Origin of the sequence: Sphingomonas astragali, from assembly GCF_051400615.1 — a bacterium.
In the GTDB taxonomy this organism is placed as follows: domain Bacteria; phylum Pseudomonadota; class Alphaproteobacteria; order Sphingomonadales; family Sphingomonadaceae; genus Sphingomonas.
Map to the genome: position 1 here is coordinate 838,729 of NZ_JBLFFH010000002.1, position 57,671 is coordinate 896,399.

Here is a 57,671-nt window from a genome sequence, read left to right on the forward strand (position 1 = left end):
CAGCGCGTGCTGATCGCGATCGATTCCTCGATCATGTTGAACAGCCGCCGCACGTTCAGGTAGCGCCACTCGCTCGCACTCGGCGCCAGCGTCCGCGCGCCCCAGACCCGCACGCCCTCGCGCGTAAAATAGCGGATGCAGTTCACCCCCGCCGGATTGAGAACGTCCTGCTCCGCCCGCGACACGATGCGGCTGACGCTGAGCGCGCCCCGGATCGGCAGGTTCGCGGGGGCCTTGTGCACTCCACGTTCGGCGTCGGTGCGGGCATAGAGACCGGCGAGATGGCCCGAGGGCGCCACCTCGATCTGCTTGTCGGGATCGAGCGCATCGCGCACTATCAGCCAGGGATAGTAGAAGGCGCCGTAGCCGCCGTCGGACTCGCGCGGGCGGAATCCCGGCCGCTGCGAGGCCTTCTTTCCGCCTTCCGGCGCATCGGCAGCGGCAGCGGCACTCGGACCGCTCACCGTCGCCACGCGGGTCAGCGCCTCGACATTGTCGACGCTTGCGGGTCCGTCGAGGATCGCGACGCGGTCGCGCATCCGCTCGGCGGAATCGAGCAGCGCGGCGTAGGAGGCGACATCGGTCCGACCCGGCGCGGCGATGATCGCGATCTCGTCGATCGCTTCCAGCGCATCGAGCCCACGGCCATTGCCCGAGATCGCAGCATCGGCGTTGCCGGTGTTGACTACATAGCAGCGCGATCCGCCGTTGAGGAAGAAGCCGTAGACGGCATTGGCGAGGTCGGTCGACGCATCGCCCGGCTGCACGAACTCGCGCACGAACTCGGACCAGTTGTTGATCGCCACCGGATCGTTATGCCGCGCGCCGGCATTGGGCGCCACGCCGACGAAACCGGCGGTCGAGGTACCGACCGCCTCGATCGGGCGCGGACCCGAGCTGACTTCCTCCACATAGACGCCGGGACTGAGATAGGCTGCCATGTCAGCTCTCCATCGTCAGGGTCACGATCGCGGGCTCGCCGGGAGTGACCGGCGCTTCCGCCTCGACGCCGCGGGCGCGGACCCGTACCCGCAGCGCACCGTGCGGCTCGGCCGGTCCGGTCAGGCGGAAGCGTCCGTCGGCGTCGGTTCGGACGAAGCGGTCGAGCCCGATCAGGTTGACCAGCGCGCCCGCCACCGGCGTCTGCGCCGGCCCCTGCACCTGCCCTTCCACCGTTCCGAGCCCGCCGAGCCGCGTCGCGAGCGGGAACCGCACCAGCGGCGCTTTCTCGGTCGGACGGACGCGCGCGATCGTCCCGCGGACGACCACGCCTGCCGCGACCGGCAGGCCGAGCGCGGTGCAAGCGGCGGCGGCGGTCTGGTCGACCACCTCGAACTCGGGATCGTCGCTCAGCGCGAACAGGATGTCGGCGGCGGCGCGATGCTCGGCCAGCGCATCCGCCACCCGCACCGCGACCAGATAATCGATTGAAAGAAGGTCGGCTCTCTCCCGCACCCTTGGCTCGGGCCGAGGCCGGATCGCGAGCAGGCGTACCTCGACCAGATCGGTCTGTGCTGCTTGAGATGCGCTAGCGGCAGCGGTGCGAAGTCCGGTTGCCTGCGACACGCGAGCCACCAGCGAATGTGTGAGGTCGTCTGCGCCGTCGTGCATGGCAGCCCCCCTACCGCAGGGCTGGGAAAGTAAATCAATCACGCGACAGTTGGAAGTACCTTACGCATCTGCCAATGATATGCCCTGAATCGTAGTATTAATAGAAATGAGCAGCAACCGCTTGATAATGGTTGAATCTTTCTCAAGAACACTGCCGAACCTTCTGCATGACCAGTATTGATTCGCCGTCTCAGGCCGGCCGCGGCGGTTCGATCGATCGCGATTTATGAACGTCCTGTCGCAGCAAGCTCCCTGAGTAGGGCTTGAGTCAGCCTCATTCGATCTGATCGAGTATTGGGCAGTCGGCCGCGCGTCGCCATTACAGCGGCGCAGATAACGGAGCAGGCCGATCAATCCCGCCCCGCCCCTGCCGCGCGCAATGGCACAACTTCGTCAATTGCGAGCATTCGCGACAGTTCCGGCTGCGCGCCCTCTTCGGGCGGCGGCGGATTCGCGCTGGGGCGCCCGGGCAGACCGCCCGTCAGTTGAATATGGGTTTCCGAATAGGCGAGCTTGAGGAGATTGTCGGTGCATTTGCACTATGCGAGACGACACCGAGCGTCAGCGCGGGAAATAGGTGTTCTCGGTATCGAGAACCCGCATCATGCCGTCGAGCCTCGCGGTCTCGAGCGTGACTGCGTTACGCTGCTGAATCCAGCGGTTGAAATCGGCGAGCGCGGCCGCGTTACGCGCCTGCTGGGCCTTGCGCCGCTGGGCAAGGATCACGGCGTGCTCTGCGCCGCGCGCGGCATTGGCCGCGTCTTCCGGTGAGTGGACCTGCTCGCGGATGACACGATCGATCTTGGCGCGTTTGTCCGCCGGCAATCCCTCGATCGCGGCAACCATGATGGCATGACGCGGACCGGCGTGGGTTAGCGCCGTGCGCAGCGAAGCGTCGGCCATATAGCGCCGCTGCAGCTCGGCCCGCTCGCCCGGCTTTTCGGTCATGTCCGGAGCATCCACCCCGGCGATGCGGGCAATGAAGCGGTTGGAAGCGTCGAGCGCACGGATGTCGGCGAGCGTGACCAGCTCGCGCCGCGCCTTGTCCTCGACGAGCACCGGATCGTAGCGATCGAGCAGCTCGATCGGCAACGGATCGCTCAGCTTTGCCCGGCCGTAGTGCAATTGCGTACGAAACTGATGACGCACTTCCGCCCGGCGGATCGCGTTCGCGCGGGCGAATTGGGTGAGCAGCGCACTGGTTTCCGTGTCCTCCTTGGCGTAGGCAGCGGAATCCTTGGCACGATCGCGCGCCTCGGCCTCCGCCAGTCGGGCCCGGTCGGCAGCGCCGAGGCGCATATCGCCGACGAGCTGCAGAAACCGCATCGTCGGTGTCTCGACGGATTGAGAGGACGACGAAGACGCGCGAGTCTCGGGCAAATTCGCGCGCTTCTCGCCCTGTATATTTGCCGCGGTCGAACCCTGATCACAGGCGCCGAGCGCCAGCACGAAGCCCAGCATCATACGCATGGCTTTCCTCTCGCGCGAAAGCCCGTGACATGTTGGCGACAGCGGGCGCGCAAATGCGCTAGACGCCCCCGAACGCAAGATCAACTGACCCAGGCGGCGTTACTGCAGACTAGACTTACGAATGCGACACGATTTTTGCTTCGTAGTGGCGCATTTCGGCAATCTCGGGAACGAAAGCGCGGATCGCCGTTAGAAATTGCGGGAAGTGAGGACCGCGGCGGAAGCCCTGCGTATGCGCTTCCGCACTCGTCCATTCGATGCGCAGAATGAAGCTTTTCGGCTCTTCGTCACATTGGGCAAGTTCATATGCCAGGCATTCGGGCGCGGCACCCAGATGCTTGCACGCTTCTTCATACGCGGCGATCAGCTCCGCCGGCTCATGTTCAACGAGAGTATAGCGGATATATTCGATAGCCATGACAGGTCCTCGCTACGCATGAACGCAAAGGCATTGTTCGTCGGCGCACCGCGATTGACGGCCCGGTCGATCCACAGCATCGCATAAGGCTTCAGCAAGCGGGCGGAACGAAGCGGGCCGGCGTCGATCGCCTCGAATCCCAGGTCTTCCACGAGCTGGGACACCAGCGGCTTGCGGGTCTCGTCGTCGCCTGCGTGAACATGGCAGGGCGCGTGGGATACCCCTTTCCGACATTGCCTGCACCAATGATTGCAATTTTCATCGTGATCCCTGATCCGTCATGTCCTTTCACTAGAGGCAGCGGTCCGCCCTGTTCAACGAACCATTTGGTGCGTGCGAGGTGTCATGAAGCGATTGAAAAGCAGCTACGGCTGTCCGGTCGAGTTGGCGCTCGAATTTGTGGGCGGCAAGTGGAAGACCGTCGTCCTGGCCTGGCTGAAAGAGGAACCGCAACGCTACGGCGATCTGCGCGGCCGCATCGAAGGAATTTCCGACAAAGTGCTGACGGAACGCCTCAAAGAACTCGAGCAGCTTGGTCTCATTCAAAAAAAGCCCAGTGCGACAGGTGATTCTTCTCTAGTCTATTGCCTGAGCGATCGTGGAGAGAGCCTGAGACCGGTGCTGGATGCGCTATACCATTGGGGCAACGCCATCGCGCAGGAACTTCCGACTACGATAAAACCTCTGCAGCGGGTCTGATCGCGCGCGCAAGCCGATCATTGCTTTCAATTTGCCGATCGATAACAATCCGCTTTCAAGGATGAGCCTTCGCTAGGCGGATATCGCATCGGCCTGATTTGCCGCGCTGAGATAGGCGCGGCAAGCGCGCGGCAGCTCCCGACGCAGGCAGGCAAGATCGCGCTCCGATGCGCCAGCTTCCATGACCGCGCGTACCGAACCGCCAATCAGCGCCATGAGCATGAAAGATATCGAATCGAGATCGTCGAAATGCCCATCCGGTGCGGTCGACAGCAGGCGTCCAAACTCCCGTCGGATGCATTGCAGGCCTCGTTCCATCAACTCCGCGATATCGAATTCGGTGGCGATGGCGTAGATCGCGCGCGAGGTCGCCATGTCCGCCGTTTTGGCATCCAGCCATGCGTTCGCCAGCCCGTCCGCGATTATCGCGAGTGCGCTTCCTTCCAAGCGTTCGACGGCGATCATCATGGACCTTTCGATCGTTTGGAGATGGCGCTCGAGTGTTGCGAACAGCAGAGCCTGCTTGTGAGGAAAATACTGGTACATCGTGCCGACCGAGACGCCCGCCCGTTCGGCAACCCGCGTCGTCGTGAGACGCACTGCCCCGTCCGCCAGCAAAACCTGAATCGTAGCCGTGTGGATCGCCTCCACCGTCGCGGTCGAGCGCGCCTGTTGCGGCGTTTTCCGGGGCCGGACGAGCGATGGCACGGGGCGGTTCATATGCGAATACCGAAGCTGAAGGATCATTCATATCTAGGCCCTGCACAGGCGACCTCGCAAGGAGATATGCAATGAACACCGTCCTCATCACCGGTTCCTCGACCGGCTTCGGCCGCGCCACCGCCGCCCATTTCCTGGAACGCGGCTGGAACGTCGTGGCGACGATGCGCGACCTCACAGCCAGCACCTTGCCTACTTCGGACAGGCTGCGTGTCCTGCCGCTCGACGTGACCGATCCGGCATCGATCGAGGCGGCGGTCGCCGAGGCGGAGGCGATCGACGTGCTGGTCAACAATGCCGGTGTCGGTTGGCTCAACGCCCTCGAAGGCACGCCCATGGAGACGATGCGCCGGGTCTTCGAGACGAACTTGTTCGGCACGGTGGCGATGATGCAGGCGGTGCTGCCCGGAATGCGCGAAAGGCGTTCGGGCGTGATCGTCAATGTCAGTTCGAGCTCGACCCTGAAGCCGCTGCCGCTGCTCTCGGTCTATCGGGCCAGCAAGGCCGCATTGAACGCATTGACCGAGTCGGTGGCGATCGAGCTCGCGGAATTCGGCATTCGCGCGCGGGTTGTCTTGCCGGGCATGGCGCCCACGACCAGCTTCGCCGGGACGGCGCAGGAATGGATTGCCGAGCATGGCGGCTTTCCCGAACCCTATGCCGACTTCGCGCATCTGACCTTGGCGCGAATGCAAAGCGTCGCCAGCGGGGAGGTGACCGAGGCGCAGGACGTGGCGGAGGCGGTCTTCCACGCGGCGACCGATCCGGAATGCCCGATGCTGCTGCCGGCCGGAGCCGATGCAATCGCTTGGTCGCAAGGCCTCTGACCGGCCGCTTTCGGAATCATGGAATAGAAGCGGAGTCGGAATGTCCGAGGTGCCTGTCGTCGCAAGTTCCTGACATCTCGATGAGCCGTTCGGGCACCGAACGGCTCACGCATGGGTCAGAACTTGATCGATACGCGGCCGTAATAATAGCCGCCGTTGATCCCGTACGGCGAGAAGGTCAGCGGCGCGTCGAGAACGCTGCCGCCGTTCACCAGCGTGAAGTCGCTCGTGCCGGGCACCAGCGCGACCGTCGGCGGTTTCTTGTTGAACAGGTTGTTGGCGCCGATCGTGAACGTGACCGTCTCGTCGACGGTATAGCTGGCGTCGAGATCGATGATCAGCGCCGTGCCGATCTCCTGCTTGTAATAGGTGCCGCCATTGGGCGAGGCATAGGTCGAGCTGTGGCCGAAGACGGTGCCGCGCAGCGCCGCGGCAAAATCGCCGAGGCTGTAATTGGCCGAGCCTATCACCTTCACCTTCGGCGACGCGGTTTCCAGATTGGCGATCGCCGACCTGTCGAACAGCGCGATGGGCGCCGCGCCGCCCGGCGGCGTGAGCTCGGCCGGGGCGAGCCCGATCCGCGTCGCCTTGGTCTCGTTGTAGGTCCCGGAGACCATCCAGTCGACCTTGCCGGCGGAACCGAAGTCACTGGCGTAGCTCAGCACGAGGTCGACGCCGCGCGTCCTCGTATCCGCGCCGTTGGTGAAGATGTTGATGCCGGTCTGGCTCACCGTCGGGTCGAGCACGTTGCCGTTGGCGATGATGGCCTGCGTCACCACGGGGAAATTGACCGCGCCGCCGCTGCCGAAGATCGCCCCGGTGCCGAGAATGCGGTTGCGGATCTTCACCTGATAGGCGTCGAGCGTGACCACCAGCCGCGGCGCCGGCCTGAACACGAGGCCCGCGCTGTAGTTGGTCGACTTCTCGGGTCGGAGGTCGCTGAAGCCGAGCAGCTTGGCTGCGGCCGAATTGGCGGGAAGCTGCACGAAGGCCGAGGTCGGAGAAACGTTGGTCGCCGAATAATAGCCCTCGGCGAGCGTCGGCGCCCGGAAGCCGGTCGAGATCGTGCCGCGGAGCGCGACCGCCGGGCTGAAATCATACCGTCCCGTCGCCTTGTAGGTCCAGGTCGATCCGAAGTCCGAATAATCCTCGTAGCGCAACGCGCCGTCGAGTTTCAGCCCATCGACGGGTTCGGCCGAAAGATCGAGATAGGCGGCCCAATTGTGCCGGCTATGCTCGCCCGCATCGGACGGCCGGAAGCCCGGATAGGACTGCCCGCCCTCCTTGTAGATCGACGCCGGATCGCCCGAACCGATCTCGTAGATGTTCTTGCGATACTCTCCCCCGAACGCGACGTTGAGCGGGTTCGCCATCCCGAGCTCGACGTCCTTGGAGAAATCGGCATTGGCGGTCCATTCGGTCGCCTTGAAGAAGCCGTTGTAGAATTCGGTCGGGGTGAAATGGGTGTCGATGAACAGCGAGCGATTGGCCGAGTCGAGCGTGTAGATCAGGTTCTTGTCCTGCCCGAAACTCAAGCTGATGTCCCAGCGGAAGCCGTTCAGCTCGCCCTTGACGCCGCCCACCAGCGCGTAATCGTCCTCGCGGATGCCTTCGCGCGGGCTGAAGCCGTTGGGCGGGATGTCGCCTTCGGGGTCGAAGACGATCGAGCCTGGCGCGCCGAGCGATCCGCCGACGCCCAGCACCGGCGAGGCGATGATACGATCGGGCACGCGCAGGTTTTCATAGGCCGACGCGATGCGCTTCGAATAGGTGCCGAAGCTGTAGAACTTCACGTCGCCGAAATCATAACCCGCATTGTATTGCAGGTTGGTGAGGTGCGAGCGCGCGTCGCCGGTGATCTTGTTGACATAGGGAAAGCCGGGAATGCCGGCATAGAGCGCCTGCTGCGCCGGGGTGAGGTTGGTGCGCAGGGTGCCGCTGGTGTCGGTCACGCGCCGGTCGAGGCCGCCGACCTGGCTGAAGTCGTGAAAGCGGTGGAAGGCGGTGAGATTGAGGAAGCCGTCCTCGCCGATCTTCGTGCCGAGGGAGAGGGTGCCGGCATAAGTCTCCCCGCCGGTATCGTAATAGGAGCCGCCGGTAGCGGTCGCTTCGCCGCCGCTCGCGTCGTCCTTGAGGATGATGTTGATGACGCCGGCGATGGCGTCGGAGCCATATTGTGCGGCAGCGCCCTGTTCCAGCACCTCGATCCGTTTGATCGACCCGGGCGTGATGAGATCGAGATCGGCGGTCGCCGCGCCCTGATAGGGTCCGCCCAGCACCGCAAGATTGGCGGTGCCATGTCGGCGCTTGCCGTTCACGAGTACCAGCGTGTGGTTGGGGCTGAGGCCGCGGAGGCGTGCCGACAGGGTCAGGTTCGCGGTGTCGCCGCCGAACGCCTGCGCATTGAACGATGGAACGAGCTGCGTCAGCACCTGGTTCAGGTTCGGTTGGCCCACGCGGCTGAGCGCCGTGTCGTCAAAGACCTTGATCGGCGTGGCGCTTTCCGCCGCCGTGATGCCGACGACGCGCGTACCGGTGACGATGATTTCGTCGACGGTATCGGCGCTCGTCGTGGCGGAAACCGCGGTCGACTGGGGATCGTCGGGCGCAGCGGCCGGCGGCCCGCTTGCCGCCTCGTCGGCCGTCTTGGCATGTGCCCCGGCCGCCCACAATGTGCCCAGCGCAAGTGCCGCAATCGATACCGTTCTTTTCATCGTGAAGGCCCCTTTCAAGAGAAAGCCTTCAGGTCCCCCTCCCACTCGATGCCGTTCGCGAAGACGCGGCGGACCTGTCTTGTCCTTGCTCGTCGCGACGCGAACGGATTGGCTGCCGCGCCCACCGGGCGTGGCAACAGGCGATCCGGATTTCGTGATAGGGCCGCGCGGCGGTGACGCGCGTGGGTGCCGTTGGCGTCTCGTCGTTCGGACAATGCGCGAACGGCGCTTGATCGCATCAGGCGACCCAGACCTTGTCGAGCGCCTTGCAGAAAGCGGTCATGTCCCTCATCGAACCGACGGTCACGCGCGATACCGTGGGCCAGACCGGCCAGGAGCGGCCGATCTCCACGCTCTGGGTCCGGAAAGCGGCCTGCATGTCCTTCGCCGGCTTCGTCTTCCAGTCGATCATGAACATGTTCGCCTCGGTCGGCATGACCGTCAGCCCGCGTTTTCTGACATGCTCGAGCGCGAACGCGCGCGCCTCCTGCATCTGCGCACGACGCTGCGCGATTAGCTGCCCGGCCTGGATGCTTGCCGTCGCGCAGGCCAGCGACGGCAAGGGCAGAGCGCCCGACTGCATCCCGCCATCATAGCGCATCATCTTCGTGATATTGGCCGGATTGGTCATGATGAATCCCATCCGCATCCCGGCCATGCCGAAGATCTTGGAGAAGGTCCGCATCACGATCACGTCGGGATATTTGGTCGCCATGTAGGATGCGACCGGCGCGCCGGCGAAATGGGTATAGGCCTCGTCGATCAGCACCATCGATCCCGCCGGCTTGTTGGCGATCAGCCACTCGATATCGGCCAGCGGCGTGATCGTACCCGTCGGATTGTTGGGCGTGCAGATGTAGAACAGTCCGGCATCGGGGTCGGCCGCCAGCATCGCTTTCACGTCGTGCCGGAAATCCGGCGTCAGCGGCACGGTCTTCACCGGCGCGCCGAGCCACGTCGCGGTGCGGCCGGCGAGCTCGAAGGTGGGGTCGGCGGTCACCAGCCCTTTCGTCGGCGAGCAATAGCTCACCACCGCACGCGACAGCGGGTCGCTCGACCCCGGCCATGGAGCGACGTGGTCGGCGGGCACCCCCTCGACGGCCATCACCGCCTTGATGAAATCGTTGCGCTCGTTGTGCGGGGAATAGCGGTTGCTTCGCGCGACCATCTTCTCCGCCGCGGCGCGGCCCGGCCCGAGCGGTCCGGTCCAGCACTCGTTGGCGCCGATCCGCGTCTTTGCGCTCGGCGCCGGATCGGGCACGCCGCCCGACGCCCAGGCCGGCCGTCCGCTCGCCGCCGCCAACGCGCCGACGCCGAAGACCGTGGCGAGGCGCGCGAGATCACGGCGTGCATAGCCACGGCTGAGGAGATCATCGGTTGCCGCCTCGCTGAGCGCGGTCCCGCTGGCGCTTTCACAATCGGTCATCTTCGATACTCCCTTGTTCGCCGGCCTTGTCGCCGGTGGTCGTCCGCAACGGTGCCCCCCGAGGAACTCAGAATTTCATCGCGTTCCTCAACATCACGATCGAGATGAAGACGAGATAGAGACCGAACACGCGCTTGAGCGGTCCGGGCGGCAAGCTGTGTGCGGCAGCGACGCCGAGGGGAGCCGTCAGTATCGACATCGACGCGATGACGGCCGTTGCCGGCAAGTTGACGTAGCCGAGCGATCCCCAGGGCAGGCCAGGCTGGCGGAAGCCGATGACGGCGAAACCGATCGCGCTGGGGATCGCGATCAGCGCGCCGATGCCCGAAGCGGTCGCGATCGCCCGATGGATCGAACGGCCGCAGAGCGTCATCACCATGATGGCGATCGTGCCGCCCCCGATCCCAAGCAGCGAGGAAAAGGTGCCGAGTCCTCCGGCAATGGCGGCGCGAGGTGCGAGCCCCGGCATCGAATCCGAGATCACATGATCACTCAGACGCGGCACCAGGAAGTTCAATGACATCAATAGCACGCCGACGGCGAAGATGATCAGGAGAACATGCCCATCGACATGGTCGGCAAGGATGACTCCTGCGGCATCTCCGAAGATCAGCCACGGCGCCCATGCCTTCAAAATCTCGAATTCCACCGCGCCGCGCTTGGCGTGGGATCGAAGGGATCGAAGTGACGTCAGGATAATCGTCGCGGCCGACGTACCGATGGCGACGTGGGCATATTGATGCTTGTCGCCGCCCAGCAGCGGCAGGACGAGCATCAATGCCGGCACGACGATGAAACCTCCGCCGATGCCGAAAATGCCCGCAGCAAATCCGGCAACAAGTCCGGCGCATAGCAATGCGGTCAACGGAATCAGCCAAAAGCCTTGCGAAGCGGCCAAGATTCACCCCCTTGAGTGTGAGGCCTCTCCAGTTGCGCCGCTCGTTGCTGTCCGCCGCGCCTATCGCTCAACAAGCTGTGCAAGTGTTCATTCTGGCAACAAAAAACTCCAGACCTCGCGTTTCCGTCAATTAATTTGCCGCTAGGGATCAATTATCGGCGCCATTCCATCGATTGGCGGAGCGGTCGATCGCCAACGGACTGCTTCTAGAGCGGTCCATTCACACACGGCTCGACTCAATTGCGGAGCCGGTCAGCCCTGCAGAGGGCCAGCCGCTCCGGCAGCTCACGAAACCGAGCGACCACATTCGGATCCCATTGGCCGGAACCTGAACGTCTGGTTTCGGGCGCTGGATATGGGACAATGCCTCAATTGGCTCTTGCGTATTCCGTTGTGCAGCGCATCATTACCGGCCTGTGGCGGAGGGCGGATGGCCTTTTTCGAGATGATCGATCGATCGGGCACGGTGCGGCCCTGCTATGCCCAGGTCCAGCGCTGGGTCGAGGAGGTCGGCATCGAAGAGCTGGGACGGCGGCTCCAGGAAGCCGAGACGATCTTCCGCCGCATCGGCATCACCTTCGCAGTCTATGGCGAAGGCGGCGACCCCGAACGGCTGATTCCCTTCGACCTGCTCCCGCGGATCTTTTCGGCCGCGGAATGGCGTATGCTCGACCGCGGCATCCGACAGCGGGCACGCGCGCTCAACGCCTTTCTTTACGACGTCTACCATCGCGGCGAGATCATTCGCGCGGGGATCGTGCCAGGCGAGCTGGTCTATCAAAACCGGGCCTTCGAGCCGGAAATGATCGGCTTCGATCCGCCGGGGCGCGTCTACAGCCACATCGTCGGCATCGACATCATCCGCACCGAGGAGGACGGCTTCCAGGTGCTGGAGGACAATTGCCGTACGCCCTCCGGCGTCAGCTACATGCTCGAGAACCGCGAGATCATGCAGCGCATGTTCCCCGAGCTGTTCGCGTCCACGCGCGTGGCGCCGGTCGACTCCTACCCCAACGACCTGCTCGCGACGCTCAAGGAAGTGGCGCCCGCAGGCGCCGGCAGCGATCCGACGGTGGTCGTGCTGACGCCGGGCTCGTTCAACTCGGCCTATTACGAGCACAGCTTCCTCGCCGACCTGATGGGAGTCGAGCTGGTCGAGCCGATGGACCTCTATGTCGACGACGACAAGGTGTGGATGAAGACCACTGGCGGCCCGAAGCGCGTCGACGTGATCTATCGGCGGATCGACGACGACTTCATCGATCCCCTCACCTTCCGGCCCGATTCCATGCTGGGCGTGGCCGGCCTGTTCGGCGCCTATCGCGCGGGCGGCGTCACGTTGTGCTCGGCGCCCGGCGCCGGCATCGCCGACGACAAGGCGATCTACCTGTTCGTGCCGGAGATGATCCGTTTCTACCTTTCCGAAGCGCCGATCCTGCAGAATGTGCCGACCTGGCGGTGCGCGCTGCCCGACGAATGCGCCCATGTGGTCGGGCATCTCCACGAACTGGTCGTGAAGGAGGTGCACGGCTCCGGCGGCTACGGGATGCTGATCGGTCCGAAGGCGACGCGCGCGGAGATCGCCGCCTATGCCGAGCGGATCCGCGCCAACCCCGCCGACTTCATCGCCCAACCGACGCTCGATCTTTCGACCGCGCCGGTGCTGGGCGCCAGGGGCGTCGTCGGCCGTCACGTCGACTTTCGACCCTATTGCCTGGTCGGAAAGCAGATGCGGCTGGTTCCCGGCGGGCTGACCCGCGTCGCGTTGACCGAGGGGTCGCTCGTCGTCAATTCGTCGCAGGGCGGCGGCGTCAAGGACACATGGGTGCTGGACGACTGACATGTTGAGCCGCACTGCCGAGAACATCTTCTGGATGGCCCGCTACATCGAGCGGGCGGAGAGCACGGCACGCTTGATCCAGATGGGTCAGCGCATGGCGATCCTGCCCGGGCCGATCCACCGCGAGGAATGGCGCTCGGTGCTGCGGGTGACCGGATGCGACGGCCTGATCGACGGCGAGCGGCCGGTGGCAGAGGCGGATATCGTCCACCTGCTGCTGCTCGACGAAACCAATTCCTCGTCGATCCGTGCGTGCCTGCAGCGCGCCCGCAACAACGGTCGAGCCGTGCGCACGGCGCTCACACAGGACATGTGGGAAGCGCTCAACGAGGACTGGCGGCGGCTGGAGCTCTACGACGTCGTGCGAGCGAGGCGCGATCTCGCTGAGCTGATTGATTGGGTGAAGACCCGGGCATCCACCTTCCGCGGCGCGGTCGAGACGGGGCAGCTGCGCAACGAGGGCCATGACTTCCTGCGCATCGGCGGGGCGCTGGAGCGCGCGGAGATGACGCTCCGGCTCCTCGACGTGAAATATTATGTGCTGCTGCCCGAGACCGCCGTCATCGGCGGCGGGCGCGATCATTATCAGTGGACCTCGGTCCTGCACGCCTTGTCGGCAGCGCGCGCCTATCATCATGTCTATGGCGGCGGCGACTATACGCCCTGGCGGATCGCGGACCTGCTGATCCTCAATCCGCAATTCCCGCGATCGGTGTCGTTCTGCTTCGGGCAGATCGGCTGGCACCTCGAACGCCTTGCGCGGGCGCACGGCCGCCGCAGCGCCGCGCATGAGACCGCCGCGACCATGCTGTCCGAGCTGCACAGCCGCGAGAGCGGCGAGATTTTCGAGGGCGGCCTGCACGAGTTCGTCCAGAACGCGCTCTTCGTCACCAACCAGCTGTCGCGCGAGATCGCGCACGCCTATCACTTCGCCTGACATGCTGCTCGTCGTCCGCCATTTGACTCACATGCGCTATCCCGAAGGCGCGGCCGGCCTGGCGCTGCGGCTCAAGCTGTTTCCGCAGAGCTTCGAGGGCCAGCGGGTCGTCGAATGGAAGGTCGAGGTCGACGGCGAGGAGATCCGGCCCGCGATCGTCGGCGGCTATGGAGAGCACCTGGCGCAATGGCTGAGCCAGGGCCACCGCGACCAGCTCGAGATCGTCGCACACGGCTGCATCGATACCGAGGACAAGGCGGGCATCGTCAAGGGCCTGCGCCATGCGAGCCCGCCGGCGATCTTCCTTCGCGATACACCGTTGACCGCAGCGGATACGGCGATCGCGACGCTTGGCGACGGCTTGAACCAGGGTGCAGACGTACTGGCAGGCCTTCACGCCCTAAGCGCCCGCGTGCGTGAAGCGCTGCCCTATCGCGGCGGCATCACCGACAGCGGGACATCGGCTACGGCCGCGCTCGCCGGCGACGGCGGGGTGTGCCAGGATCATGCGCACATCTTCATCGCCGCGGCGCGGGCCCAGGGCGTGCCGGCGCGGTATGTCGCCGGTTACCTGCTGGCGGGCGAGGAGACGGATCAGCAGTTCGAGACGCACGCCTGGGCTGAAGCGTTTGTCGGGAGGCTGGGCTGGATCGGGTTCGACGTGACCAACGGCATCTGCACGACCGAGCGGTACGTCCGCCTGTGCATAGGCCTCGACGCCCGTGATGCCGCGCCCGTACGCGGGATCGTGATCGGCGGAGGACCGGGCACCGTCTCCGCCGATGTCCGCATCGCTCGCAGCGAGGGCGATATCGCAGCGATTCAGCAACAGCAGCAATGATCCGGGAGCGCGACTTCACATGACCTATTGCGTCGCGGTGCGTGTCGCCGAGGGTCTGGTGCTGCTATCGGACACGCGGACCAATGCCGGTGTCGACAACATTTCGCGGTTTTCCAAGATGTTCATCTGGGAGGCTGCGGACGAGCGGGCGATCGGCATGATGACCTCCGGCAATCTGTCGATCACCCAGGGCGTCATCAATCGTCTCAACACCCGGATCGAGAAGTCGGGCGAAGACTCTTCCGTCGAGACGATCCTCAATGCCGAGAGCATGTACCGCATCGCCGAACTGGTCGGCGAGGCGATGCAGGGCCTGCAGGACCGCTATCGCGACTCGATCCAGGCGGAGGGCGCCGGCGCCGATGCGACGATCCTCGTCGCGGGCCAGTGCAAGGGCGGGCAGCACCGGCTGTTCATGGTCTACTCGGCGGGCAATTTCGTCGAGGCGACCGAGGATACGCCCTATTTCCAGATCGGCGAGCACAAGTATGGCAAGCCGATCCTCGATCGGGTGCTTTCGATCGAGACACCGCTCGACGAGGTGGTGAAGGCGGTGTGCGTATCGATGGATTCGACGTTGCGCTCGAACCTGTCGGTCGGAATGCCGCTCGATCTGGCGGTGATGCACCGGGACAGCCTGGCGTTCGATACGCGGGAGCGGATCGAGGCGGACGATCCGCGCTTTCTCGCCATTTCGCAGCACTGGGGTGAGGCGCTCCGCAATGCCTTCAAGGGCCTGCCGGATATCGGTTCGAGCGCCTAGCTCCCTGCCCGGAAGACCTTCCCCAAATGTTCAACTCCCGAAATCCGCTAGATTGGCGCTAGGTCGGATCGACCTTTACTCCGAAGGAAGTGCGACCCTTTTCAATCCTCCCTAGGTGCGTGGGGACCTTCGCCCGCGCCGGTTGCATGGATAGCGGCCGCGATCGCCTTCATATCGCTCGAATCCAGCTCCAGCGATGCCGCCGCGATCCACCCGTCCACCTGCTCCGGGCTGCGCGCGCCGACGATCGCGCCGGTCACCGCCGGCCAGGCGAGCACCCAAGCGATCGCGGCCGCAGCCCGGCTTACCCCATGGCACTCCGCCACCGGCACGAACGCGTCGGCGAGTGTCAGATTGCGCTGCAACGCCTCCCCGGTGAAGTCGGGATGACGCGACCGCCAGTCGTTCGCGGGCAACCGCGCGATACGGTCACCCGAAAAGCCGCCGGACAGGAGCCCCGACTGCATCGGGCTGTAGACGATCACCCCCGTCCCATGCGCCGCGCACCAGGGCAGCTCGCGCTCGGCAGCGGCGCGGTGGATCGCCGAGAGCGGCGGCTGCAGCGTGTCGACATGACCTAGGACCTCAGCACGGTCGAGCTGCGCGGCGCTATGGTTGGACAGGCCCACCGCCCGCACCTTTCCCTCGGCCTTGAGGTCGAGCAGCGTCTGCCAATACTCCTCCAGCGGAGTGCCGTCGTCGGCCGGCCAGTGCATCTGATAGAGATCGATCACGTCGACGCCGAGTCGGGTGAGCGAGGCCTCCACCTCCCGACGGATGCTGTCGGCGCGGCCGACCCTGAGCTTGCTGTTGCGGTCGTCGGGCAGCCAGACCTGCCCGCATTTGGTGAAGACATAAGGCCGCTCCGACTGCGGCATCCCCGCGATCGCCCGGCCGACGATCTCCTCGGAATGGCCGAGCCCGTAGATGGCGGCGGTGTCGATCCAGTTGATCCCGCGTTCGACCGCGTGGCGGATCGCGCGGATCGACGCCGCATCGTCCTGCGGCCCCCAGCCGACCGCCCAGTCCGGCCCACCGATCGCCCAGGCGCCGAAACCGACCCGCGTGATCGCCATGCCGGTGCGGCCGAGCGCGCGGGTCGGCAGGCTGGTGGTTGCGGTCGCCATGAACGTTCTCCTGCGGATATGCGGCTGTCGCACCCCTCATCGGGCAGGTCTTGATCCTGCGCGCATCCTTTGCTTCGACCGGCGATCGGGTCGGTCCTTGATCCTGGTTCCCCAAATTCCTGTCCAGCACCGCCAGCGCCTCAGCCGCATGTTGACCGGGTCCGCATCGTTTCCCAGCACCGCAACAGCCTGTTGTTCAGCTTGAGATCGTGAGGTCGTCCCATGCGCGCGCCTTTCATCGTCGGCATCGGCGGCACGCCCGCTGCCGGTTCTTCCACTGAGGCCGCGCTGCGCCTGGCATTGGCCGAGGCCGGGCGGCTCGGCGCGCGAACCGAGCTTTTCGGCGGCGAAACGCTTTCCCGGCTCCCGCTGTACCTCACCGCAGGCGCACGCAGCTCGTCGATCGCCGAAGCGCTCATCGCCGCGGTGCGCGCGGCCGACGGGCTGATCATCGCCAGCCCCGGCTATCACGGCTCCGTGTCGGGGCTCGTCAAGAATGCGCTCGACCATCTCGAGGAGACCGCACGCGATCCGCGGCCCTATCTCGACGGCGTTCCGGTGGGCCTGGTCGTGACCGCCCACGGCTGGCAGGCGACCGGCTCCACGCTCGCCACGCTGCGCTCGGTCGTCCATGCGCTGCGCGGCTGGCCGACTCCGCTCGGCGTGACGGTCAACGCCGCGGTCAGCCGTTTCGTGGATGGCGTCTGCACCGATCCGGCCGTTTCGGCCCAGCTCGCGCTGGTGGGGCAGCAGGTCCTCGGTTTCGCTCAGTTGCGGTGCAGCACGTCCACGCACCCGACCGACCAGGCGAGGTCGACCCCGGCCGCCGCGCTTCATGCCGCGAATTAATCGCTAGACTCCTGCCATTTACACGAGAGCCCTGCAATCGGGCGCGCCGAATTGCGACACTTTGACGTCAACTAGTTATTCGCTCGCGCACAAGACCCGCGCCCCGCTTCGATGGCTCAATTACCCCACTTTGGGCACGTCCTCGCGAGAAGGGAGCCCGGGAGGCGACACACGAGCTTCGGGGGGACCGGTCATGGTGTACAGGCTGCGCAACAAGATGCTGCTCGCGGCGGGCGCTTCGACGCTGGCAATGGTGCCGGCCGGAGCATGGGCTCAGGCGGTCGCCAGCGCCGCGAGCACGGCGAGCGATCAGGAGCAGCTCACCGACATCGTCGTCACGGCGGAACGGCGCGACGTCAATCTCCAGGAGGCGCCGCTGTCGGTCTCCGCGGTCACGGCGGAGAAGCTGAGCGAGGCCAATGTCACCGAGGTCACCGGGCTCAACGGCCTCGTGCCCGGCCTGGTGGTGGCGCGCAGCGGCGGCGGCGAACGCATGATCTCGATCCGTGGCATCGGCTCCGAGACGCCGGAGAACACCAATACCCAGCCTGGCGTCTCCTATCACGTCGACGGCGTCTACATCTTCAACTCGATCGCCGCGAACGCCGCCTTCATCGACGTCGGCCAGGTCGAGGTGCTGCGCGGGCCGCAGGGCACGACCTTCGGCCAGGGTTCGACCGGCGGCACGATCAACGTCGTGACCAACCAGCCGTCGCTCAAGGACTTCGCCGGCAATGCCAACGTCGGCTTCGGCAACTATGGCCTGGTCAAGACCGATGCGGCGGTCAACCTGCCGCTCGGCTCCACCTTCGCGATCCGCGGTGCCGTGCAGCATCTGGCGCACGACGGCTATGCGATCGCGACGGGCGTGCCGGGCCAGCCCGAATATGAGCTCGACCAGCAGGACGAGACCGGGTGGAAGGCGGCCGCGATCTGGGCGCCGGCCGACAATTTCTCGATCACGCTCAGCACGATCCAGTATGAGAGCGACACCCACGGCCCGGCGCAGAAGAACATCCTCGATCCCGACCCCGATCCGCGTCGGCTGTCGCAGGATTATCCGGGTCGTTCGGTGATCGACACCGAGCTCTATTACGGCGTCGCCCGCCTCGAGACGTCGTTCGCGGTGATCAAGTCGATCACCAGCTACCAGAAGCTCCACAGTATGCAGGCCTGGGACGCCGACGGGCTGACGTCGGACCTGTTCTACGACGTGACCTACAGCCCGCTCACCTTCGGCGGCGACCGCTACGACCATGTCCCGCTGTGGCGGACCGACACCGAGAGCTGGACGCAGGAGGTCAACCTCGCCTCCAACGGCTCGGGGCCCTTCACCTGGATTCTCGGCGGCGTCTATCTCTGGTCGAAGAACTCGCAGTACATCGTCGAATATCGCGACTCCGATGACGATATCCTGCGGCCGGCGCTGCCCGCGGACACGCCGTTCGACGATCCGCGCCTCGCCTCGCTCACCTATGCCGAGCTGTCCTCGATCACGCGCGAGGCCTGGGCGGCCTATTTCGAGGGGAAATATGAGATCACCGACGCGCTGGGCGTGACCGGCGGCATCAGGTACAACCACGACAAGTTCACCGGCGAATCGGCGACCAACAGCGACGTCCAGATCTCCGGCGCCTATCTCCAGCCCGCGCCGCGGCCCGGCCTCAGCAGCGACGCATGGACCGGGAAGGCCGCGGTCGAATACAAGCTCTCGCCGTCGAACATGGTCTATGCGAGCTACACGCGCGGCTTCAAGCCGGGCGGGCTGAACTCCTCGGCGCCCTATGCCGCACCCGCGCTGCTCGGCTTCGCGAACGGTACCCAGCCGACCTACAAGGCCGAGACCGTCGACTCGTTCGAGATCGGGTCGAAGAACCGCTTCCTCGGCAACACGGCACAGCTCAACGCTTCGGCCTTCCTCTACAATTACAGGAACATGCAGTTCCTCGACGAGGATGCGGTGCTCTACGGCGAAGGCATCGCCAATGCGCCGAGCGCGCGCATCTACGGCCTCGAGCTCGAAGGCTCCTGGCTGATCGACGATCACTGGTCGATCGACGGCACGGTCTCGCTGATCGACGGCGAGTTCGACAAGGACTATCTCGCGCTCGACCCGGTCGCCGCCACCGCGGCGCAGAACGCGGCGGGCTATCCGAGCTGGCTGTTCTGGGACAATTTCTACGCCGCCTCGGTCGCGCGCGAGGCGGCGCGGCGGAACATCAACGGCAACAGCGTGCCCAAGATTCCCAGCGTCCAGGGCACGGCAAGCGTCAGCTACACCGCCCATCTCGGCCCCGGCCAGCTCACCGCCAAGGCGCAGTACATCTACCGCGGCAAGTATCAGTACCGGCTGTTCAACGACTCCGCGACCGATACGACGCCGAGCTACAGCCAGGCCAACCTGTTCGTCCGCTACCAGCCCGACGATACCAACCTCAGCTTCTCGTTCACCGTGACCAACCTGTTCGACGAGGACGGCATCAACTCGCGCTTCTCGGACCCCTATGGCAGCGCGCAGACCTACGACACCTACATCCCGCCGCGGCAGGTGATCGGAACGATCGGCTACAAGTTCTGATCGCGGGTGGCGCGGGCGCCATCCATCGCCCGCAACCGTCATCCCGGCTTTCGCCGGGATGACGACGAGGAGCCGGGACGGCGGTCCTCCGTCCCCTCCGCCAGTCAACTCTTCGGGCGCAGGCGATCAAGCCTTGCGCGCGCGAACTCCTAGTCTCTGCCCTCGACAATCCGGCACCATGAGGAGCGCCCCAGCATGTCGCGCAACCTGCTGATCATGATCTCGGTCTCGCTCGGCTTCTTCTTCGTGACCGCGACCACCTTCACCTCGCTCGGCTATGTGCTCTACACCATGGTCGCCGAGCTCGGCTGGTCGCAGGCGGCGGCCGGGGCCAGCTTCTCGCTGCTCGGGTTGGCGTGCGGGCTCAGCAGCCCGCTGCCGCCGCTGCTGATGAAATGGGTCGGCACGCGCTTCACCATGTTCGCCGGCGGCCTGGTGCTGGCCGCGGCCTTCCTGCTCGCCTCGCTCGTCAGCGGCATCGGGCTGTTCTTCGTCGCGACCATCCTGATGGGGATCGGCTTCTCGCTCGTCGCGCCGTCGCCCGCCATCTATCTGATCGCGACCTGGTTCCCCAAGACGTCGGCGCGGCTGATCGGCTTCTACTTCATGGCCGGCGCGCTCGGCGGCGTGGTCGGACCGCTGATCGTCGGCGCCATCGTCGGTGCAAGCGGAAGCTGGCGTGTCCACTGGATGGCGATGGCGGTCGCTGCGCTCGTGCTCGGCGTGATGTTCCTGTTCACGATCCGTGACGCGGTGCGCGTCGAATCGACCGAGCAGGTGAAGAATGCCGGCGTCGCGCAGACTGCGGCCGTCGAGGACTCGCGCTGGACGGTACGCCAGGCGATGATGAGCCGGTCGTTCGTGATCCTCGCCATCGGCATGATGGTGATCCAGACCGTCGTCACGACGATGCATTCGGTCCTCGTCACCCATGTCGCGGGCCTCGGCGGCGGCAGCGCGCCGGGGGCGCTGGCGATGAGCCTGCTCGCGCTGACCGGCACCTTTGCCAAAGGTATCTCCGGCGCGCTCAGCGAGCGGATCGCCCCCAAGACATTGTTCGCCGCCGGCCTGGCGCTCCAGTGTGGCGCGGTGGCGCTGCTCTGCCTGACCGCGACCCCGGGCTGGGCCGTGGTGTTCGCGCTGATCTTCGGGCTCGGCTGGGGCTTCTCATGGCTCAGCGCGCATGTGCTGCTGCTGCGCTACTTCGGCAGCGCGATCGCCGGCGACCTCACCGCGATGGCGACGATGGCGACCACCTTCGCCGTGCTCGGCCCGCTCTCGGCCGGCTGGGTGGCGGACCGCACGGGCAGCTTCGTGCCGATGTTCCTGGTGTTCACGCTGATGCTGGCCGCGGCACTGTTGCTGGCCATGCTGCTCCTGCGCGCGCCGAAACAGCGGACTCCCGAACTCTCCACCACCGAACCGATGCTGGTCCCGGCCGAATGAACCGGCCCCTATTCCCACCACAGGTGATCCGATGACGCTCTTGACCGATCCGTTCTTCGACAGCCTCGCCTCATCGGTGAAGGCGACCGAGGAAGCGGAATCGCTGCCCCCCGCCTGCTACACCGACGAGGAGTTCTTCCGTTTCGAGAAGGACGCGCTCTTCCACCGCGAATGGCTGTGCGTGGGGCGCGAGGAATGGCTGGAGCAGCCGGGCGACTTCTTCACCTGCACCCATGCCAACGAGCCGCTGGTGATCGCGCGCGACCGCAGCGGTGAGCTGCGCGCGATGTCATCGGTCTGTCAGCATCGCGCGATGCTGGTCGCCGAGGGCCATGGCAACACCCGCGCCTTCGTCTGCCCCTATCATCATTGGACCTACGACCTCGACGGCACGCTGGTGAACGCGCCCGCGATGGGGAAAACCTGCGATTTCGACCGCAAGCAGAACGGCCTGCCCCGGCTCAGGATCGAGACTTGGCACGGCTTCGTCTTCGTCAACTTCGATCCCGATGCCGCACCGCTGGCGCCGCGCCTCGCCGGGCTGGAGGAGGTCGTCGCCAACTACGAGCTCGCCGCCGCGCGCGGCCCACGCCCGGGGGACCCGATCCCCTATGCGTGGAACTGGAAGGTGATGTTCGAGAACAACAACGACGGGTATCACGCCAACCGCCTGCACGCCGGCCCGCTGCACGACATCGTGCCGAGCTCGCTCGCGAGCTTCCCGGAGCTGCCCGCCGACACCGCCGGCTATTACCGGCTCAACGGCTCGCTCCATCCCGACGCCAGCTTCAACGCGACGCAGAAGGCGGTCTTCCCGGTCTTCCCCCGGCTTACCGACGAGGAGCGCCACCGCCTGTTGTTCGTCAACCTGCCGCCCAGCCTGTCGCTGGTGGTGATGGCGGACATGGTGATCTACATGATCCTCGACGCGCAAAGCGCCGGCACCCATGCGCTCACCATGGGCATCCTGCTGCATCCCGACGCGATGTCGGACCCGCTGTTCGCGCACAAGATGAAGATGAACGACGATGCGATATTCGACATCGTTCAGCAGGATCTCCACGTCGACCTGCTCGTGCAGCAGGGGCTGGGCTCGAAGTTCGCGCCGCGCGGCCGCTACAGCTGGCAGGAAGGCGCCCAGCGCCAGTTCAATCTCTGGCTGGTCGAGCGCTACTGGGGCGAACGGGACCGCCGCCGGGGTCCCTCGGCGCCGGTGACCCGGATCAAGCGGGCGTCCTGATAGTCTATAGTATCGGGCATTAGACCGGACCCGTTCGCCCTGAGCCTGTCGAAGGGCGAACGTGCCTCAGGCGCACCGCCCGCGGCTTCGCCCTTCGACAGGCTCAGGGCGAACGGATTGATCCTGATTGCCGGAGACATGCATGACCAACACGTTGATCTTCGTCGACCTCGCATCCGACGATCCGGCCGCCGCCGGCCGCTTCTACGCCGAGGTGTTCGGCTGGGAGAATGACGCGCGGCCCGAGGGCATCTATCATCGCATGGTCCCCGGCGGCTTCTTCAAGCACAAGGACGGCAGCGACAGCGCGATCGGCAATCTCCACCTCGGCATCTTCGACGCGGCCAATGCGCGCCCGCACCCAGACCCGAACGGCGTCGCGCCGCGCCAGATCGCTGCGGGAGGACGCAAGCCCCGCATCTGGATTCTGATCGGCGACGACGACACCGCCGTCCGCATCCTCGCCGCCGCCGAGGACCGCGGCGCCACCATCCTGTGGCGCGACCATTATTGGCGCGAGTTCAACGGCTACAACCACGCCTTCGCCGATCCGTGGGGCAACGAGATCGTCCTCTGGGGCAAGGCAGGCGAGAACCCGCAAATCCCGCCGCAGTTCACGCGAGAATAGCGGGCCTGGACGGCAGCAATCAGAATACCCGCTCGCCCTGAGCTTGTCGAAGGGCGAGCGCGCCTCAAACAGATCGCCCGTGGCTTCGCCCTTCGACGGGCTCAGGGCGAACGGATCGGTTTTACGGCGCGAGAACCGCCAGGCCCGACAACAACTTGTGCGCTTCGGCGCAAGACCGTCCGCCTCGCCGCTCCCTAGCCTTCGCGCATCGCAATCCGGCGAACGGGCATCACGCGACATGACGCTGACCTTCCACGACTTTACCGCCGCTCCGGGAGCCTGCGCATGAGCCGTATGCCGATCGTCTTCTTCGGCCATGGCAGTCCGATGGTGGCGCTGGAGCGGAACGACACCACGCGCGCCTGGCGCGGCATCGCCGAGCGGATCGGCCGGCCGAAGGCGATCCTGTGCATCTCGGCACATTGGCAGACGCGCGGCACCGCCGTCACCGCCATGCCGAAGCCGCGGACGATCCACGACTTCGGCGCATCCTTTCCCCAGGCGCTGTTCGACGTGCACTATCCCGCCCCCGGCGATCCCGGTCTGGCGGAGCGCGTCCGCGACCTGCTGGCGCCGATGCCGGTGACGGTCGATCACGGCTGGGGACTGGATCACGGTACCTGGAGCGTGCTGGTCCACGCCTATCCCGATGCCGGTATCCCCGTCGTCCAGCTCGGCATGGACCTCGCCAAGTCCCCCGCCGAACATTGGGCGGTCGGCCAGGCGCTGCGGCCGCTGCGCGAAGAAGGCGTGCTCATCATGGGCACCGGCAACATCGTCCATAACCTGCCGGCGATGGACTGGCACAACCCGTCGGCGCCGCCCTATCCTTGGGCCGCCCGCTTCAACGCGGCGATGCTTGAGGCGGTCGCTGCCGACACGCCCGAGACCGTGATCGCCTTCGAATCGCTCGGCGAGGACGCGCGCCTGTCGGTCCCCTCGCCCGACCATTTCCTGCCGCTCCTCTACATGCTCGGCGCGCGCCATCCCGGCGAGCAAGCCGAGTTCAATCCCGATTTCATCCAGCACAAGTCGCTCGGCATGACGAGCATCCTGATCGGTGCGGCCTGACGCCCCGCGCCCTGTCCGGCTTCACCACAGGGGGTATCCATGGCCTTGATCTGCGAGCACGGCGCGATCCGCGAAGACATCCAACCGGGGGCGCTCCATCGCCTGCGGGCCACACCGGAAACCGTGCATTGGGGCTTTTTCTCGCCCGAGCTGAAGCCGGCGCTCACCGTCAACAGCGGCGACCTGATCCAGGCGCAGGCGATCACCCACCACGCCGGCGACGATCCCGCGCTGATGTTCGACGAGGACATCCGCCGGATCTTCACCGAGATCGCGCCCGAGACGCGCGCGCCCGGCTGCCACATCATGACCGGCCCGATCCATGTGGAGGGCGCCGAGCCCGGCGACATGCTCGAGGTGCGCTATTTCCAGATGGTGCCGCGCTTCAACTACGGCTCGAACCTGCAGGCGAATTGGGGCCATCTCTACCGCGAGTTCGGCGAGACGGAGCGGGTGACGATCTACCGGATCGATCCCAACGCCAACACCGCCAGCGCGCTCTATGCCTATGACGTCAAGGATAAATATGTGACGCCGGGGCGCATCACCCATTGCCCCGACTGCGAGCGCCAGCCGGCATTGCCCGGTATCACCGTGCCCGCGCGCCCGCATCTCGGCACCGCCGGCGTCGCGCCCGCGGTCAACGGGCCGGTCAGCACCATCCCGCCGGGGCTGCACGGCGGCAACATCGACAATTGGCGGATCGGCGCGGGCGCGCGCATGTATTATCCGGTGCAGGTGAAGGGCGCGCTCTTCTCGATCGGCGACCCGCATGTCAGCCAAGGCGACGGCGAGATCAGCGGCACCGCGATCGAGGCGTCGCTCGACGTTCTGTTCCAGGTGATCCTGCGCAAGGATTTCAGCTTCCCCTCGCCTCTGCTCGAGGCCAGCGACTGCTGGATCGTCCACGGCTTCGGTGACGACCTCGACCAGGCGATGAAGGGCGCGTCGATGGACATGCTCCATCTGCTCCACGAGCATCAGGGATTGTCGAAGGTCGACGCCTATTCGCTGATGAGCATCGCCGCCGATTTCGGCGTGACCCAGGTCGTCGACGGCACCCAGGGCATCCATTGCCGGATCGACCGCACGATCTTCGGCGGCAGGGGTTCGGTCCGCGACGTGATCTGATCCGCCGCCTGCCGACAAGCGATCGGGCACGCGCGGACAAGACCGCCGCGCCTGCCCGAGGCATCCTCCGAAGGACCGACCGGACGAATGGCGCCAACGAAAATGCTCTCCCGCCTCCGCATTGACGGATTCCTGCTGCTGTTGCTGGCGGTCCTCGCCTTCGCGACGCTGTTCCCGGCACGCGGCGCGGCGGCGTTGTGGTTCGATCGCGCGACCACCGCCGCGATCATGCTGCTCTTCTTCCTCCATGGCGCCAAGCTCTCGCGCGCCGCGATCCTCGCCGGGATCGGCGCCTGGCGGCTGCATCTGATGGTGCTGGCGACGACTTTCCTGGTCTTCCCGCTCGCCGGGCTCGGCCTCACCAGCGCGCTCGGCGGGTGGCTCGACCCGGTGGTGGCGGCGGGGCTGCTCTACCTCAGCGTGCTGCCGTCCACGGTGCAGTCATCGATCGCCTTCACCGCGATCGCGGGTGGGAACGTGCCGGCGGCGGTGTGCAGCGCCTCGCTCTCGAACGTCGCCGGCATCGTGCTGACGCCGTTGCTCGCGAGCCTGCTGATCCACAGCGGTTCCGCCGGGGCAGGTTTCTTCCTCGAAGCGGTCACCTCGATCGCGACCACGCTGCTGCTGCCCTTCGTCCTCGGCCACCTCTCGCGGCCGCTGATCGGCGAGATGATCGATCGGCACCGCACGCTGGTGATGCGCGTCGACCGCAGCTCGATCCTGCTCGTCGTCTATACCGCCTTCAGCGCCTCGGTGGTGGAAGGGCTGTGGTCCCGGCTCTCGCCCGCCGACCTCGGCACGATCGCGGCGCTCGACGCGCTGCTGCTCGCCGCGGTGCTGAGCTTCACGCGGCTGGTGGCGCGCGGCGCGGGGCTCGCGCGCGAGGACGAGATCGTGCTCGTCTTCTGCGGATCGAAGAAGAGCCTGGCGAGCGGCGTGCCGATGGCCGGCGCGCTGTTCGCGCCCGCGCAAGTGGGGCTCATGATCCTGCCGCTGATGCTGTTCCACCAGCTCCAGCTCATCGTCTGCGCCGCCATCGCCCAGCGCTATGCGCGGCGGGGCACCGAACCCAAGGAGACCCGCCATGTCCTACGAGGTGCTTGACGTCCGCCCGATGACCAGGCGCATCGGCGCCGAGGTGTTCGGCGTCGACCTCAATCAGCCGCTCGGCAACCGGACGGTGAGCGAGCTGCACGACGCGCTGATGCAGCATCAGGTGATCTTCTTCCGCGACCAGCGCCTGACGCACGAGGGCCACAAGCGCCTCGGCCGCTATTTCGGCGACCTCGCGTTGCACAGCGGCATCTCCGGCCTGCCCGACCATCCCGAGATCGTCGCGATCCACGCGGACGAGAAGAGCACCTTCGTGGCGGGCGAGAACTGGCATTCGGACCTCAGCGAAGACGCCGAGCCGCCGATGGGCAGCATCCTCTACATGCACACGCTGCCGCCGGAGGGCGGCGACACGCTGTTCTCCAGCATGTACGCCGCCTATGACGCGCTGTCGCCGGCGATGAAGGCGTTCCTCGATCCGCTGACCGCCGTCCATGATTCGAACCACATCTATCGCGAGCTGTTTCCCGACGTCGACAAGACATATCCGCGCAACACGCATCCGGTGATCCGCACCCATCCGGTGACGAAGCGCAAATGCCTGTTCGTCAGCCAGTCGAAGACGATCCGCATCAACGGGCTGTCGAAGGCCGAGAGCGATGCGGTGCTCCGCTTCCTCGCCGACCACGTCAAGGACCCGAACTTCCAGGTCCGCTTTCGCTGGGAGGAGCATTCGGTCGCCTTCTGGGACAACCGCTGCACCCAGCATTTCGCGGTGTGGGACTATTTCCCCGACGTCCGCTCCGGTTACCGCGTGACGATCGCGGGGGACAGGCCCTATTGAAGCTTCAGGCGGTGAACAGCGCCTTGCGGATGATCGCGTGGACGCCCCAATTGCCGTTCACCACCTGCGACACGCCGAAATCCACGCCCACCGACAGCAGCGAGATCGCCTCGTCTTCGCTCAGTTCCTTGGTGGTCATCAGGAAACGGCGCGCCTTTCGGAAGGCGTCGCGCATCGCCGCGTCGATCGACGAGCGCTTGTAGATTTCGCTCTGGGCGTCCTCCCCCAGCTCCTTGAGGTAGTCGGGGTGGCTGAAGCCCATGATCACCCATTCGGTCTCGGTCTCGATCAGCGGATAGTCGAGGTCGCGCAGATGATCGCGCAATTCGCGCGCGGGGTGGAGGATCACCTGGATCAACGCGGTCATCGAGCATTCGATCGCCGTCCCGCACAGTTCCGAATCCCCCTGCGACGCGTGCGGATCGCCGAGCGACAGCAGCGCGCCGGGCACCTGCACCGGCAGATAGACGCTCGATCCGGGACCGGTGCGCCAATTGTCGAGGTTGCCGCCGAACGCCGCCGGAGGAACCGAATCGACCAGCCCGCCATGGGCCGGCGCCACCGCGATTACCCCGAAGTGCGGGCGGATCGGAATCTCCACGTTGCGCAGCACATCATAGTTACGCTCGATCGTGGCGGGGTCCACCGGCACGCCCGGATAGTCGTAGCGCGGATGGACGCGGCCCGAAGGGTCGATCTGCGGGGTCCAGCGATAGCTGTAGACGGCATGGGCGGTGGGAAGGCGAGCGCCCGTGCCCTCGACCTCGTAGATGGTGACCACCTCGCGCGGCTTGGGCTCGGTCAGCAGGTCGGAATAGTGGAAGCCCCAATAGGTCGCGGCGTTGCTGCCGAACGCCTTGCCGGCGAAGCGCGGATTGGCGCTCGGGCGCGGCTTCAGGTCGAGGATGCGAACCTCGACGATATCGCCCGGCATCGCGCCCTGGATCGCGATCGGCCCGGTGCAGATGTGGACGCCGAACCCCTCGCCCGGCCCCCGCCCCAGCGCGCTCGCGTCGATCGGGCCGGCGCCGCGGCGGTCGATCGCCTTGCCCCCCGCATCCCAGTGATAGACGCTCGATGCGCCCGGATCGCCCTCGACCATGCGCTCGGGATCGTCGTTGGCGTGATGCGTGAGCGTCTCCACCGTCACGAAATCCTCGGAGCACACGTGGAGCACCGGCTTGAGCGAGCGGCTGAGATAGCCCCAGTGGACCGTTTGCGGGCTGACGGGCAGATGGTGATGCCGCACCGCCTCGCCCATGGGCAGCAGCGTCTCCTCGTCGAGAAGCGGCCCCTCGCCCGATTCCTCCCACTCCTCGGCCGCGACCTGCGGCGCACGCGCCGGCTTCTCACGCCCCGCTGGCCGGCCACGGCGCGGCGGATCGGCGGGCTCGTCCTCGCCCGCCGCCTTGCGGTACTCGCGCGGCGACACGCCATATTGCTCGCGGAAGGCGCGGCTGAACGAGGCCGAGTCGTTGAAGCCCCATTGAAACAGGATGTCGGAAATCGACTTCTGGACATGGAGCGGGCTGCGCAGGTCCAGCCGGCAGCGTTCGAGCCGACGGACCTTCACATAATGGCCGAAGCTGTCGTCGATCGATTCGAACAGCTTCTGCAGGTAGCGCGGCGAGATGCCGTGCTCGCTCGCCACCTGCTGATAGTTGAGGTTGGGATCGCTGAGCCGGATCTCGATCGTCTGGAAGATGCGCTCGAGCAGCGCGGCGCGCATCCCGGCGGCGCCGCCCAGCGCCTTGGGCGGGGCATTGTCGAGCAGGCTGGCGAGCAGGAATTCGGGAAGCGCGACCTCAACCGGCTGCGCCTGGTCCGCCGAGATCTCGCCGATGGTGTCGGCCAGCGAGCGGAGCATTCCGGAAAAGACGCGGGCGCTGCCGCCCTCGGTACCGATCCGGCGCGGACGGTCGGGCAGCGGCGCCTTCAGCCGCGAGTTGAGCATCGACTGCGGCAGGCGGACCACCAGCGTCCGGTTGTCGCCGGGGAAGGTCTGGCGCACCACCGCATCGGCGCGCCCGGCGATGATGTCGCCGTCGCCGAGCTCGAGCAGGTCAACGCCGCTGTCGACGCGCGCGGTGCCGTCGAGCAGCAGCGACAGCCAGAAGGAGCCGGGCTGATCGGTGAAGTCGAGCACCCACGACTGGGCGGTGCCGGTCAAGCGGAAGAAATCGATCCCCTGGCTGCTCCGGAAATGGATCAGCTCGCCGTAGAGCTCGTCGTCGGCGTTCTCTAGCGTCAGCGACACCCGCTGAAGCGCGAACCGCCAGGCGTCGCGGCGTTGCTCCTTCGGATAAGCGTTGGTCGTGAAGCGCAACGAACACCGGACCCCAAAACGACGGCATCCGGTCCCGGCGCGGCCGTGCTGACGCCGGCCTTGGCTGCGAAGCTATGCGCGGGAACGGGACACCGTCAATCGCTATATCTGCCCCTCGAACGGCGCAGTCCCATCCCCGTACACCGACGTCGGACCGGGTTTTCCCGGTCCGTCGGGCCCGCGGCCGCAGACCGCGAGCATCGTCAGCGCATAGACGAGCGCACTCGACGCCATGTCCTCGGGCGTGGGGCGCCAGCGCGGCATACCGGTGGTGAGCGCCGGGATGCGGTGCATGTTGAAGACGTTGTGGTCACGCCACATGCTCGAATAGACCGGATGCGCGCGCAGGGCGGGCGTGCCGCGCGCGAGTCGGGTGGCGGCATCGACCGCACCGGCCAGCGGCGCGACCTCGGCCGCATCCGCCTCGAAGCCGTGACGGACGACGACCGGCTCGACGTCGAAATCCTCAAGGTCGAGCTGGCGCATCGCCGCGACGATCCCGTGCATCGCTTCGGCCGCCTTCTGCCGGGGGTTGAGCGTGACGTCGAGGTAGAGCGCGCAGACCTCCGTACCCGCGCCGAAATCGAAGGGTATCCCGCCGCGCACCGAGGACAGCTGCACTTTGGGCACGGCGCGGCCGCCCGCCGTCTCGTGGACCGACGCGCTTTCCCATTCGCGGCTCCAGCGATGGATCGCGTCAATCACGGGGCCGAGCCGATAGATCGGGTTCGGGTGGGCCGCGGGATCGGCGGGAGCCTCCAGGATTGGCGTGAACACCCCCCTGCCGTAGATGCGGATGCGCAGCAGCACATAGCCGCAGCCGATCCAGGTGAGGCCGAAATCCGTCCCCTCCGCCGCGATCGCATAATCGGGCGCGACGCCGCCGTGGTGGAAGAGATAATGCGCGCCGATATCCTTTCCCATGAACTCGATGCCGGCATATTCCTCGATCGGCTCGGGGCCGATCTCGCCCGGGCAGGCGGTGAGCCAGGTCTTGCCGGCGAGCGTGATGCCGGCCTTGCGCAGTGCCTTGGCAGCGATCAGGAAGCAGGACATCGGCCCGCGATCGTTGGAGATCGGATAGCCGCGCAGCCGGCCGCCCTCGATCCAGCAGCGGGTCCATTCGGGGTCGGCGAGCGTCTCGGGGCGGTAGCGGAAGCGGTCCAGGTGCGCGAGGCCGCTGGGGCTCTCGGTGTCGAGGTGCGCGGTGAACAGCAGGTTCGCTCCGATGCCGCGCCCGCCATATTCGCCGATGACGTTGGGACGGTCGGGCGTGGCGCCGACCTTGCGCGGATTGAAGCCTTCGCACCCCATCCAATCGTAGACGAACTCGGCCGCAGCCGCCTCGCTCCGCGATGGCGCCGGGATGTTGCCGAGCGTGAGCGCCAGCTCGACCAGCTCGTCGATGTCGATCGCGGCCGCGATCGCATCGCGCTCCGCGGCGCTGACCGCATAGGGCGCGCGCGCGGGATCGGCCAATGCTGGCAGCGCCGGATCGGGACCGTCAGCCAATGCGATCATCCCCTTCAGGCGACACTGGCCGCCAGCCGTCCGTCCGGCGCAGGTACCGCGATGCCGTAGCGGGGCAGCAGGAGCAGCAGCGCCGCACCGGCGGCCAGTGCGGCGCAGGCCACGAGCACGGTGAAGCGATAGCTGCCCTGCATGTCATAGCCCAGGTCGAGCAGTACCGGCGTGACACCCTGCGCGGCGATCACCGCGGAATACATCAGCCCGATGATCGCCCCGAATGCGCGCGTCCCGAAATAGCGGGCGATGTAATAGGGCAGCGCGCCATATTGCGCACCCATGCCGATGCCGAGGCAGAGGCCCGCTGCGACCAACACCGGCGTGCCGCTGCCGAACTCGAGCAGCGCCAGCCCGAGGATCGCCATCGCCGCCATCGGGATGACGATGCGCGGCGTCTGGATGCGGTCGAGCAGCCGCCCGGTCGCGATCTGCCAGCCCGAGGTGGTGAGCGCGAACACGCTCAGCACCGTGGTGCCGATCTCGATGCCATAGCCGCGATCGGACAGGATCGGCACGACATGGCTGAAGATCGCGGTGGTGCAGCCCGCGCCCGAGGCGATCGCGATCATGATCAGCCAGAAATGCGGCAGCCGCATCGCCTCGCCGAGGCTGAGCCCCGCGCCCTCGGCGGCCTGCGCCGCCTGTCCGCGCGGCGGATCGCGCAGCAGCAGCGCCAGCGCCGGCAGCCCGAGCAGCAGGATGATCGCGCCGACCGCGACATAGCCCGAGCGCCAGCCATACTGCCCGACCACGATCGCCGCGACGATCGGGAACATCACCGATCCCGCGCCATTGCCGAGTCCCGCGCTGATCCCCAGCGCCGTCCCGCGCCCGCGATCGAACCAGTCGGCGATCACCTTCGAATAGATCGGCGTCGACGCGATCGAGCCGAACAGGCTGATGAACAGGAAAGTGGCGTAATATTGCGCGAGCGATCCGGTGCCCAGCGACAGGCCCGCGACGCCGAGCCCGAACATCGCCACGCCCAGGATCAGCATCCGCCGCGCGCCGTGCCGGTCGGCGAAGCGGCCGGCGATCGGATAGACCACCGCCCCGGTCAGCGCCATGATCGTCAGCGCCACCGAGATCGCCGCCCGCGGCCAGCCGAAGCTCTCCGACAGCGGCACCAGGAACGTGCCGAACACCGCATGGATCGCGGGCGTCTTGCTGACGATGTTGCCCGCCGTGCAGGCGATCAGCACGCCGGTGCGGGTGCGGCCGGTCGTCACGACCAGGCCGCCTCGACCGCGTCGCTGGTGACGAGCAGCGCGCAATTCTTCTGGAGGACGTTAAGCGAGCCGACGTGCAGCTCGGGCTCATAAGCGGCGCTGGCGTCGGAGACGAGGAACACATGGTAGCCGCGGTGGAAGGCGGCACGCGCGGTCTGGTCGACGCAGCAATCGGTGCTGAAGCCGGTCATCACCAGCGTGTCGATGCCGCGCGCGCGCAGCTGCGCGTCGAGGTCGGTGCCGTGGAAGCTGTCGAACAGCAGCTTCTCGATCTCGATGTCGCCGGGTTGGGGCGCCACGCGATAATAGTCGGCGCCGCCGTCCTCGGTGCGGCAGATCGCCTCGCCGCCCGGCGTCCCCCGGCGCGCCATCAGCGTCTTCAGCGCCACGGAGTCTGTCTCCGGCCGCGTCACCACGCGCATGAACGCCACCACCGCGCCCGCGTCGCGCGCCGCGCCGATGAGCCGCTCGATCCGATCGATCGCCGGCTCGACGGCGGACAGGTCGACCCCCACGCGTCCGAGCAGCCCGGATGGGGCCGCGAAATCCTGCTGCACGTCCACCACCACCAGCGCCGTGCGCTCCGGCGGCAGCATCTCCTTCAATTCCGATGACGCGACATGCGGCAGCTCGGCGGCCTCAACCATGAACCGGCACCTTCACCCTGCCGGGAAAGCGCTCGCGCAGCGCCGGCAGCACCTCCTTGCCGAACACCGGGATGCCTTTCAGATAATCGGGGAAGATCAGCATCAGCCCGTCGGTCCCCGACACCTCGAAGATCTCGGTCAGCCGGTCGATCACCGTCGCGGGCGTGCCGAGCACGTGCGGCGTCATGAAGGTCGAACGGCTCTTGGCGACGAAGGCGTTCTCCTTGCCGATCTCCGCGTCAAGGAAGCCATAGGCGCGCATCATCCCGCGCAGCGCGCCTTCGTCTAGGCCGTCGCGGAAGTGATCGGCGGTCGCCTGCGCCTCGGCATCGGTCTTGCCGAACACCACTGTCATCATCGAATAGGTGCGCACCGTGCGGCCCAGCTCGCCGGCATCCTCCTTGGCCTGGCGGCTGGCATCGGCGAGCTCCTGCGGGTTGCCGCCGGTCAGGAAGATCGCGTCCATCTCCTCGGAAGTGAAGCGCATTCCCTTCTTCGACGATCCGGCGCAGACCAGGAAGGGGCGCACCGACGGCTTCGGCCAGGATTCGCATTCGTCCAGCGTGAAATATTTGCCGTCCATCGTGACCGAATCCTCGGTCCACAGCCGCTTGATCGCGGTGATCCATTCCTTGGCGAGATCGTAGCGCCCGTCATGGTCGACACCGTCGGGCCAGGCGCCCATCTGCGCGAACTCGCCCTTGTAGGCGCCGGTGACGACGTTGAGCCCGGAGCGGCCGCCGCTGATCTGATCGAGCGTCGCCATCATCTTGGCGACCACCGCCGGGTTCTGCAGGATGGTGTGGACGGTGGTCCACACCTTCACGCGCTTGGTGGCCTCGGCCAGCGCGGCCATCAGCACGACGGAATCGAGCGTGCTGTTCCAGTGCCCGGTCTCGCCGCCGTAACCGCGGAACTTGGCCATCGACATGATGAAGTCGAGCCCCGCCTCCTCGGCAGCCCGCGCGACCTGGCGGTTGTAGGCATAGGAGCCGTCGAGCTTCGGCGCGTTCCCGGACAGGATCCAGCCGCCGTTCGCCATCGGCATGAACACGCCCAGATCCTTGCCGCCGCTGTCCGACGGAAGGCCGAAAGGCGTCGGCTCGAACGCGCTCGTCATCGTCTTCACCCCGCAATCCTGGCGCTCAGCTTAGGCGCCTGGGCAGCAGGTTCTTGATCGTCCGCGTATGTTATGTTGGCGCGCCGATCAGGAACGCCTCGACGGCGGCGCGCGTGGGCATCGCCGGGACGGCACCGCGCGCTTGGGTGCAGAGCGCCGCGGCGGCGTTCGCGAGCGGCAGCGCGCGCTCGATCATCATGCCTTCGTCGAGCAGCGCCGCGAGCGCACCGCAGAAGCAATCGCCGGCACCCACCGTGTCCACCGGCGTCACCGGCAGCGCCGGCGCGTGGAAGGCCCGATCCCGCCACACCGCCAGCGCCCCCTCCGCGCCGAGCGTGACGATCGCCACCTGCCCCGGCCGCGACAGCAACGCGCGCGCTTCAAGCGCCTGACGCGGCGTTTCGATCGTTTGAACCCTCAGATAGACGGCAAGCTCATGCTGATTGACAATCAGGACGTCGGCATCGCTGAACAGCGACGTCGCTTCAGGCACCGTGGGGGCGGCGTTGAGGATTCGGAGCGGTCCGGGCTTCGCGAAGGCGGCCGCAACCACCTCGACCGGGATTTCGAGTTGGGCCAGCAGCACGCTCCCTTGCGGCTGATCGGACAGCAACTCGGACGAGACATGGGCATTGGCCCCTGAGGCAACGATGATCTGATTCTCCGCGCCGGCATCGACGGCGATATAGGCCGTTCCCGTTCCCGCCTCCGCCAGCGAATGGACCTGCGCTACATCGACGCCGGCATCCTTCAGCGCGGCCCGCATCCAATCACCCGCCTCGTCCGCACCGACGGCGCCCAGCATCACGGTCGCCGCGCCCATGCGTGCGGCAGCCACCGCCTGATTGGCGCCCTTCCCGCCCGGCAAGCGAACCGCATCGCGGGCCATCACGGTCTCCCCCGGACGCGGCAGCGCGGCGACCGAAAGGATGACGTCGACATTGATCGAACCCAGCACGCAGATGGCCATTGCACTCTCCGGGAAACCTATCCGCAAGACGAGCATGGCCGTGGCCCGGGCATCAAGGCCGAAGCGTGCCGATGCGCCGCCCGCCAACTTTTGCTGCCGTGCCCGCCAAGAGCGAACGCGGCGCGGCGCCTATCGTCACGGCGGAACTATGAGAGGAGTGGCGTGACCAATTGGCTCATCACGGGCGTCAGCGGCGGGCTCGGCCAGGCGCTCGCGCAGGCGGCACTCGCGCGCGGCGACGTCGTGGTCGGCACCATGCGAAAGTCCTCGGATCGCACGACGTTTGAGGCTCTGGCGCCGGGCCGCGCCAAAGGCGTGCTGCTCGATCTAAGCGACCCCGCCGCCGCGGCGAGCACCGTGATCGAGGTGGAGTCTGCGCTCGGACACATTGACCGATTGGTGAACAACGCCGGCTACGGTATGGTCGGCGCGATCGAGGAGACCTCGCTTGCCCAGGCGAAGGCACTGTTCGACGTCAACCTGTTCGGCGCGATCGCGATGATCCAGGAGGTGCTGCCGGCGATGCGCGCGCGGCGTAGCGGACATATCGTCAACATCACCTCGTTGAGCGGCTTCGCACCCTGGTGGGGCACCGGCATCTACGGCGCGAGCAAATATGCGCTCGAATGCATCGGCCAGACGCTCGCGCAGGAGCTGAAGCCGCTCGGCATCCGCGTCACCAACGTCGCACCGGGAGGATTCCGAACCGGCTTCGCCGGATCGGCGCTGGTCGAGGCGGAGAAGATCATCGCCGACTATGACGGCGGCGCGCGACAGTCGAAGCTGAGCCTGCTCGCCAATCGCGGCAAGGAGCATGGCGACCCGGTCAAGGCGGCGGCCGCGATCCTGGCGGCGCTGGACGTTCCCGAGCCTCCCTTCCACCTCTTCCTCGGCGAGGACGCGCTGCGCCATGCACGCGAGCATTTCGAGTTCCTCGACGGAGAGATGAAGAAGTGGGAAGCGCTATCGCTTTCCACCGAGTTCGACAGCTGATGCACGCGATCGACATGCTGGGATGCAGGGTGATCACCGTCTCCGACGCCACCGCCGCCGTCACCGATGCCGAGCACAATGCGGCGCTGCTCAACCTCCGGCTGACCGCGGACGTGCACGGCACCGATGCCGTCTGCGCGATGCTGGCAAGCTAAGCCGCTCGACTCAGGAGAGCAGGCGCGGCACCGAGATCGAGGCGACGTCGAACCGCGCGTCGGGATGCTCGGTCTCGCCGTCGCGCGGCTTCTCCCGATGCAGTACGACGCCATTCTTGCCGAAATCCGGCACCACCGGCCGCCCCGATTGCCGGCTCAGCCACAGCCGGAGCAGGTGCCGCCGCCGCTGCGGCTCGGGATGGTCGGTAAAGGCGGTGCGCGCATGGAGCGCGGCATAGTTGGACAGCCACTGGATGTCGCCCGGACGGAAATCCATCTCGATCGCCATGCCCGGCTCATAAGTGATCTCGTCGAACAGCTGGAGCACCTCGATCTGCTCCGGGCTGAGCTTCGGCACACCGGGATAGTCCTGCGCGGTGAGGATGTAGAGTGATCCGGCGTACATGCTGAAAACGCCGTCAACCATGCTCACGATCGGCGAGGTGTAGGTGTTGGCGGGCGCCTTGTGATCCTGCCGCTTCCAGTCCCAATGGAAAGGCTCCAGCAACAGCTGTGCGAGGTCGGGTCTGCGGCGCAGGATCTCGTTGTAGATCTCGGCGCCCGAGACGAGGCACGAAAGGCCGCCCGCCTTCGCTGGCCTCAGGCACATCAGCGCGACGATATCCGAGCTGTCCGAGTGATAGACGAGCTGGTCGCGGACCTTCGACGAGAGCGCGGTCGGATCGTCCATCGTCTTGTCCGAGGTGGCATAGACATGATCGATGAGATCGCCCATCTCGTTCTGCCGGATGGGATCGCCCATGTGCAGGCCCAGGATATAGTAGATCGCGGCCGAGAGCGCGTCCGCATAGAGATGGGTGCGCAGGCCGCGGACGAGCACGAAGCCTCGGCCATAGTCGACCTCCCGGCCCCATTCGGCAACCGCGGCCGCGCATTCGGCAAGCGGATAGGTCTCTGCGCGAACGGTCCGCAGGTCCGGGGATTCCTCGACGAAGCGCGTGCCGAGCTCCTCGAGCTCGCTCACCTGCTTTGGCGAGAGGTGGTAAATCCAATCGCTCGTCCGAGCCAACCGATCGCCGCGCCACGCCGCGGCCGTGGTCACGGGCGGCAGCGAGGTCAATACTCCCATGGCAGCGTCCTTCGGTGAATCGAACCGTCCATGACGCGAACCATAGATCGCACGAAGCTGCGCGACTTGTCATGGGATGCTTAAAGACTTTCTCGTCCGCGAACGGAGGGGGGATTACCCCGCGCTTGTGGGCCGGCAAAATTCGCGCGCTCGCGCGGCTGAAGGTCGGCCTCGACGGCAGATCGCAGCCGAGACGGCCTGAGACTGCGCCGCCTTAATGCGCCGCGCCGGTGTCCACCGGCCCGCGCGGCCGCGACGACAGCCAGATCAGCAATGCCGCGAAGACGAAGATGACGGCGCCCAGCAGGAAGACGTGGCTGCTGTTGCCCCACATCGTCGTCGAGACCGAGGTGCCGACCGCCCCCGCCATGAGGTCAGGCCCATCCACAGGATACCGAAGAACACCAACCCGCGCGGGTCCACCCCGGTCGACAGCTTGGCGACGATCGGCGCCATCACCATCGCCGCGCAGCCGTTGAACGCGGTGCATAGCCGGCATAGGTCGCGGTGTAGCCGAGGCTCGACTGCAGCCATTGCGGGACGACCACGATCGTCGCGAAGACCTTCCTGCGCGCCTTTGCCCCTAGCTGCGAACGCAGCCCGGCACCTAAGCCCCCGTCTCCCAACCTCCGCCCAATGCCCGGAACAGGGTGACGGCCGACTGGGCGAGCGCCAGGTCCGATTGCGCCTTGGTCAGCGCCGCGGAGGCGCGCTGCCGCTCGGCATCGACCCGAAGCAGTGACGGCGCATCGCCGAGACGGACCCGCGCCGAAGCCCGGCGCAGGTAGAGATCGGCTTGGCGGGCGCTGTCGCCGAGGGCGGCGTTGCGCCTGTGCTCGGCGGTACGAGCGGCGAGCGCCGTCTCCACCTCGCGCAACGCGCGGAGCACCGCGACGTCCCAGCCCGCGAGCGCCGCCCGCTCCGTGGCCTGCGCCTGCGCGAAACGGGCGCGTGCCGGCCCCTGGTTGGGAAATGCCCAGGTGATGAGCGGCGAAGCGGCGGCCGAGAAACTACCGGCCAGCAGCCCCACCGCGCCGCCCAGGTTGATCTTGGGATAAAGATCGGCCCTGGCTACGCCGACGCGCGCCGTCGCCGCGGCCAGCCTGCGTTCGGCCTCGCGGATGTCCGGCCGGCGCAGGAGCAGCGCGGTGCCGTCGCCCACCGGCAGCGCGGCAGGCAGGCGCGGCGGCGCCTTGCATGTGATCGTCCGGATTCGCGCCTCGACGGGCGGCAGCCCCTGCAGCGTGGCGAGGCGATAGAGCGCATTGGCCCGGGCGGCATCGAACGGCGGCAGCATGGCACGCGCGCTGTCGAGCAGCGTGGCCGCCTGGGCGACTTCGAGCGGGGAGACCTCGCCGGCGGCGAGCTGCTCCCGGACAAGATCGGTCGAGCGTTGCTGCGCCGCGATGATATCCGTAGCGAGTCCGATCGCCTGCGTCGCGCCGCAGAGATCGAGATAGGCCGCGACCGTGTCGGCCGCGACCGCCACCCGCACGCCGTCCAGCGCCGCCTGTGCTGTATCGGCATCGGCCCGCGCCGCGAGCGCCGCGGAGCGCAGGCGGCCGAACAGGTCGGCCTCCCAGCTCATCGCGGCGGCGACGTCATAGTCGCTTGCGGGCACGCCGGCCGCGCTCGGCTGGTCCGCGGGATCGTCGATGCCGCCGCTGCTCTCGATACCCGTCTGCGGCAGCCGTAGCGCCTTGGCCTGACGCAGCGCACCGCGCGCGGCGTCGAGATTGGCATAGGCGACCTTCAGGTCTGCATTGGCCGCCAGGCTCGCCTCGACCAGCCGGTCGAGCGCCGGATCGTCGAACAGGCGCCACCAGTTCGCCGGCACCGGCGCGATCGGCGCCGCCCCCGCCTCGACGAAAGGCCCGCGTGCGGCCGCGCTCGCCGTCGTCGCCGGCGGCGTCGGCGCGGTCATGCAGGCGCCGGCCAGCAGCGCGGCCAGTGGCGCGGCGCGGCGGATCATGCCGGCACTCCCTGCGGGATGCCCGGCTGCGGCTCGCGCTCCCGGCCGAAGCGGGCGTAGAGCGCCGGCATCAGGAACAGGTTGAGCGCGGTCGAGGAGACGAGGCCGCCGAGGATCACGATCGCCATCGGATGCTCGATCTCGTGCCCCGGCGCATTGCCGGCGACGACCAGCGGCAGCAGGGCGAGCCCGGCGCAGGCCGCCGTCATCAGGATCGGCACCAGCCGCTCCTCGGCGCCGCGCAGGATCATCACGGGGCCGAACGCCTCCCCCTCGACGCGGCGCAGGTGATCATAATGCGACAGCAGCATGATGCCGTTGCGCGCCGCGATGCCGATCACGGTGACGAAGCCGACCAGCGACCCGAGCGAGAGGACGCCCCCGGTCAGCGCCACTCCGATCACGCCGCCGAGCAGCGCGAACGGCAGGCTGACGGCGACGAGCGCGGTGATCCGCGCCGAACGGAACTCGGTCCACACGAGCAGCAGGATGCCGAAAAGGCAGAGCAGCCCGGTCGTCCACAGCCGCTGGCGCGAATCCCTGAGCGCGGCATATTCACCGAGCACGCGCGGGTGATAGCCCCTCGCAAACGGCACCTCCGCCACCGCCGCCTCGACGCCGCGGGCGAGCGTGCCGAGATCGGCTCCCTTCACGTTCATCGTCACGTCGATGCGGCGCTGGCCGTTCTCGCGCTTGATCTCGTTGGGCGCGGGAGCGATGCGGAGATCGGCGACATCGCGCAGCCGCACCGGCGCCCCGCCCGGCGCCTGGATCATCAGGTCGCCGAGCGCGTGCAAGTCGCCGCGCACGCCGGGCTCGCCCCAGACGGCGACGTCGAACGCCTTCTGATCGCGATAGATCTCCCCCACCTTCTGCCCGGCGACGAGCGCCTGCGCCTGGCGCCGCACCTCGCCCGGCGTCAGGCCGAACATGGCGAGATCGCCGGCGCGCGGGCGGATCTGGATCTGCGGCACCAGCACCTGCTGCTCGACCTTGAGGTCGGCGACGCCCGCGATGCCCGCGACCTTGGCCCGCACCCGCTCCGCCGCCGTGCGCAGCTCGTCCTGGTCCGGACCGAAGATACGCACCACCACCGTCGCGCTGGCGCCGGTCAGTACCTCCTTGATGCGCTCGCGCAGATAGGTGAGGACGTCGCGGAACAGCCCCGGATAGCCGTTCACCACCTCCTGGATCCGTCTCACGCTGGCGTCATAGTCGGCATTCTCGTCCAGGCTGATCCACAATTCGGTGAAGTTCGGCCCCACCACCTCGTCGGCCGCCTCCGCCCGGCCGATGTGCGCGCCGAAGTTGCGCACGCCGGGAATCGCGCGCAGCTCCTTCGACACGCGGATGGTGATCCGATCCATCGCCTCGATCGAGGCGCCGGGCTTCTCCAACCAGTGCATCAGGAAGTCGGTCTCGCGGAAGTCGGGAAGGAACTGGTCCTTGAATGTCGCATAGCCGAGCGCCGAGACCAGCAGCCCGCCGGCGACGATCCCCATCGCCCAGCCCGGCCGCGCGATCATCCGTGGCAGCACGCCCGCATAGCGGCGCTTGAGCCAGGCGACGAAGCGCGTGTCGCGCTCGGCCTTCATCGGCGCCTTGGGCAGCAGGATCAGGCAGAGCGCCGGCGTCACCACCAGCGCGACCAGCAGCGACGCCGCGATCGCCAGCACATAGGCGACGGCCAGCGGCCGGAAGAAGGTGCCGGCGACCCCATCGAGGAAGAAGATCGGCAGGAACACCAGCATCACGATCAGCGAGGCGAACACCACCGCGGTCCGCACCTCCAGCGATGCCGACAGCACCACGTCGAAGGCGGTCCGCGGGCTGCCCGCCTCGCGGTTGATCCGCAGGCGGCGGGCGATGTTCTCGACGTCGATGATCGCGTCGTCGACCACCTCGCCGAGCGCGATGACCAGGCCCGCGATCACCATGGTGTTGATGGTGGCGCCACTCCACAGCAGCACCAGCCCCGCCCCCAGCAGCGACAGCGGGATCGCGACCAGGCTGATCGCCGCCTGCCGCCAATCGCGCGTGAACAGGAACAGCACCGCCGCGACCAGCACGCAGCCGAGCGCCAGCGCGCGCGTCAGATTGTCGATCGATCGTTCGATGAAGGTCGCCGGGCGAAAGATGGTGGAATCAATCTTCACGTCCCTCAGGCCCGGGCGCAGTTCGGCCAACGCGGCCTCGACCCGGCGCGTGAGCTCGAGCGTGTTGCCGGTCGGCTGCTTCTCGACGATCAGCATGATGCCGGGTCCATCATCGATGATCGCATTGCCGATCGGCGCGGCATGGCCGTCGACCACGCGCGCGACGTCGCCGATCCGCACCGGCGCGTCGCCCGCCATCTTGACCACCGCGCGCGTGAGGTCGGCGGCGGTCTGCACCGTCCCGGCCTGCTGCACCGCCAGCCGCTGGTTGGGCGTGTCGACGAAGCCGCCGCCGCCGACCAGCACGGCGTCGCCCGCCGCGGCGCGCACCTCGTTCAGCGTGACGCCCGCCGCGCGTAGCCGGTCGGGATCGACCAGCACCTGCAGCTGGCGGTCACGCTGACCCCAGACCGCGACGTTGGCGACACCCGGCACTGCCATCAGCCGCGGCCGGATCGTCCAGCGCACCAACTCCGACAGCGCCATCTGGTCGAGCGTCTTCGACGAGATGCCGATCTTCATCGCCCGGCTGGTGGAGGATAGCGGCGCCAGCATCACCGGTGGGCGCGCGGCGGCGGGAAGCCGCGCCTGAACCTGCGCGACGCGCTCCTGCACGAGCTGGCGCGCGCGGATCACGTCGGTACCGCGATCGAACAGGATGGTGACGGACGACAGACCGAGCACCGACTTGGAGCGCAACGTGGCGAGGTCCGGCACGCCGTTCACCGCAGCCTCGATCGGCACGGTGACGAGGCTTTCGACCTCCTCGGTCGAGAGTCCCGGCGCCTCGGTCTGGACCTCGACGATCGGCGGCGCGAACTCGGGGAAGACGTCGAGCGGCACGTCGGTCGAGGCGCGCAGGCCGAGCACCACCAGCAGTGCCGCCATGGCGAGGACGAGGACGCGCTGAGTGAGCGCGGTGCGGACCAGCCAGACCAGCATCAGTGCGCCACGCCGAATTCGGTGCCGAACAGCTCCATCGCGCCGGCGATCACGATCTCGTCGCCGCGCGAGAGCCCGCGCGACACGATCACCCGGCCGGCGACCGAGGAGGCGATCTCGATCCGCCGGCGGACATAGCTGGCTGGCGCGGTGCGCTGATAGACCCATTCGCCGCCGTAGACGTCGCGCAGGACCGCCGAGGCGGGGACGGAAAGGCCCTGCCGCGCGCCGCCGGCGAGCGGCAGCGACACCGCCACGCGCTGGCCGACCCGATAGGCCCGGTCGCGATTGTCGAGGGCATAATAGAGATCGACGGTGCCGACCGCCGCATCGGCGGAGGGCGGCGCCTGCACCGGACGCGCGGCTCTTGTCTGACCATTGGACCCGAGCGGCCGGACCTCAGCGGCCTGTCCGCGGGCGAGAGCCGCGACGTCGGTCCCGAACACCGGCACGCGCACCCACAGCGCCGACTGGCTGCTCATCGCCGCCACCGGCGGTCCGAGCAGCCGGCGTTGGGCGACGGCGGCGCGCGCCGCCGCTTCGGCGGTGGCCAGCGCGGCGGCGGCCTCGTCGCGCGCGCGGATGCTTCCCGCTTCCTCGCGGACCAGGCCTGCGGCGCGGTTGAGGGCGATCCGGGCCAGGCGCACCTGCGCGGCGGTCCGTGCGACCTCGCCGTCGGCTGCGGCCTGCTGGCTGCCGATCTGCGCGATGTTGCTGAGCGACGACGTCGGGACGCCGGCGCCGACCGACGGGACAACCACCTCTCCGCTCGTCTCGCGCATCGATCGGGCGTCGCCCTCGCCGACGCGGACGGTCGCGATCGCCAGCCTGCGCTGCGCGTCCGGCGTCAGCGTGAGCTTCAGCAGTTCGCTTTCGTGCGCGACCGGCTCCGCCTTGGCGGGAGCGGTGCCCTTCGTCGCCGGAGCGCTCCCCCCGCAACCGGCAAGCAGCGGCGGCACCAATAGAATCGCGAGAGATGATCGCATGGGCTGGTCCTAATTGCCGTCCACCACCGGAAGCACGATGTGCGAGGGGAAGTCGGGCGAGGTGAAGACGGTCTGCGTCGCCGCGACATAGTCCTTGGCCCGTGCCGCGAAGATGCTGGGCATGAATGTCTGGGGATTGCGGTCGATCAGCGGGAACCAGCTCGACTGGATCTGGACCATGATGCGGTGTCCCTTGCGGAACACATGGTCGCGCGCCCGAAGCGGTACGTCCCACGGCAGCGGGCGGTTCGGCACCAGCGCGGTCGGCGTCTCGAAGCTCTCGAGGAACCGGCCGCGCCGGACCTCCATCGCGATCGGAAGCTGATAGCCGTTGATCTGCTGGGCATAGGCGCCCGGCGGTGGGCCGTCCTCCTTCGTCCAGGGCGGCGGGGCGGCATCCTCGGGGAAGACGTCGATCAGCTTGACGATGAAGTCGCTGTCGGTTCCCGAGGTCGCGGCGAACAGCTTCGCGGCGACTTCCCCGGTGACGACGAGGTCGCGGTCGAGCGGCGCGGTGGCGAAGCTCAGCACGTCCGGCCGACGATCGGCGAAGCGCTGGTCCGCCATCTCCCAGTTGCGCCAGTCGCCGCCCGGATAGGTCGGCGAGATCGGCCGCTGGCGATAGGGCACCGGATTGGCGGGATCGGAGACGTAGCGACGGCGGGCGCCGCGCTCCGCCGCTCCCGGCGCCGTGAAATCGAGCCGGCCGTCGGCGTGGAGGTAAAGCTTCGTCGCGCGCGAGACCGGCGGCCATTGCGCATAACGTCGCCAGCGGTTGCTGCCGGTCTGGAAGATGGTCGCGGCCCAATCGGGCCTGACGCCCTTGCCGTGCAGCCAATGGGCGAAGAACGGCGCCTCGACGTCGCGCAGATAGGCAAGGCTCACGTCCTCGCCGAGCGGGATCGGCCCCAATGCCGGCGCGGGTCGGCGCCAGCCGCCGTGATTCCACGGCCCCGCGACCATCAGGTTCAGCCGCTCGGGATCGCGCGCGGCCAGGCGGCGATGGATCTGCCACGGGCCCCACGGGTCCTCCTGGTCCCAGAAGCCGGCGACGTTGAGCACGGGCACGCGAGTCCCGCCCAATGCCCCCATCCAGGCGGCCTGCCCCTTCCAGAAGGCGTCGTAGTTCGGATGGGCGACGATGTCGTTCCAGAACGGGATCGAGCCGCGCAGATAGCGGCCGTTGATCGTGGAGAGCGGGCCGAGCTTCAGATACCAGTCGTAGGCATCCCATGTATCGAAGGCGAACTGCGCGTTGGCGTGGCGGTCGCTTTCCACCATCGTCGCATATTCGAACGCATAGCTGAGCCGCAGCGCGCCGTAGCGGTGATCGTCGTCGTTCATCCACTGGTCGGCCGGCGAGGCCTGCTCGCTCACCGCCTTGAGCGCCGGATGGGGATCGATCAGCGCCGCCGCCGCGGTCAGGCCGTCGTAGGAAACGCCGTAGATGCCGACGCGGCCGTTGTTGTCGGGCACGTTCCTGACCAGCCAGTCGATCGTGTCCCAGGCGTCGCGCGCCTCCACCGTGGTGCCGCCGGCCAGCCGCATACTCTCCGCCAGGCTGAACCGGCCTTCCGACTTGAAGCGGCCGCGCAGGTTCTGGACGACGATGACGTAGCCGTCCGCCGCGAGATGGCGCATTCCGTAGGGCAATGTCCACGATCCGCCGGGCACGCCATAGGGCGTCCGCCGCAGCAGGATCGGCAGCGGTCCGCGCCGGCCGAGCGGGGTGAAGATCGCGGTCTGCAGGCGGACGCCGTCGCGCATCGGCACCATCACCTCGCGGTAATGGAAACGCGCCTCCGCCGGCGCCGCGGCCGGCACCTGCGCTGGCAGCGGCTGCGGCGGCGCAAGAGACAGCGTCAGCGCGGCAAGCGCACCGCCTAATGCCCATCTTGGAGGACGGATCATGGAGATCAGTACCGGAAGCTCAGCGTTCCCACGATCATCCGCGGATCGCCGTACCGGCAGCTGGTGGTCGTGTTGCAGTAGTAATAGATCTTGTCGGCGACGTTCTTCGCGTTGATCGCCACGCGGAACCTGCCGAACTCGTAGCTGCCGTAGAGATCGACCAGCGTATAGCCGGGCACGTCGAACGTCAGGCCTGGCAGGTTGGTGGAGCCGATGTAGCGGACGGCGCTGCCCAGGCGCAGCCCTTCGATCCCGACCTTGCGGAAGTCGTAGTCCGCCCACAGCGAGGCCGTGTGCTCGGGCGCCGAGGCCACCCGCTGGTTGAGCTGCGCGGGGATGTTGGTCTTGGTCGCGACCGCATCGGTGTAGGTGTAGGAGGTGATCAGGTTGAACACGCCGCCGATCAGCGTCTTCGCCTCCAGCTCGACGCCGCGCGAGCGCACCTCGCCGGTCTGGATCGAATAGCTGACGTTCTCCGGGTCCGGCGTCACGACGTTGCGTTGCGTGAGCTGGTAGACCGCGCCGCTGATCGTGGTCGCCTTCCCCGGCGGAATGTAGCGGATGCCCGCCTCATACTGGTCGCCGCGGGTCGGCACGAACACCTGGCCGAGCCGGTCGACGCCGCTCTGCGGCTGGAACGACTGCGAATAGCTGGCGTAGGGTGCGATGCCGCCATCGAACAGATAGACGGCGCCGACCCGGCCCGTCCACGCGCTGTCGTGCGCAAAGGTCAGCGCGCGGGTGCTGTAGACGCGCGTGCGGTTGTCGACCCAGTCGCGCCGCCCGCCCGCGAGGATCACCAGCCGCTTCCACAGCTTGATGTGATCCTGGAAATAGATGCCGAGCTGATCGCCGTTCTCCTCCGAACCGATGTCGGTTGTGCCGATGGTGAAACTCCTCCCATAGGTCGGGCGGACATAGTTCCACAGCTCCGTCGGACCGCCGAAACGATGGAACGCGTATTCGCGATGATAGTAATCGAGCCCGACCGTCACCGTGTTCTGGAAATCCTCGCTGCCGAACTTCAGGTTGAAGTTGGTGTCGCTGGTGAGGCCGGTCGACGTGTTCGTACGCGGGCTGGGCGTGCGCACGATACTGTCGCCCACGATCGCTCCGGGTACCGGATAATCCATGTGGATCCGCGAATGATAGTAGCGGAACCCGCTGTGAACGCGGATATGGTCGTTGAACTCGTGGTCGAACTGCGCACCGACCGTGCCGCTGTCGCTGGTGAAGCGATCGAAGCTCGGCTCCCCGATGAACAGGTCGCGTGAGATTCGGACCCCGTTTGGGGGAGCGACCAGCGTGCCCACCAGCGGCAGCGGCGCCGAGAATTTGGTACGGATCTGCTGATAGTTGCCGAGCAGGCTGATCTCGGTCCCGGCCGAGCGGAAGGTGATCACCGGCGCGATGAAGCGGCGATTGTCGGGAATGTAGTCGACGTTGGTGTCGCTGTCCCGGTACAGGCCGGTGAGCCGCGCGGAAAAACCGCCGCCGATCGGCCCGCCGACGTCCGCCGTCACCTGCTTGCGATCGAAGCTGCCATATTCGAGGTTGAGCTCGTAGACCGGGCTGGTCGGGCCGCGCTTGGTGAAGGTGTTCACCACGCCCCCCGGCGCCGCGAGCCCGTACAGCACCGAGGAGGCGCCGCGCAGCACCTCAACGCGCTCGAGGCCGTACGGCTCCTGGCCGCCGTCGTACAGGTTCGACTGTAGCTTGAGGCCATCGCGCAGGAAATTGCCGGTGGCGGGATCGGCCAGGAAGCCGCGGATCGTCACCTGGTCCGCATAGCGCGCGTTGCTCGACGGTTGCGGGAGCAGGCCGGGCATATAGTTGAGTGCATCGGACAAAGTCGTCGTCTTGATGGTGTCGAGCTGGTCGCTGGTGACGACCGAGATCGACTGCGGCGTCTCGATCAGCGGTGTGTCGGACTTGGTGCCGGTGGTGTTGTTCTGGTTCTGCTTGGTGGCGACGACCAGGATGTCCGGCGCCTTGTGATCGTCGTCGTCCTCCGCCTGCGCCCACGCCGGCATCGCGGCGTACAGCGAGAGCAGGCTTCCCAGAATGACCGGCGAGGACAGTGCCCGCCGCACGCATCTACGCGAATTCCCCGATACTCGAGCCATGCCACCCCCCTTTGTCGATGTCTGGCCCGCACGGTCGCGGGCGTCATGATATAGCGACGTCGGCGGGACGCTATCTTCTCGGTGCGGATGAGCTACTTTGCAGAAAAGTTACGGCCGGCGCACCAAATGCGAAGCCGTCGGCCCGACGGCAAAGCGCCGACGGCGGCGGGGCAACAGAATTCGCAGCTTCGGCGAAAAGGGGGAATGGCATGATCGGGGGGATATTGGCCGCGACCGCGCTGACGACGGCGACCTTGCCGGCAGCGGCGCAGACGCAGCGGCAGGAGCAGGCGCTGCGCGCGTTCGCCGAGATGATCCCGCACTTCGAGCGCAGTTCCTTCCCGATCGAGTGGAAGGATCGCCGCTACAAGATCTTCCTGTCTATCCCTACCGGCAAGCCGCCTGAGGCGGGCTTCCCGGTGCTCTACGTCACCGACGCCAACGGCACCTTCGACATCGCCGCGCAGACCGCGCACAACGACGCCATGTACGAGGAGTACAGCCGGGTCCCGCCGGGCGTGATCGTCGGGATCGGCTACGACACCAGCATCCCCTTCCCGCCGATGCGCGCCTACGACCTGTCGCCGCCCCACTCCCACCATCCCCGCAAGGGCGAGACGATGCCGACCGAGGCGATCGCCGGGACGGGCGGCGCCGACCATCTCCTTGACATGATCGAGAGGAAGCTGAAGCCGGAGATCGCGCGCCGGGCCCGCATCGACCCCGAACGCCAGGCTCTGTTCGGCCATTCGCGCGGGGGCCTGTTCGTGCTTCACACGCTCTTCACCCGGCCGGAGATGTTCCGGACCTATATCGCCGCGAGCCCGGCGATCTGGTGGCGCGACCGCTTCATCCTCACCGAGCAGCGCCGCTTCGCCGCGCGCGCCGCCGCCGGCGAGATCAAGGCGCGGCTGCTCATCACCGTCGGCGGCCTCGAGGTCTCGACGAAAGAGGAACGGCGGTCGCGGCGCGATCCCGACATGGTCGGCAACGCGCGCGCGATGAGCAGGGAGCTCGGGGCACTGAAGGCACCCGGCTTCTCGGTCCGGTACCGCGAATTCCCGGACGACGATCATATGTCGGTCATCCCCGGCACGCTTGCCGCCGCGATCCGCTTCGCCTTCGCGCGACCGCGTTAAGCGGCCTCGCCTCGCGGCTAAGACGGCGCCGCCGCCGCTCACCGATGATGCGGACATAATCGCAGGGGAGCGTCTCATGTCCAACCCGTTCGCCGTCGCTTGCGCGATCCTGGCCGCGGCCGTGCCGGCCAGCGCGCCGCGCTATGCCGTGGTCGACCGCATCCCGGGACCGGACGGCGGCTACGACTACGTGTCGGTCGATCCGGAGATCGGGCGTGTCTTCGTCGGCCGGCGGGACGGCGTGATGGCGGTGGACCTCGCCGATCGCAAGGTCATCCCGGCGCTGGTGCCGGGACAGGGCGTCGCGGCGGTGCTGTCGATCCCGGGATCGACGCTGATGCTGAGCACCAACGGCAAGACCGCTACCGCCACGCTGTTCGACCGCCGCACCGGCGAGGTCAAGGCGACGATCCCGACCGGCGAGGATCCCGACGGCGCGGCCTATGACCCGGCGAGCGGGCTCGCCTTCGTGATGAACGGCGGCGCCCAGTCGGTGAGCGTCATCGACCTTGCCCAGGCAAAGACGGTCGCATCGATCCCGCTCGGCGACACGCCCGAGGCCGCGGTCTCCGACGGCAAGGGCCGGCTGTTCGTCAATCTCGAGCATGGCGCGGCGATCGCGGTGATCGACATCGCGACCCGCACGGTGGCGGCGCGCTATGCGCTCGCCGGGTGCGAGACTCCCACCGGCATCGCCTATGACGCGGCCTCCGGGCTACTGATCTCCGCCTGCCAGAACGGCATCGCCAAGCTGGTCGACGCCGCGACCGGGCGCGACCGCGGCGCCGTGCCTATCGCGCACGAGGCCGACGGCGCGATCCTCGATGCCGGGCGCCGGCTGGTCTATGTTCCCTGTAACGAGGGCAGCCTGGCGATCTTCCCGTTGTCGATCGCCGGCAAGGCGGGACCGGTCACGCGCGTGCCCACCCAGGTCGGCGCCTATACCGCGGCGCTCGATCCCCGGAGCGGGCGCATCTATTTGCCCGCCGCCGATTGGGCGAAGGACGCCAATGGCGACGACAAGCGGGTGCCGGGGACATTCAAGCTGATCGTGGTGGCGCCGCAGGACGGCGCGGCCGCGTGGATACGAGAAGAAACAGGGAGGTCAGGATGAAGAGGAACATCGCTTTGCGGGCACTGACGAGCGCGCTTGCGCTGGCCATGGCGGCGCCGCTCGCCGTCCACGCCCAGCCGGTGACGATGACGGTGGCGTCGAACCCGCTCGAGCTCAAGGGCGACGGCATGACCCTGCGGGGCGAGGAAGGCTATGTCGCGGTGCGGGAGAACCGCCGCGATCCGAACAGCCGGGTCATCCTCGTCAACTATCTGCGCGTCTTCTCGCAGAGCGGCGGCAAGCGCGATCCCATATTCCTGCTGCCCGGCGGCCCCGGCGACCTCACGGACCGGCGCGATTTCGCCAAGCCATGGTATCCCAAGAACGAGTTCCGCAAGCTCGTCACCCGCTTCACGCGGAACCGCGATCTGGTGGTGGTGAACCAGCGGGGCAATTTCTACGTGCTCGGGCCCAACGGGATGTTCGAGGCCCCTCCCCCCGACGACCGCAACAAGTCGCCCACCCCGCTGATCGCGGAATGGAAGGGAGTGCTCAAGACGACGTTCGACAAGCTCAAGGCGCGCGGCGTCGACCTGTCGGGCTATGATTTCCCCAACATGGTCGAGGATGTCGACGACGTCCGCGCCGCGCTCGGCTACGAGAAGATCATCCCCTACGGCTTCAGCTTCGGCTCGCAGCTCGGCTTCGGCTATATCCGGATGCACGAGGATCGCGTGGCGCGCGCGCTGTTCGGCGGGGTCGAGCCGCTCGACTATGGCTATGACAGCGCCGACGCGCTGTGGGCGGCGCTGATGCGCATCGCCGAGCGCGCGGAAGCGTCGCCGATCGCCGCGCAGCTTCCGCCCGGCGGATTGGGCAAGGCGGTGCAGACGATCCTCGCCCGGCTTCGCGCCAAGCCCGTCACCGTCACCGTCGCCGACCCCGACAGCGGCAAGCCGACCGCGGTCGAGGTCAACGCCGAGGATTTTCAAGCGGTCCTCACCGATCCGGTGCGCCCGTTCCGCGGCGTCCCGCTGTCGACGGATACGCGAATCTGGCCCAAGATGGTCACGGAGGTCTACAACGGCGACTATCGCTACATTGCGCTGCGTAAGCTGTTCGGCTTCATCGGCTTCACCGGCACCATCAATCTGCCGCTGATCGATCATAGCCTGGGCGTGAGCGCGGCGCGGGACCGCGAGCTCCTCGCCGAGAAGGCGAACGACATCCTCGGCGATCCCAACATCTATTACCGCGTCTGGGCGGATATCATGCCGACGCCGGTGATCGGCGACGACATCCGGCTGGCGCGCCCGATCAACGTGCCGGTGGTGCTGCTCCAGGGCGACGTCGACATGCAGACTCCCTACGAGAATGCTGTCCACCAGGCCCAGTTCCTGCGCAACGGCGTGATGATCCGGGCGATCAACGGCACCCATCACGTCGAATATGAGGTCGAGACCCACGATCCGGTCCTGTCCGAGAAGCTGGAGCGCTTCGTCGATCTTGACCTTCAGCCCAACCCGGACGTGAAGGCGTTGCTCGCCTCCTTTCCCAAGGAGATCACGCTGCCGGTGGAGTTCGAGCCGCCGCAGTCGACTCCGCTCTACGAGCGTCCCCAGCCGAAGTGATCGGCGGGACGCAAAGGCGAAGCGGCGCGTCCCGGCTGTGAAGATTGCTCCTGCGGCAACGGCTTAGTCGATGTCGACGCTCTCCGGAGCGAACGGAGAGACGAGTGATGCAGCAGCTTGGCAGGATCGGGACACGGGCGGGCGGGATGATCGGGGAGCCGTATCTGCTGTTCCTCGGCGCCGCGCCTGGACTCGGCTGGGCCAAGACCGCGGCCGGCATCCTCCAGTGGCGGCCGGAACGCTGCGCCGCGCAGCTCCGGCTGCCCGGCTGCGGCATCGACCTCGGTCTTCCCGATATGGCGCCGCAAACGGCGGCGGCGGCGGGCGTGCGCACGATGGTGATCGGCGTGGTCAACTCGGGCGGCTTCATCGATCCGGACTGGGTGCCGGTGATCCTCGCCGCGCTCGCCGCGGGGCTCGACGTCGCGTCGGGGCTTCACCAGCGGCTGTCCGACGATCCCGCGATCGCCGCGGCGGCCGAGCGCCACGGGCGCCGGCTGTGGGACGTGCGCCACACCGACCGCAGGTTCGCGACCGGCACCGGCGAACCGCGCAGCGGGCGCCGCGTGCTGACCGTGGGCACCGACTGCGTCGTCGGCAAGAAATATGCGGCGCTCGCGATCGACCGCGCGCTGCGGGCGCTCGGCGAGGACAGCGACTTTCGCGCGACCGGGCAGACCGGCGTGCTGATCGCCGGCAGCGGCGTCGCGATCGACGCGGTGGTCGCCGATTTCATCGCCGGCGCCGCGGAGTGGCTCTCCCCCGCGGCGGCGCCGACCCATTGGGACGTCATCGAGGGGCAGGGCTCGCTGTTCCATCCCGCCTATGCCGGGGTGACGCTCGGCCTGATCCACGGCAGCCAGCCCGACGCGCTGGTGTTCTGCCATGAACCAGGCCGCAGGCAGATGGGCAGCCTCGACTATCCAGTGCCGGAATTGATCCCTTTCATCGAGGCGAACCTGGCGGCGGCGCGACTGACCAACCCCGACGTTCGCCCCGGTGGCGTGAGCTGCAACACCAGCGCGATGGACGAGGCCGAGGCGATCGCGGTCATGCGCGAGATCGAGGATCGCACGGGCCTTCCCTGCGTCGACCCGTTGCGCCAGGGTGCCGAGCGGATCGCGCGGCACCTCCTCACCATCGTCCCGTGACCCGCCCGACCGGAGACAAGCGTGCCCTTCGCCGAACTCGAAACACCGACGCTGCTGCTCGACCGCGAGCGGCTCGACCATAATCTCGCGCGGATGCGCCGGCATCTCGCGCGGTTCCCGCACGTCCGCCTGCGTCCGCACCTCAAGACCGCCAAGAGCGTCGAGGTGGCGCGGCTGGCGACGGACGGGCCGATCACCGTGTCGACGCTCAAGGAGGCCGAGGTCTTCGCCGACGCCGGCTATTCCGACATCCTCTATGCGGTGGGGCTGTCGCCGGACAAGCTGCCCCGCGTCGCGCGGCTGGGTGCGCGCGGCGTCGCGATGACGGTGATCCTCGACAACCTTCCCGCCGCCCAAGCCGCGGCCGGTTTCGCCCGGAGCGAAGGCGCCGGCTTCAAGGTGCTGATCGAGATCGACACCGACGGCCACCGCGGCGGCCTCCGCCCCGGCGACCCGGCGATCGTCGAGGTCGGCCGCGCCCTCGCCGGCGCCGGGCTGCTTGCCGGCGTGCTCACCCATTGCGGAGGTTCCTATGCGGCGCGATCGGAGGAGGCACTCCGTGCCTTCGCCGCGCAGGAGCGCGACGGCGTGGTCGCCGCCGCGGCGATGCTGCGCGAGGCCGGCCTCCCCTGCCCCGTCGCCAGCGTGGGATCGACTCCGACCGCGCTGTTCGCCGAGGACCTCGCCGGCGTCACCGAGGTGCGCGCCGGCGTCTATGTCTTCCAGGACCTGGTGATGGCCGGGATCGGCGTATGCGCGATCGACGAGATCGCGATCTCGGTGCTCGCGACGGTGATCGGCCACCAGTCCGATCGCGGGCACGTGATCGTCGATGCCGGCTGGATGGCGATGTCGCGCGATCGCGGGACGCAGGCGCAGCCGGTCGACCAGGGCTATGGCCTGGTCCTCGACCTCGACCAGCGCCCGCTCGACGACGCGGTGATGATCGCCGCCAACCAGGAGCATGGCGTGATCGCCGGGCGCGGCGACCGGCCGCTCGACCTCGCGTGCTTCCCGATCGGGCGGCGGCTGCGCATCCTGCCCAATCATGCCTGTGCGACCGCGGCGCAATATTCGGCCTACACCGTCACCGCCGGCGAGCGGGTGGTCGGCTGCTGGCCGCGCTTCAATGCCTGGTGAGCCGGCGATGCGCATCCTGAGCGAGGCCGATGCACGGCGGCTGATCGATGCCGCCGACGCCTTCGCGGTGGTCGAGCGCGGATTCGCCGACGTCGCGCGCGGCGACGCGGTCATGTTCCCGCCGCTCGTCGCGCGGGGATCGGACCCGGCGACGCGGTTCGGCGCCAAGGCGGGGGTCGATCTCGCGCGGCGCTGTCCGGGGATCAAGGTCGGCAGCTATTGGCCGATCAATCGGGCGAAGGGCCTGCCGGCGCACGGATCGACGACGCTGCTGCTCGACGACGAGACCGGCTTCCCGGCGGCGCTGGTCGCGGCGACGCATCTCAACGCGCTGCGCACCGCCGCGGCGGACGCGGTGGCGGTGCATCATCTCGCGCGCGCCGAGGCGGGCGTCATCGCGATCGTCGGCGCCGGCAACCAGGCGTGGTTCGACCTCGAGGCGATCCGCCGCGTCCGGCCGATCCGTTCGGTGCGGGTGTGGAACCGCACGGCTCCCGCCGCCGAGCGCTTCGCCGAACGGGCGCGGCAGTCGGGGCTCGAGGCCGTCGCCACCGAGCTCGAAACGGCGGTTCGCGGCGCCGACATCGTCGTTACCGCCACCGCCGCGCGCGAGCCCTTGATCGCACGGGACTGGGTCGCGCCGGGAACGCACATCTCGGCGATGGGAGCCGACGGGCCGGGCAAGCAGGAGCTGGACGCCGCCCTGGTCGCCGCCGCCCAGCGCTTCGCCGACCTCCCCTCGCAATCGGCGGCGATCGGCGAATGCCAGCACGCCGTCGCGGCCGGGCTGATCGATCCGGCCTCGATCGTCGCGATCGGCGACGTCATCGACGGCCGCGCGCCGGGACGGAAAGGTGCGGACGCGATCACGCTGTTCGACAGCTCGGGCATCGCCGTGCAGGATCTCGCGATCGCCCAGCTCGCGGTCGAGCGCGCCGCCGCTCAGGGGGTGGGAACGCTGCTCGACCTGGCCGGCGGCTAGAGCGATTTCAAGTCGGATGGCACATCCGACGACTCGGAAATCGCGGAAAACAAAGACAATAGAGCATGTTCCGATTCAATCGGATCGGAACATGCTCTAATCCCAGGCTGCGGCGGAGGCCCGGCAGCCGCCGTTGACCCTGGCCCCGCGCCCGCGCACGAACCGGCCGGGCCGTTCGCCAGTCGGCTCACCCCCGGCGAGCACCTGGCGGCCATTGACGAGGACGTCCGACACGCCGGTCGCATAGGCATGGGGCCGGAAATAGGTCGCATGGTCCTGGATCTCGGCGGGATCGAACACCGTCACGTCGGCGATCGCGCCGGCCCGGAGCACGCCGAGATCGGCGAGATGGAAGGTGGCGGCAGGCAGCGAGGTGACCCGCCGCACCGCCTCGGCGACGGAGAGCAGCTTGTCGTCACGGACGTAGCGCGCGAACACCCGCGCGAAGCTGCCATAGGCCCGCGGATGGACGCTCGACCGGAGCGTCGCCCCGGCGGCGGTCAGCGCCGGCCCGTCCGAGGCGAAGCCGATGTAGGGCTTCGCGATCTGGCGGCGCAGATTGGCTTCGGTCATGGTGAAGTAGATCATCTCGATCCGGCTGCCGTCGGCGACGACCAGGTCGACGGCGGCCTCCTCGGGCGAGACGCCGCGCTCGCGCGCCACTTCGGCTAGCGTGCGGCCGGTGAAGCCGCGCAGCGCGGGATTGCGGAAGCCCGCGAAGATCGCGCCGCCCGCGCCGGCGCTGCGCAGCACGTTCTCCCAGCCGCGGGGCGGCGCCTGCATCTCGGCGATCACGCGCCGGCGGATCGCCGGCCGGCGAAGGCGCGCGATCCAGGACGCGGTGCCGCCTTCCTGGACCCAGGGCGGCATCGCCGCGTCGAGGCCGGTGCCCGAGGCGGGATAGGGATACATGTCGGCGGTGACGCGCACGCCGTCCGCGCGCGCCGCCTCGATCATCGCCAGCGCCTCGGCCATCTTCGGCCAGTTGGCGCGGCCGCCGACCTTGATGTGGAACAGCTCGGCCGGCGCGCCGGAGCGGCGGGCGATCTCGATCAGCTCGGCGACCGCCTCCAGGAAGCGGTCGCCTTCGCTGCGGATATGGCTGGCATAGACGCCGCCGCAACGGGCCGCCTCGGCCGCGAGCGCGACCAGCTCGTCGGTGCGGGCGTGGACGCCGGGAACGTAGATCAACGCGGAGCTGACGCCGACCGCCCCCTCCTCCATCGCCTGCCGGACCAGCGTCCGCATCGCATCGAGCTGGCGCGGGCTCGGCTGGACGTCGCCGTTGCCCAGCACGTGCATCCGCACCGTCGCCGCGCCGACATAGCTCGCGACGTTGACCGCGATGCCGCGGCGCTCGAGCGCGGTCATATAGTCGCCGAGCGTCGTCCAGGCGAAAGGCGGCCGCGGCTCGGGCAAGGCGCGCCGCATCGCCGGCGTCAGCGGCCCGGGCGATTCGCCTTCGCTCACGATCTCCAGGGTCACGCCCTGACGGAGGTCGCTTTCGGCAAGCGGCTGATCGACCAGGGTGAACGCGCTCTGGCTCAGCACGTTGATGAAGCCGGGTGCCACCGCCTTGCCGGCGGCGCCGATCTCGCGCTTTCCCCGGCCGGGCGCGCGCGGCCCGACATAGGCGATGCGGTCGCCGACGATCGCCACGTCGCCGACATAGGGGCTGCCGCCGCCTCCGTCGTAGATAGTTCCGCCGCGCACGACGACGTCGAACATGGGTTTCGGCGCGCATCCGGCCAATGCCGCCATCGCCACCGCCATCGCCAAGCGGTGGCTGATCCCGGACATCAGTTGAACACCGGGCCGAACAGCCCCCAGCGCGACAGCGCATAGAGCGCACCGCCCAGCGCCAGGGCCATCGCGGCGAGCGCGCCGCGGCGAGCCATGCTCGTCGCACCCACCGCCGCTGCGATCGCGGTCGCCAGGGCCGCAAAGCCGAGGTATCCGGCGCCGACCAGCGTCAGGATCGTAAGCGGCGGCCAGCTCTCGACATCGGCGGCCGCGATCGCGGGACGCGCCGCGACGAAGCTCACCGGCAGAGCCACGGCCAGGATCGCGCTGCCGAGCATCGCCAGATGCCTCCAACCGCTTTCACGCCATCCGGCCAGCGCGGTCGCCGCGGCCGCCAGCGCGGTGAGCCAAAGCATCGTGTAAAGGAATCCGGGCCGTTGAGCCCAGCCGATCCGCTCGAAGAAACGTATGCCGTTCGGCGCGTAGAAGCGGATGACGCGACCCGACGCATCGCGCTGGAACATGATCCGATCCTCGCCGCCGGCGTCCGGCCGGAACAGCGATGGCGTCAGGCCGGTCCAGAGCTGGTCCCCGTCGGGAGAATCGATCCGCAGCCGGTTGCCGGCGGCGGGCGTGACGTGCGCGATCGATCCTTCGAGCGCCAGCAGCGTCTCGAGCTTGGTGTAGGACCGCCGCGACGTCAGATAATCGCCCGCATAATCTTCGCCGCGGATCGCGACAGCGCGCATCGGCGACGACGCAATCGGAAAGGCGGCGGCGACGATGCCGCGCACCAGATCCGGCTTGGTGCCCCACGCTTCGCCGTTCGCGGCGATGAAAATGCCAAGATCGAGCTCTGGCACGAGCACGAGCATGGCGCGGAAGCCGGTCATCGCGCCGGAGTGCCAATGGACGTCGCGGCCGGCGACCGTCCCGTTCTCGAAGCCGACGGCGAAGTCCGGCGCGCCGGGCCGGTCGCCATAGGATCGCCGCCGCATCGCCGCGACGGTAGCAGGCTGGAGAATCCTGCCCGAATTGATCGCGCCGCCGTTCAGATAGGCGGCCATGAACCGCGCCATGTCGGCTGCGGTCGAAGACATCGATCCGGCCGGCGCCGCCGCGGGATAGATATGGTCGTAGGGGACGGCCCTCACGTCGTCGCCGACGGTGGCATATCCCAGGCTCATGCGCGACGCGAGCGCTGGCGCCATCGCGCCGAACGGCTGGCGGCGACCGGGCAGCGGCGGCTCGGCGACCGCGGTGCTCGTCATCGCCAGCGGCGCCAGCACGCGCTCGGCGACCAGCTCGGGATAGGGCCGGTTCGCGATCCGGGCGACGGCCAGGCCGAGCGCGGATACCGCGAAATTGGAATAGGACGTCGCCTCCCCGACCGGACGTACGCGCGCCGGCACATGATCATGGACGAATGCCTCCGCGGTCGGCATCTCGCCACGGAGCTGGAGCAGGCGGTACATGGTCGCGTCCTCGAACCCCGAACGATGCGCCATCACCGCCCGCGCGGTGATCGGCGCGGCGAAGGTGGCTGCGAA

General features: G+C 67.7%; 47 protein-coding genes (2 of these 47 only partly in view). 23 read left to right on the forward strand and 24 right to left on the reverse strand.

Annotated features, from left to right (window positions below; all coding sequences use genetic code 11):
* The 4 genes from ACMGER_RS12315 to ACMGER_RS12330 all read right to left on the reverse strand — a co-directional run.
* Nucleotides 1-941, reverse strand: partial view of a phage tail sheath family protein gene (locus ACMGER_RS12315; RefSeq protein ID WP_436812427.1) — the 5' portion only. Its footprint begins 274 nt before the window's first position; the window shows 941 of its 1,215 coding nt (coding positions 1-941); its start codon is at nucleotides 939-941; its stop codon lies off the left edge, out of view.
* Nucleotide 942: 1 nt separating this feature from the next.
* Complete coding sequence (locus ACMGER_RS12320; protein ID WP_436812428.1) at nucleotides 943-1,611, reverse strand: carboxypeptidase-like regulatory domain-containing protein; 669 nt, start codon at nucleotides 1,609-1,611, stop codon at nucleotides 943-945.
* Nucleotides 1,612-2,172: 561 nt separating this feature from the next.
* Nucleotides 2,173-3,081, reverse strand: a complete 909-nt coding sequence (locus ACMGER_RS12325) for a hypothetical protein (protein WP_436812429.1) — start codon at nucleotides 3,079-3,081, stop codon at nucleotides 2,173-2,175.
* Between the two features lie 115 nt (nucleotides 3,082-3,196).
* Nucleotides 3,197-3,499 carry a putative quinol monooxygenase gene (locus ACMGER_RS12330; RefSeq protein ID WP_436812430.1) on the reverse strand — a complete coding sequence of 101 codons (303 nt, stop codon included), beginning with the start codon at nucleotides 3,497-3,499 and terminating at the stop codon, nucleotides 3,197-3,199.
* A gap of 345 nt (nucleotides 3,500-3,844) precedes the next feature.
* On the opposite strand from ACMGER_RS12330, the gene ACMGER_RS12335 reads away from it, so the two are divergent.
* A complete protein-coding gene (locus tag ACMGER_RS12335; protein ID WP_436812431.1) occupies nucleotides 3,845-4,198 on the forward strand; it encodes a winged helix-turn-helix transcriptional regulator in 354 nt (117 codons plus the stop codon).
* A 72-nt stretch (nucleotides 4,199-4,270) separates the two neighbouring features.
* On the opposite strand, the gene ACMGER_RS12340 is transcribed toward ACMGER_RS12335, so the two are convergent.
* Complete coding sequence (locus ACMGER_RS12340) at nucleotides 4,271-4,918, reverse strand: TetR/AcrR family transcriptional regulator (protein WP_436812432.1); 648 nt, start codon at nucleotides 4,916-4,918, stop codon at nucleotides 4,271-4,273.
* A gap of 71 nt (nucleotides 4,919-4,989) precedes the next feature.
* Between ACMGER_RS12340 and ACMGER_RS12345 the strand changes: the two genes are divergently transcribed.
* Nucleotides 4,990-5,745, forward strand: coding sequence for an SDR family oxidoreductase (locus ACMGER_RS12345; RefSeq protein WP_436812433.1), 756 nt, complete (start codon nucleotides 4,990-4,992; stop codon nucleotides 5,743-5,745).
* A 116-nt stretch (nucleotides 5,746-5,861) separates the two neighbouring features.
* Here ACMGER_RS12345 and ACMGER_RS12350 read toward each other — a convergent pair whose 3' ends face one another.
* From ACMGER_RS12350 to ACMGER_RS12360, 3 genes are all read right to left on the reverse strand, one after another.
* Nucleotides 5,862-8,459, reverse strand: a complete 2,598-nt coding sequence (locus ACMGER_RS12350; protein ID WP_436812434.1) for a TonB-dependent receptor plug domain-containing protein — start codon at nucleotides 8,457-8,459, stop codon at nucleotides 5,862-5,864.
* A 238-nt stretch (nucleotides 8,460-8,697) separates the two neighbouring features.
* Nucleotides 8,698-9,885, reverse strand: coding sequence for a pyridoxal phosphate-dependent aminotransferase (locus ACMGER_RS12355; RefSeq protein ID WP_436812435.1), 1,188 nt, complete (start codon nucleotides 9,883-9,885; stop codon nucleotides 8,698-8,700).
* A gap of 67 nt (nucleotides 9,886-9,952) precedes the next feature.
* Nucleotides 9,953-10,783, reverse strand: coding sequence for a sulfite exporter TauE/SafE family protein (locus ACMGER_RS12360; RefSeq protein WP_436812436.1), 831 nt, complete (start codon nucleotides 10,781-10,783; stop codon nucleotides 9,953-9,955).
* A gap of 430 nt (nucleotides 10,784-11,213) precedes the next feature.
* Here ACMGER_RS12360 and ACMGER_RS12365 point away from each other — a divergent pair, with 430 nt between their 5' ends.
* Genes ACMGER_RS12365 through ACMGER_RS12380 form a run of 4 tightly spaced genes read left to right on the forward strand, consistent with a single transcriptional unit; the run spans nucleotide 11,214 to nucleotide 15,164 of the window.
* Nucleotides 11,214-12,623, forward strand: a complete 1,410-nt coding sequence (locus ACMGER_RS12365) for a circularly permuted type 2 ATP-grasp protein (RefSeq protein WP_436812437.1) — start codon at nucleotides 11,214-11,216, stop codon at nucleotides 12,621-12,623.
* Between the two features lies 1 nt (nucleotide 12,624).
* Complete coding sequence (locus ACMGER_RS12370) at nucleotides 12,625-13,560, forward strand: alpha-E domain-containing protein (protein ID WP_436812438.1); 936 nt, start codon at nucleotides 12,625-12,627, stop codon at nucleotides 13,558-13,560.
* 1 nt (nucleotide 13,561) lies between these two features.
* A complete protein-coding gene (locus ACMGER_RS12375) occupies nucleotides 13,562-14,401 on the forward strand; it encodes a transglutaminase family protein (protein WP_436812439.1) in 840 nt (279 codons plus the stop codon).
* A 19-nt stretch (nucleotides 14,402-14,420) separates the two neighbouring features.
* On the forward strand, nucleotides 14,421-15,164 hold the full coding sequence (locus ACMGER_RS12380) for a proteasome-type protease (protein WP_436812440.1): 744 nt from the start codon (nucleotides 14,421-14,423) through the stop codon (nucleotides 15,162-15,164).
* A gap of 101 nt (nucleotides 15,165-15,265) precedes the next feature.
* Here the strand turns inward: ACMGER_RS12380 and ACMGER_RS12385 are convergent, their stop codons facing one another.
* Complete coding sequence (locus ACMGER_RS12385; RefSeq protein ID WP_436812441.1) at nucleotides 15,266-16,291, reverse strand: aldo/keto reductase; 1,026 nt, start codon at nucleotides 16,289-16,291, stop codon at nucleotides 15,266-15,268.
* Between the two features lie 222 nt (nucleotides 16,292-16,513).
* On the opposite strand from ACMGER_RS12385, the gene ACMGER_RS12390 reads away from it, so the two are divergent.
* The 9 genes from ACMGER_RS12390 to ACMGER_RS12430 all read left to right on the forward strand — a co-directional run bounded on the left by ACMGER_RS12390 (nucleotide 16,514) and on the right by ACMGER_RS12430 (nucleotide 27,131).
* Complete coding sequence (locus tag ACMGER_RS12390; protein WP_436812442.1) at nucleotides 16,514-17,140, forward strand: NADPH-dependent FMN reductase; 627 nt, start codon at nucleotides 16,514-16,516, stop codon at nucleotides 17,138-17,140.
* A 193-nt stretch (nucleotides 17,141-17,333) separates the two neighbouring features.
* Nucleotides 17,334-19,718, forward strand: a complete 2,385-nt coding sequence (locus tag ACMGER_RS12395; RefSeq protein ID WP_436812443.1) for a TonB-dependent receptor — start codon at nucleotides 17,334-17,336, stop codon at nucleotides 19,716-19,718.
* Nucleotides 19,719-19,913: 195 nt separating this feature from the next.
* The gene (locus ACMGER_RS12400; RefSeq protein WP_436812444.1) at nucleotides 19,914-21,164 is read left to right on the forward strand and encodes an MFS transporter; all 1,251 of its coding nucleotides are present in this window, start codon (nucleotides 19,914-19,916) and stop codon (nucleotides 21,162-21,164) included.
* Between the two features lie 31 nt (nucleotides 21,165-21,195).
* Nucleotides 21,196-22,404: an aromatic ring-hydroxylating oxygenase subunit alpha gene (locus ACMGER_RS12405; protein ID WP_436812445.1), complete on the forward strand. Its 1,209-nt coding sequence runs from the start codon at nucleotides 21,196-21,198 to the stop codon at nucleotides 22,402-22,404.
* Nucleotides 22,405-22,546: 142 nt separating this feature from the next.
* A complete protein-coding gene (locus ACMGER_RS12410; protein WP_436812446.1) occupies nucleotides 22,547-23,032 on the forward strand; it encodes a VOC family protein in 486 nt (161 codons plus the stop codon).
* 285 nt (nucleotides 23,033-23,317) lie between these two features.
* Nucleotides 23,318-24,103: a 4,5-DOPA-extradiol-dioxygenase gene (gene ygiD / locus ACMGER_RS12415; protein ID WP_436812447.1), complete on the forward strand. Its 786-nt coding sequence runs from the start codon at nucleotides 23,318-23,320 to the stop codon at nucleotides 24,101-24,103.
* A 39-nt stretch (nucleotides 24,104-24,142) separates the two neighbouring features.
* Nucleotides 24,143-25,234, forward strand: a complete 1,092-nt coding sequence (locus ACMGER_RS12420; protein ID WP_436812448.1) for an acetamidase/formamidase family protein — start codon at nucleotides 24,143-24,145, stop codon at nucleotides 25,232-25,234.
* 102 nt (nucleotides 25,235-25,336) lie between these two features.
* A complete protein-coding gene (locus ACMGER_RS12425) occupies nucleotides 25,337-26,338 on the forward strand; it encodes a bile acid:sodium symporter family protein (RefSeq protein ID WP_436812449.1) in 1,002 nt (333 codons plus the stop codon).
* Complete coding sequence (locus tag ACMGER_RS12430) at nucleotides 26,319-27,131, forward strand: TauD/TfdA dioxygenase family protein (protein WP_436812450.1); 813 nt, start codon at nucleotides 26,319-26,321, stop codon at nucleotides 27,129-27,131. Before ACMGER_RS12425 ends, ACMGER_RS12430 begins: the two co-directional genes overlap by 20 nt.
* A 4-nt stretch (nucleotides 27,132-27,135) precedes the next feature.
* On the opposite strand, the gene ACMGER_RS12435 is transcribed toward ACMGER_RS12430, so the two are convergent.
* The 6 genes from ACMGER_RS12435 to ACMGER_RS12460 all read right to left on the reverse strand — a co-directional run bounded on the left by ACMGER_RS12435 (nucleotide 27,136) and on the right by ACMGER_RS12460 (nucleotide 34,950).
* Complete coding sequence (locus tag ACMGER_RS12435; RefSeq protein WP_436812451.1) at nucleotides 27,136-29,457, reverse strand: acetamidase/formamidase family protein; 2,322 nt, start codon at nucleotides 29,455-29,457, stop codon at nucleotides 27,136-27,138.
* A 102-nt stretch (nucleotides 29,458-29,559) separates the two neighbouring features.
* Nucleotides 29,560-30,969, reverse strand: a complete 1,410-nt coding sequence (locus tag ACMGER_RS12440) for a zinc-binding metallopeptidase family protein (protein WP_436812452.1) — start codon at nucleotides 30,967-30,969, stop codon at nucleotides 29,560-29,562.
* 14 nt (nucleotides 30,970-30,983) lie between these two features.
* On the reverse strand, nucleotides 30,984-32,213 hold the full coding sequence (locus ACMGER_RS12445; RefSeq protein WP_436812453.1) for an MFS transporter: 1,230 nt from the start codon (nucleotides 32,211-32,213) through the stop codon (nucleotides 30,984-30,986).
* Nucleotides 32,210-32,860: a cysteine hydrolase family protein gene (locus ACMGER_RS12450; protein ID WP_436812454.1), complete on the reverse strand. Its 651-nt coding sequence runs from the start codon at nucleotides 32,858-32,860 to the stop codon at nucleotides 32,210-32,212. Before ACMGER_RS12450 ends, ACMGER_RS12445 begins: the two co-directional genes overlap by 4 nt.
* Complete coding sequence (locus ACMGER_RS12455; RefSeq protein WP_436812874.1) at nucleotides 32,853-33,980, reverse strand: LLM class flavin-dependent oxidoreductase; 1,128 nt, start codon at nucleotides 33,978-33,980, stop codon at nucleotides 32,853-32,855. Before ACMGER_RS12455 ends, ACMGER_RS12450 begins: the two co-directional genes overlap by 8 nt.
* 70 nt (nucleotides 33,981-34,050) lie before the next feature.
* A complete protein-coding gene (locus tag ACMGER_RS12460) occupies nucleotides 34,051-34,950 on the reverse strand; it encodes a ribokinase (protein ID WP_436812455.1) in 900 nt (299 codons plus the stop codon).
* Between the two features lie 162 nt (nucleotides 34,951-35,112).
* Here ACMGER_RS12460 and ACMGER_RS12465 point away from each other — a divergent pair, with 162 nt between their 5' ends.
* Both ACMGER_RS12465 and ACMGER_RS12470 read left to right on the forward strand, forming a co-directional pair.
* Entirely contained in the window at nucleotides 35,113-35,943 is an 831-nt protein-coding gene (locus ACMGER_RS12465) for an oxidoreductase (protein WP_436812456.1), read from the forward strand.
* Complete coding sequence (locus ACMGER_RS12470; protein ID WP_436812457.1) at nucleotides 35,943-36,098, forward strand: hypothetical protein; 156 nt, start codon at nucleotides 35,943-35,945, stop codon at nucleotides 36,096-36,098. Before ACMGER_RS12465 ends, ACMGER_RS12470 begins: the two co-directional genes overlap by 1 nt.
* A 10-nt stretch (nucleotides 36,099-36,108) precedes the next feature.
* Here ACMGER_RS12470 and ACMGER_RS12475 read toward each other — a convergent pair whose 3' ends face one another.
* The 7 genes from ACMGER_RS12475 to ACMGER_RS12505 all read right to left on the reverse strand — a co-directional run bounded on the left by ACMGER_RS12475 (nucleotide 36,109) and on the right by ACMGER_RS12505 (nucleotide 47,281).
* Nucleotides 36,109-37,188: a TauD/TfdA family dioxygenase gene (locus ACMGER_RS12475; protein WP_436812458.1), complete on the reverse strand. Its 1,080-nt coding sequence runs from the start codon at nucleotides 37,186-37,188 to the stop codon at nucleotides 36,109-36,111.
* 214 nt (nucleotides 37,189-37,402) lie between these two features.
* Entirely contained in the window at nucleotides 37,403-37,558 is a 156-nt protein-coding gene (locus ACMGER_RS12480; RefSeq protein WP_436812459.1) for a hypothetical protein, read from the reverse strand.
* A 237-nt stretch (nucleotides 37,559-37,795) separates the two neighbouring features.
* On the reverse strand, nucleotides 37,796-39,160 hold the full coding sequence (locus ACMGER_RS12485) for an efflux transporter outer membrane subunit (RefSeq protein WP_436812460.1): 1,365 nt from the start codon (nucleotides 39,158-39,160) through the stop codon (nucleotides 37,796-37,798).
* Nucleotides 39,157-42,258, reverse strand: a complete 3,102-nt coding sequence (locus tag ACMGER_RS12490; RefSeq protein ID WP_436812461.1) for an efflux RND transporter permease subunit — start codon at nucleotides 42,256-42,258, stop codon at nucleotides 39,157-39,159. Before ACMGER_RS12490 ends, ACMGER_RS12485 begins: the two co-directional genes overlap by 4 nt.
* Entirely contained in the window at nucleotides 42,258-43,244 is a 987-nt protein-coding gene (locus ACMGER_RS12495; RefSeq protein WP_436812462.1) for an efflux RND transporter periplasmic adaptor subunit, read from the reverse strand. The genes ACMGER_RS12490 and ACMGER_RS12495 overlap by 1 nt, the downstream gene beginning before the upstream one ends.
* Nucleotides 43,245-43,253: 9 nt before the next feature.
* Nucleotides 43,254-45,155 (reverse strand): CocE/NonD family hydrolase, encoded by a 1,902-nt coding sequence (locus ACMGER_RS12500; RefSeq protein ID WP_436812463.1) that lies wholly within the window; start codon nucleotides 45,153-45,155, stop codon nucleotides 43,254-43,256.
* Between the two features lie 5 nt (nucleotides 45,156-45,160).
* Nucleotides 45,161-47,281, reverse strand: a complete 2,121-nt coding sequence (locus ACMGER_RS12505) for a TonB-dependent siderophore receptor (RefSeq protein WP_436812464.1) — start codon at nucleotides 47,279-47,281, stop codon at nucleotides 45,161-45,163.
* 209 nt (nucleotides 47,282-47,490) lie between these two features.
* Here ACMGER_RS12505 and ACMGER_RS12510 point away from each other — a divergent pair, with 209 nt between their 5' ends.
* The 6 genes from ACMGER_RS12510 (at nucleotide 47,491) to ACMGER_RS12535 (ending at nucleotide 54,378) form a co-directional block, all read left to right on the forward strand.
* Entirely contained in the window at nucleotides 47,491-48,420 is a 930-nt protein-coding gene (locus ACMGER_RS12510; RefSeq protein ID WP_436812465.1) for an alpha/beta hydrolase, read from the forward strand.
* Nucleotides 48,421-48,496: 76 nt separating this feature from the next.
* Nucleotides 48,497-49,534, forward strand: a complete 1,038-nt coding sequence (locus ACMGER_RS12515) for a YncE family protein (RefSeq protein WP_436812466.1) — start codon at nucleotides 48,497-48,499, stop codon at nucleotides 49,532-49,534.
* Nucleotides 49,531-51,105, forward strand: a complete 1,575-nt coding sequence (locus ACMGER_RS12520) for an alpha/beta hydrolase (protein WP_436812467.1) — start codon at nucleotides 49,531-49,533, stop codon at nucleotides 51,103-51,105. The genes ACMGER_RS12515 and ACMGER_RS12520 overlap by 4 nt, the downstream gene beginning before the upstream one ends.
* A 107-nt stretch (nucleotides 51,106-51,212) precedes the next feature.
* Entirely contained in the window at nucleotides 51,213-52,256 is a 1,044-nt protein-coding gene (gene dgcN / locus ACMGER_RS12525; protein ID WP_436812875.1) for an N-acetyltransferase DgcN, read from the forward strand.
* A 21-nt stretch (nucleotides 52,257-52,277) separates the two neighbouring features.
* Complete coding sequence (locus ACMGER_RS12530; protein WP_436812468.1) at nucleotides 52,278-53,396, forward strand: alanine racemase; 1,119 nt, start codon at nucleotides 52,278-52,280, stop codon at nucleotides 53,394-53,396.
* A gap of 7 nt (nucleotides 53,397-53,403) precedes the next feature.
* Nucleotides 53,404-54,378, forward strand: coding sequence for an ornithine cyclodeaminase family protein (locus ACMGER_RS12535; protein ID WP_436812469.1), 975 nt, complete (start codon nucleotides 53,404-53,406; stop codon nucleotides 54,376-54,378).
* Between the two features lie 96 nt (nucleotides 54,379-54,474).
* On the opposite strand, the gene ACMGER_RS12540 is transcribed toward ACMGER_RS12535, so the two are convergent.
* Together ACMGER_RS12540 and ACMGER_RS12545 are read right to left on the reverse strand one after the other, a co-directional pair.
* Nucleotides 54,475-56,178, reverse strand: coding sequence for an N-acyl-D-amino-acid deacylase family protein (locus ACMGER_RS12540; RefSeq protein WP_436812470.1), 1,704 nt, complete (start codon nucleotides 56,176-56,178; stop codon nucleotides 54,475-54,477).
* Nucleotides 56,178-57,671, reverse strand: partial view of a serine hydrolase domain-containing protein gene (locus ACMGER_RS12545; RefSeq protein WP_436812471.1) — the 3' portion only. 351 nt of this gene lie beyond the right edge of the window; only the last 1,494 of its 1,845 coding nucleotides appear in the window; its start codon lies beyond the right edge, outside the window; it ends in the stop codon at nucleotides 56,178-56,180. The genes ACMGER_RS12540 and ACMGER_RS12545 overlap by 1 nt, the downstream gene beginning before the upstream one ends.

Coding starts and splice junctions, on each gene's coding strand:
- ACMGER_RS12385 (WP_436812441.1), bottom strand. CDS start 16,291: ATGGCGACCGCAACCACCAGCCTGCCGACCCGCGCGCTCGGCCGCACC.
- ACMGER_RS12470 (WP_436812457.1), top strand. CDS start 35,943: ATGCACGCGATCGACATGCTGGGATGCAGGGTGATCACCGTCTCCGAC.
- ACMGER_RS12370 (WP_436812438.1), top strand. CDS start 12,625: ATGTTGAGCCGCACTGCCGAGAACATCTTCTGGATGGCCCGCTACATC.
- ACMGER_RS12455 (WP_436812874.1), bottom strand. CDS start 33,980: ATGACGAGCGCGTTCGAGCCGACGCCTTTCGGCCTTCCGTCGGACAGC.
- ACMGER_RS12330 (WP_436812430.1), bottom strand. CDS start 3,499: ATGGCTATCGAATATATCCGCTATACTCTCGTTGAACATGAGCCGGCG.
- ACMGER_RS12395 (WP_436812443.1), top strand. CDS start 17,334: ATGGTGTACAGGCTGCGCAACAAGATGCTGCTCGCGGCGGGCGCTTCG.
- ACMGER_RS12320 (WP_436812428.1), bottom strand. CDS start 1,611: ATGCACGACGGCGCAGACGACCTCACACATTCGCTGGTGGCTCGCGTG.
- ACMGER_RS12365 (WP_436812437.1), top strand. CDS start 11,214: ATGGCCTTTTTCGAGATGATCGATCGATCGGGCACGGTGCGGCCCTGC.
- ACMGER_RS12480 (WP_436812459.1), bottom strand. CDS start 37,558: ATGGCGGGGGCGGTCGGCACCTCGGTCTCGACGACGATGTGGGGCAAC.
- ACMGER_RS12420 (WP_436812448.1), top strand. CDS start 24,143: ATGGCCTTGATCTGCGAGCACGGCGCGATCCGCGAAGACATCCAACCG.
- dgcN (WP_436812875.1), top strand. CDS start 51,213: ATGCAGCAGCTTGGCAGGATCGGGACACGGGCGGGCGGGATGATCGGG.
- ACMGER_RS12375 (WP_436812439.1), top strand. CDS start 13,562: ATGCTGCTCGTCGTCCGCCATTTGACTCACATGCGCTATCCCGAAGGC.
- ACMGER_RS12400 (WP_436812444.1), top strand. CDS start 19,914: ATGTCGCGCAACCTGCTGATCATGATCTCGGTCTCGCTCGGCTTCTTC.
- ACMGER_RS12475 (WP_436812458.1), bottom strand. CDS start 37,188: ATGGGAGTATTGACCTCGCTGCCGCCCGTGACCACGGCCGCGGCGTGG.
- ACMGER_RS12515 (WP_436812466.1), top strand. CDS start 48,497: ATGTCCAACCCGTTCGCCGTCGCTTGCGCGATCCTGGCCGCGGCCGTG.
- ACMGER_RS12355 (WP_436812435.1), bottom strand. CDS start 9,885: ATGACCGATTGTGAAAGCGCCAGCGGGACCGCGCTCAGCGAGGCGGCA.
- ACMGER_RS12460 (WP_436812455.1), bottom strand. CDS start 34,950: ATGGCCATCTGCGTGCTGGGTTCGATCAATGTCGACGTCATCCTTTCG.
- ACMGER_RS12485 (WP_436812460.1), bottom strand. CDS start 39,160: ATGATCCGCCGCGCCGCGCCACTGGCCGCGCTGCTGGCCGGCGCCTGC.
- ACMGER_RS12500 (WP_436812463.1), bottom strand. CDS start 45,155: ATGATCCGTCCTCCAAGATGGGCATTAGGCGGTGCGCTTGCCGCGCTG.
- ACMGER_RS12410 (WP_436812446.1), top strand. CDS start 22,547: ATGACCAACACGTTGATCTTCGTCGACCTCGCATCCGACGATCCGGCC.
- ACMGER_RS12390 (WP_436812442.1), top strand. CDS start 16,514: ATGCGCGCGCCTTTCATCGTCGGCATCGGCGGCACGCCCGCTGCCGGT.
- ACMGER_RS12425 (WP_436812449.1), top strand. CDS start 25,337: ATGCTCTCCCGCCTCCGCATTGACGGATTCCTGCTGCTGTTGCTGGCG.
- ACMGER_RS12505 (WP_436812464.1), bottom strand. CDS start 47,281: ATGGCTCGAGTATCGGGGAATTCGCGTAGATGCGTGCGGCGGGCACTG.
- ACMGER_RS12380 (WP_436812440.1), top strand. CDS start 14,421: ATGACCTATTGCGTCGCGGTGCGTGTCGCCGAGGGTCTGGTGCTGCTA.
- ACMGER_RS12325 (WP_436812429.1), bottom strand. CDS start 3,081: ATGCGTATGATGCTGGGCTTCGTGCTGGCGCTCGGCGCCTGTGATCAG.
- ACMGER_RS12405 (WP_436812445.1), top strand. CDS start 21,196: ATGACGCTCTTGACCGATCCGTTCTTCGACAGCCTCGCCTCATCGGTG.
- ACMGER_RS12430 (WP_436812450.1), top strand. CDS start 26,319: ATGTCCTACGAGGTGCTTGACGTCCGCCCGATGACCAGGCGCATCGGC.
- ygiD (WP_436812447.1), top strand. CDS start 23,318: ATGAGCCGTATGCCGATCGTCTTCTTCGGCCATGGCAGTCCGATGGTG.
- ACMGER_RS12335 (WP_436812431.1), top strand. CDS start 3,845: ATGAAGCGATTGAAAAGCAGCTACGGCTGTCCGGTCGAGTTGGCGCTC.
- ACMGER_RS12345 (WP_436812433.1), top strand. CDS start 4,990: ATGAACACCGTCCTCATCACCGGTTCCTCGACCGGCTTCGGCCGCGCC.
- ACMGER_RS12510 (WP_436812465.1), top strand. CDS start 47,491: ATGATCGGGGGGATATTGGCCGCGACCGCGCTGACGACGGCGACCTTG.
- ACMGER_RS12520 (WP_436812467.1), top strand. CDS start 49,531: ATGAAGAGGAACATCGCTTTGCGGGCACTGACGAGCGCGCTTGCGCTG.
- ACMGER_RS12450 (WP_436812454.1), bottom strand. CDS start 32,860: ATGGTTGAGGCCGCCGAGCTGCCGCATGTCGCGTCATCGGAATTGAAG.
- ACMGER_RS12340 (WP_436812432.1), bottom strand. CDS start 4,918: ATGAACCGCCCCGTGCCATCGCTCGTCCGGCCCCGGAAAACGCCGCAA.
- ACMGER_RS12540 (WP_436812470.1), bottom strand. CDS start 56,178: ATGTCCGGGATCAGCCACCGCTTGGCGATGGCGGTGGCGATGGCGGCA.
- ACMGER_RS12350 (WP_436812434.1), bottom strand. CDS start 8,459: ATGAAAAGAACGGTATCGATTGCGGCACTTGCGCTGGGCACATTGTGG.
- ACMGER_RS12535 (WP_436812469.1), top strand. CDS start 53,404: ATGCGCATCCTGAGCGAGGCCGATGCACGGCGGCTGATCGATGCCGCC.
- ACMGER_RS12495 (WP_436812462.1), bottom strand. CDS start 43,244: ATGCGATCATCTCTCGCGATTCTATTGGTGCCGCCGCTGCTTGCCGGT.
- ACMGER_RS12490 (WP_436812461.1), bottom strand. CDS start 42,258: ATGCTGGTCTGGCTGGTCCGCACCGCGCTCACTCAGCGCGTCCTCGTC.